Source organism: Thiomicrorhabdus arctica DSM 13458 (genome assembly GCF_000381085.1).
Lineage (GTDB): Bacteria > Pseudomonadota > Gammaproteobacteria > Thiomicrospirales > Thiomicrospiraceae > Thiomicrorhabdus > Thiomicrorhabdus arctica.
On the sequence record NZ_KB905899.1, the window covers coordinates 1,441,783 to 1,499,453 of the forward strand.

The following is a 57,671-nucleotide window of genomic DNA, read 5'->3' on the forward strand; positions in this document are numbered from 1 at the left end:
AATAGAATTCCAATAAAAGCTATGTTTATTCCTATCAAGACTTACCGTTGAAACAAAAAAAACCAGGTATCCAACTGAATACCTGGCTTTTTTGTTCACAGAACGTTCATGCGGCCCGCTAAAACATGATTCACGTGGAACACTCTTTGCTATCATCAAACAGACTTAAACCCTATCTTAACCAAAGCTAAAGAGTGGTTACTAACGAGTTCGGTAACGTGGTTCACTGAATAAAGGCACTGCATACTCAATGTCCTTATCATTTTCCAACGTTTCTAACAGCACATCATATGAAGTTGTCGGCTTCACATCAAATATCGCCATACGTGGGTTTGGAAGTTGCGTCAGCATCTTAAAGCCATAAGTCGATTCCATCGTATACAAGTCTTCTTCTTGGTAAGTTTTAATAATCAAACTGCCTATAACCACCGCACTCGAACCAGATTGTTTATTCAATAACACAGGCATAAAGTCATAAACCTTACCCTCATATTCTCTCTGTAAAGGTGCACACGTTCCCGGCGAAAACCAAGACTTCGTGGTTTGATAAATATGCCAAGCACCGTTACGTTCCAGTAAGGTGAGTTCAAACTCTTTCGGTAACTGAGCAAGTGATAACAAGCTAGCAATACGCTTTGGCTCAGGTTGGTAGGTCTGCGCGCCTGCCTTGGTAGCGACTTCAAAACAGGGCTCACCAAACGACCAGGCCTGGTAACTTATCAATAGACCAAAAAACAGTATAAAGGCACGTAGTAGAGTTTTATTTTGATTAGTAAGCATATTTAATGTCCATAAAATTTGAGTGACCATTTGGCCAGTTTACCAAGTCCAACGCCATCCACAGTATTATCTAAATCCCGGATGATAAGCTTCCAGTCTCCATTCATAGATTCACCATAGAACGCGTGACTGATTAAGCTTAAGCCTGTCATATCATAATGTGGTTGGTAGGCATTAAAAGGTGTTAACAAAATGCTTTCAGTACCTGCTGGTGACTTCAAAATGATTTGATAGTCGCTGATATCGATATTATGGCCCGCTGAACCATTTGTATTATTATCCAGCCCTTCAACAGTCAGAGTTAGAGTTACACTTTCAGCAACATTTGTTTGAACGACACTGGTTGTTTCAGTTAAGCCCACAGCACTGTTATCAGGAATGTTGTTACTAGTAGACAATATAAAGGGCCCTTTGGTAACCGTTTGCAATGCAGGTAAAGTGGTGGAGCCCGTTTTCCACTGCAATGCCATGGTGATGGCAGCATCAATATTTAACGCGCCAAATCCATAAGCATTACTATACTTATAACCTGCCACATTCGTCACCCAACCCGACTCCAATGTCACATTAGTCGTGCCGACCAGTAACGTCTTACTAGAAAGTGTTGTATCAATTTGACGAGCCGTCGTTGCTAAAATATGTTTAATATCACGCCAGTTTAAAGCTGGGTTTGCTTCTAATAATAGCGCAACCGCCCCGCTGACCATTGGCGTGGCAGCTGAGGTGCCGTTGAAACCTGCAAAGTAATCACAATTAACATCGTAGCCAACTGTCGTTTTGTTATAACCACTACTACAGCCACTTTGATCCGTCGTCAATATAGAAGGTGAATCTCCGCCTGGTGCAGATAACCATAAAGCGGATCCTGTATTAGAATAACTGGCTCGAACATCATTCGCATTAAATGCCCCTATCACTATTTCGAAAGGCGAGGCATGTTCCGTTTCCATATTTACATTGTAGCAAGTTAAATTATTATCGATCGCTTGCTGACATTCTGTAGTGGTAAAAACGTTGCCTCCACCAAACTCATTACCCCCAGCTTTAACATAAATAGCCCCTTTCCCAGAACGCAGATTATTAGTTCCCCATTCCATGGCGCCAATTAAAGAGTCGTAGTAGGCTAATGCACTGCCGGTTGGTGTAAGGATAGCGTTACGACCATAGCTTTTATTGAAGATATCAACCTCAGTAGAGGTTAGCCCTGTAAACGTATCCGCGGATGGTTTATAACCAAGAGAGGCCAACTCTTCATTAAATTCTTGCGTGGCCAAAAAATTAAACCCCTTCAATTCAGCACTCGGAGCAACCCCCCAAATACCGATACCATTTCCACCACGAGCGGCTGCTAAACCGGCGACACCCGTGCCATGATCCCCATTTGTATTAGTCGCTGTTGGGTCAAACAACCCTTTAGTGTTATTTGGGTAAGAAAAATTATAAGAGCCATTCAACATTACATTCAAATTTAAATCAGCATGTAGTATCTCAAGCCCCGTATCAACAATGGCAATTTGAATTCCATTACCGGTATACCCTTGGGCATAGTCCAACACATTATTATTAGCAGGCACACTCCCCACTGCAAACACTCCAATATCTGCACCAGCAGTGCCAGATCCTGTAATGGTTGCTTGACCCGTGTTCTTTAAATACCATTGATCACTGATTAATGGATCACTAAAAGCCTCTATTGGACTAATCAATAAGGTCACTATCGCATCATTAATGTCTCCATTGATATCGGTCAAAGAATAAGTAAAAGTTACACTCCCCACAAATCCTTGGGCCGGATAATAGGTAAAACGGCCATTACTGTTGACGACAACACGCCCTTGAGCAGGATCAGTGGCCAATGCCCAGACATTTCCTCCATCAACACTAATTGTGTCGTTAGCACCTAAGTCCCCTTCAAAAGCGGCGTAGGAATCCAATGTAAACCGATCATCGGCAGCGACCGGTGCCGCATTATTCACAGACGAAGAAGAACCACCACCTCCGCAACTGGTGAGCATGAATAAAACCACAAGAACTGATACATTTTTTGTAAACGACATTACGGGACCAATCAATCATCAGAAATAGTCAAAAAGAATGAGAACATTACAACACGATACAGCTGAGTAAAGAGAGCTCATTTAAAGACACTTATACATTCTAAACGAAACAATATTATCAGCACAGCACTAACTCTGATTATTAAGACTTAAGCAAAGAGGATATCGAATAAAATAGATGAATGAAGGCAATAATGGTTGAAACGAAAAAGCCCACATTTACAGACGTAAATGCGGGCTTTTAAAATATGGTGGCTACACCGGGATTTGAACCTGGGACCCCATCATTATGAGTGATGTGCTCTAACCAGCTGAGCTATGTAGCCAAATGTGCGCGTATTATAGAACCTGATAGAAATATGTCAACCAAATAGCATCACTATTTGATTTTTTTTACAATTGACCAAGCCTGGTAACTTTAAATATTAAACTAAGAAATCAATTTACATAAAAAGAGTGTAATTTGATTCTTATTGGGTTCTTGGATTGCTTCAAGACAAGGTAATAAATGTGAGCTTACAAATGTAAGTGATCATTTTTTAAACGCCGTATTGGAGCAAGCCAAGAACTCTAGAAGAACGAAATTTAGACGTTGAAACGAAAATGCATGACATCCCCGTCTTTAACAATATATTCTTTGCCTTCTAAACGCTGCTTACCGGCCGTCTTGGAACCGGCATCGCCTTTAAATTGAATAAAGTCTTCATAGGCCGTAACCTCTGCACGGATAAAACCTTTTTCAAAGTCAGAGTGAATCACGCCAGCGGCCTGAGGTGCTGTAGCGCCCTTCTTAACCGTCCAAGAGCGTACTTCTTTAACACCGGCCGTAAAATAGGTTTGCAACCCGAGTAACTCGTAGGCCGCGCGAATGACACGATTTAAACCCGGTTCATCTTGCCCCATCCCTTCTAAGAAATCCGCTTTGTCTTCATCATCCAATTCAGCAATTTCTTCTTCAAGTGCCGCACAAACCGCAACGACAATCGCGTTTTGTTTAGTGGCTAATTCAGTGACGGCATCTAACAGAGGATTATTTTCAAAGCCATCTTCATTAACGTTAGCAATATACATCATCGGCTTAACGGTCAACAGATGTAAGTCTTGAAGCTCCAACAACTCCTCTTCCGTCAATCCCATGAGACGGATCAATGTGCCGTCTTGAATCTTTTCTGATACCTTTTCCAGTAGAGCGTAACGTGCTGCCGCAGCTTTGTCACCACTGTTAGCAATACGCTTAACTTTAGCAATCGCTTTGTCGATGGATTCCATATCGGCTAATGCAAGTTCCATATTGATGATTTCAATATCGTTTATAGGATCTACTTTACCGGCAACATGCACAATATCATCATTTTCAAAACAACGAACCACTTGAACGATCGCATCCGTTTCACGTATATTCGCTAGGAATTTATTACCTAGGCCCTCACCTTTAGAAGCACCCTCTACCAAACCCGCGATATCCATAAAATCTACCGTTGCAGACATGACTCGTTCTGGTATGACGATTGCTGCCAAAGCCGCTTCACGGTCATCAGGAACTGCCACAACACCGACATTCGGTTCAATAGTACAGAACGGGTAGTTAGCAGATTCAATTCCTGCATTGGTTAATGCATTAAATAGCGTTGATTTTCCAACATTTGGTAATCCAACGATTCCACATTTAATTGCCATTGAGTTCTCTCCTAATGAAAATAAGGCTAAAGGCTTAGATTAAGCTTGTTTATTATTTGGTATGCAGGATGTGCATGGCTTTTTGAAGATCACCCAATACTAATTCTGGAATGACCTTGCTGGCTTGGTAACTGGCATCTTCAATCAATTGAAAATCGGGTTTTGAAGGCGCTTTGAGGACATAATCCACCACCTGATCTCGATGCCCGGGATGACCTACCCCCAATCGTAAGCGGATAAAGGCATTACCCATGGCCGCAATGGTATCACGCAGGCCATTATGCCCGCCGTGCCCACCACCTATTTTTAATTTGGCAACACCAGGCTCTAAATCCAACTCATCATGAGCCACTAAAATGGATTCTACCGAGATTTTATAAAACTGAGCGATCGCCTGAATAGACTGCCCACTGCGATTCATAAAAGTGGCTGGTTTTAATAACCAGAAATCCATTCCATTGGACTGCACCCGAGCGACATGACCTTGAAATTTGGTCTCTGGACGAAATACAACCCCATATTGGCGCGCTACTTCGTCCACAAACCAAAAACCGGCGTTATGTCGTGTCTGTTCATATTTTTCGCCTGGATTTCCCAGACCAACAATAAGTTGAACAGATGACATAAGCCGGCTCTCGATTACTTAAAATAATAAGTTATAAATAACGAATTATTACTTACTACGCTTAGCTTTACCAATGTTTACAATCGATTGATCATAATCAGAGCTACCATGCGAAAGTGCTGTAAGACTAACGCCTTCAGGCAATACGATTTCAGATAGACGCATGCTAGTGCCTTCTTCCATCGTAGAAACATCAACGTTAATCGTTGTAGGTAAGTTTTTAGCAACGCAACTCACTTCTACAGATGACTGTAGGAATGACATCAAGCCACCTGCTTTAACACCAGGAGCGCGTGAATTGCCGACAAAAGTAAGAGGTACTTTCTTAACAAGGATATTGTCTGCCGCACGTTGGAAATCAATGTGAAATGCGGCACCCGTTGCTGGGTGACGTTGCATATCTTTAATAACACAAGTTTCAGTTTCACCACCTTCAACTTCAAGGGTTAATACGGTGTTAAACATTGCTGGATTTTCTAATGCGCGCTTTACAGCGTTCGCTGTCAAAGAGACAGATACTGCATCTTTTCCTGCACCGTAAATTACTGCGGGTACTTTATTCGCATGACGAAGGCGGCGGCTCGCACCTTTCCCTTCATCAGTACGGATTTCTGCTGTCCAAATATGGCTCATGTTTCTTTCTCCAATAACGATAGTTTTCTGTGTTGATGGGCAAAACCATCAAACTCATTTTTAATGAAACTATCTAAATTTTAATTTCTTACCGTTTGCGACCAACCGTAAGGGAAGCGGGGATTATACTGAAATAAATATTTTATGCCACTGTTTTTTATGATATTCATTAAAACAATCAACAACTTCTAGGCAAAGATACGGGACATAAAAAACGCCCAACAAGGGCGTTTTTCAACTCAAAACTTCTTTCAAAGCCTAGTGTTTCATTAAAGAGGTTACTGATTCATCTTGGTTAATACGACGAATCGTTTCACCTAATATTTCAGCAATCGTAACTGTACGAATTTTTTTGCTTGCCATCACAGCAGCGGTATGCGGAATTGAATCCGTCACAACCAACTCTTTTAAGACTGAACTTTCAATGTTATCCAGCGCAGGACCCGATAACACGGCATGCACGACATAAGCCGAAACACTTTTAGCACCGCGCTCCATTAAGGCACTCGCCGCTTTACATAAAGTGCCCGCTGTATCAACCATGTCATCCACGATAATGCAGTCACGGCCTTCTATATCACCAATAATATTCATCACTTCTGAAACATTGGCTTTCGGACGACGTTTATCGATAATCGCCATCTCGGCGTTTACAGCCTTGGCCACCGCACGAGCTCGAACCACCCCACCCATGTCTGGAGAAACAATCATGACATTCTTTAAATCACAGTTCTTTTGCATATCTTCAACCAATAGAGGTGAAGCATATAAATTATCTACTGGAATATCAAAGAAACCTTGAATTTGGTCTGAATGCAAATCAACGGTTACAACTTGGTGTGCGCCAGCGGCACTAATCATGTCCGCTGTTAAACGGGCTGTAATAGGCACACGTGCTGAGTGTGGACGACGATCTTGACGAGCAAAACCATAGTAAGGAATAACGGCCGTAATACGGGCTGCTGATGCACGTTTAAGCGCATCAATCATCACTAACATTTCCATTAGGTTGACAGCGGGCTCTGGCGTACAAGTTGGTTGTAAAACATAGACATCTTGACCACGCACAGACTCTTTAATCTCAACCATGATTTCGCCGTCACTAAAACGACCGACATCGGCATTTCCTAAGGGTATATCTAGATATTGTGAGATTTTTTCTGCGAGATTGACATTTGCGTTTCCCGCAAAAATCATGACATTTTTATTGGCCATTACAGGCGCTCCTGTTCGGGGTAAAAATGATTTGGGGAATTAGGATAGGATATTGGCAGGGCTGGCAGGATTCGAACCTGCGGTACACTGGATCAAAACCAGATGCCTTACCGCTTGGCTACAGCCCTAAAATATCGTTGTCGTTAATGACAGGTGCGTATTATCCATGTATTCATTCTAAGTTCAAGGGAAAAGTTAAAACTTTATCAAAAAAGTTTTAACTTCGTAACCAAACTATTTTTTTACAACTTTTCGAGTTCATGGATTAAACCCTGTAAGCGCTTATTTTGCAAAAATTTATTATGGTGACGCAGCCATAATGCGCGCGCTTTTTCATCATTGCCTTGCTTCCAATAGGTCGAAATCAAATGAATTAAAACTTCATCATCTACCTGAATAGCCAAAGCTTTCTGTAAATATTCTTCCGCTAAAGCATAATTTTTCTTTTGGAAATAGAACCACCCCAAACTGTCTAATACATAATAATTTTTGGGCGCCAAACGATAGGCTTTTTTCAGTAAACTTTCTGCAGCCTCGTAATGACTGTTTTGTTCCACATAAAAATAGCCCAAGGCATTGAGCGCATCGACCTCATTCGGGGCTAACTCTATAACGTGTTTTAGATTACGTTCATACGCACTAAACTGCTCTAGCTTATAGAATAATAATGCTTGAGCCATCAACACTTCGATATGATCCGAATCGATTGCTAACACTTTATTATATTGCTCAATGGCTTTTGTATATTCATTTTCATAGCTATAGAAAACCCCCTTTGCTCGATATACTTTAATTTTATCCTCGGGGCTGTCAACGTCAATCAGATCTAATACTTTAATGGCTTTCGCCATGTCATTCATTGAAAAATAAATCTCAGCGCGGTGTAGCTGGGCATCCAAATAATAATTACCTGACATCACACTGGCAAAATGATGCAACGCTTTTTCATGATTATTTTGTTCCTGATGTAATAAACCCAAATAATAATTCGCTACATTCGTATAGCCTTTTATAAGCATGACTTGATCTAAATTCACTTCGGCTTGGGCATAAGATTTACGTTCAATCTGCAAAAGAGCCAACGACAATCTAGAGGTATAAGCATCGGGTACAGATTTTAGAATTTTTTCGTAACGGGCTTCAGCGGCGTCATAATGTTTGGCTTGCACTTCTAATCGGGCGACACCTTCTTGAACGGCCCAATCTTCTGGATATTTTTTCAAATAAGGCTTAAGTGCATCAATCCCTTTTTGGGGTGAGTCTAACTGTAAATACAGCTTCACTAATTGTCTATTTATCTGCGGTTCAGACGCTGTAGTTTGCAGAGTCTTAGCTTTTTCAAGCGCCGTCAAGGCGACATCAAGTTGACCGTGAACCTGGGCGACATAACCCAATGAAAAATAAGCGGCCCATGAGTCAGGAAAGTCTTTCGTAAGAGACTGCATAAAGACAACACTTTGATCAGATCGAACAGAGGTCGATACCCGCTGTGCCGTTAACAACAGATCCTTATCCAAACCTTCTTCTGAAAGGCTGTGATAGCGATGCCACTGCTTTAATGCTAAATCTACCGAGCCTTGACTCAGCGATATCAAAAATGAAGCACGCCATGCAATGGGCGCTTGTGGAGAGATTTCACGCCATAATATGGTAGCCGCTTCAATTTTTTTCGCATCATAGGTTGTTATTGACAGCTCAAACGCTCTTTCTGCCAACTCCGCATCTCGCGTATGCAGCGCCACTTCATAAATCAGATCGAAAGCTTGTGCAGGCTGACCTTTTTGCACCATCATTTCTGCCGCTAATATCTGAAACATGGTATTAGCATCAACATGAGCAGAGCGTTCAGGTGTCTTCGACAAAACATCGTCAGGCGCTTCTACAGTCACCGATGCAGGTAGCGCGACACCCGACACATTAGAGTCACTTGATGTCAGAAAGCCCGCACTACAACCTGACAGCAACACAAGACTGCTGATTAGCGCAAATTGCATACCCTGAAAAATACGAGTGCGATTACTTGAATATTTTAATGTCAAAATTTGACTCTCTTGATAATGAGTGACTGGCCGGTTTAAACTCTATAAACCACGACTTAAACGGTTGAGATCTTGGCACAAAGCATAGCATAGAGCTTGTTTACAGTAAAAAATTCCCAACTCAACTCACTCATTGTAGGTAATTTATGATAAAGATAAAGTGATTGTGTAATATTATTACTTCTTTAGCGCTTACTCTAGAATATTTGGAGTGTAATGCAACCCCTTCATTTCAAATTGATTTGTGCCTTAATCTCTCGTTCAATAGTCCATACCTAACCTAAGGTCATTGCATAGAAAACTTGCAATTCGTCTCATAATTGAGCAAAATTATCGCTTTTAGTTTAGCAGAATTGATTTCTGTTACTTTCTGAACAATGGTAAAGCCTCTATATATATGAAACTTATTACACTGGGTGTTAATCACGAAACGGCGCCCGTCGACATTCGTGAAACAGTTTCATTTGCGCCGGAGTCCTTACAGCAGGCGTTATCTGAACTTAAAGCTCAAGATCTGATTTCAGAGTGCATTATCTTATCGACCTGCAACCGCACTGAAATCTACGGCATAATGAAAAACACAACAGCCGAGCGCGAGATACAAAACTGGTTACATCAATTTTTTGAACTAGAGGCCGAGGTGTTAACCCCTTATCTTTATATTCATCACGACTTGGAAGCTGTTAAGCATATTATGCGTGTTTCCAGTGGTCTAAACTCCCTCGTGCTAGGCGAACCACAAATATTTGGCCAGATTAAAGATGCCTATAATTCGGCGCATAAAGCCGACAGTATTCATCAAACTTTAGAAAACTTGTTTCAGCATATTTTTAGAACCGTTAAACAAGTTCGAACCGACACCTCCATCGGTTCAAGCCCTGTTTCAGTGGCTTTTTCGGCCGTTTCTTTGTCCAAACAATTTTTCGGTGACTTATCAACAAAGACTGCGTTGTTACTGGGCGCTGGAGAAACCATAGAATTGGTTTCAAGACACTTAAAAGAAGCCAATATTGGCAACATCATTATCGCCAACCGAACATTGGAAAAAGCGCATACATTAGCGGAAAGCCTGGGTGGTTATGCCATTGAGTTAGATGAGATTGATAATCACCTGCATGAAGCCGATATTATAATCGGCTCGACAGGAAGCCCGCATGCCATTCTAAAACAAGCTCAGGTCATATCCGCTCTTAAAAAACGTAAGAATCGCCCGATTTTTATGATTGATATTGCAGTACCGCGAGACATTGAAGCCAGCATTAATGAGCTCGACAATGTATACCTGTACACCGTTGATGATTTAAAAGAGATTATTGAGGTCAATAAACAATCTAGACAAGCGGCTGCGATTGAAGCGGAAGAAATTATTAAGCTGCAGGCGCATAATTTCATGGTCAAGTTGCACGCAATCCAACAGGTTAAACCGATTATTCAAGTCTATCGCCAACAAGCGATGCGCCAGAAAGAAGAGTCGTTAAACCATGCACTTCACCAGTTAGAACAAGGTTGCGAGCCAGAAGAGATCATTAAACGTCTGGCAAACCAGTTAACCAATAAATTAATTCATACTCCAACATCACAATTAAACCATGCCGGTATTGAAGGCAATAAGACACTTATCGAGTGCGCTGAAACCCTTTTAATTTGCGATCAAAAAGCACATCATCCGAACGTTTAGACATTTAAACGTTCTAAACATAAATAATTGAGACCCCCTGTGAAAGCTTCTATACGTAGTAAATTAGAAACCTTGGTTGAACGCCTTGATGAAGTCAATGCTTTAATCTGTTCGCCTGAAACCATGAATGACCAGAATAAATTTATTGCCCTAAGCAAAGAGTACTCAAAATTAGAACCTATTGTAGAAACCTTTAACAGCTTCATGAGTGCACAAGATGACCTAGATGAAGCGATGGATATGATCAACTCTGGCGATGCTGAACTAAAAGAGATGGCTCAAGAAGAACTCCCTGATTTAAAAGTTCAAGTCAGCGAACTTGAGCTGTCTTTACAGACCATGTTATTGCCAACGGACCCCAATGATGATTCGAATATTTTCTTAGAAATTCGAGCAGGAACTGGCGGCGATGAAGCGGCAATTTTTTCCGGCGACCTATTTAAAATGTACAGTCGTTTTGCTGAAAAAGAAGGTTGGCAGGTGGAAATCATCAACACCAATATTGGTGAACACGGTGGTTACAAAGAGATTATCGCCCGCATCATCGGCGATGGCGCTTACTCAAAACTTAAGTTTGAATCTGGCGCACATCGTGTCCAACGAGTGCCTGCAACAGAAACCCAAGGCCGTGTTCATACCTCCGCAGCAACCGTGGTCATCATGGCAGAGGCGGCTGATATTGAGCAAATTGAACTGAATCCTGCAGACCTTAAAGTGGATACCTTCCGCGCCTCGGGTGCGGGTGGACAGCATGTCAACAAAACCGATTCAGCCATTCGTATTACTCACATCCCGACTGGCACCGTTGTCGAATGTCAGGATGAACGTTCGCAACATAAAAACCGTGCTCGTGCGATGTCATTGCTCGCGGCCCGAATCATGGATGCAAGACAGCAAGTTCATGATGATGCCATTTCAGAAGAGCGCAAAAGCCTCGTCGGCACTGGAGATCGTTCTGCCCGAATCCGCACCTACAACTATCCTCAAGGACGTGTGACAGACCACCGTATTAACCTGACACTCTATAAACTAGATGAAGTCATGAACGGTGGATTGGATCAGATCATCAGTCCTCTACTCGCCGAGCACCAAGCAGAGATGCTGGCATCCTTAAGCTCTAGCGACTAATTCATTTTATATTGTGAATGACTCTTCTACGATCGAAAACTGTCTTAGGGCTGCAAATCAACAACTGATTCAAGCAGGCCTGGTCGATTCCTATCGACTGGATGCCGAACTACTACTGGCTCATAGTTTACACGTCTCGAGAACTTACCTATTCACTTGGTCGGACAAATTACTTGATTGTCAGCAACAACTCGCGTTTGACGAAGTGCTGCAGCAAAGACTGCAAGGCAAGCCGATTGCCCACATTCTCGGTGAACGTGAATTCTGGGGACTCAACCTGAGAGTAACGGTCGATACCTTGATTCCCCGCCCTGACAGTGAAACACTTGTGGAAGCGGCCTTAGAGCTCCACCAGCAGACTCAAGACTCTCCAAGCACCCCTGACTCTAAACCTGAAATTAAAACCGACCAGGCCTGGTCAATCTTAGATTTAGGCACAGGCAGTGGTGCGATTGCCCTCGCGTTAAAAAGTGAATGCCCACTTTGTATGGTCACCGCAGTAGATTTTAGCCAGAAAGCGTTACAAGTCGCTTCAGAGAATGCCTTAAACCTGCAACTAGACATTAAATTTTTACAGAGTGATTGGTTTTCAGCCATTCAAGCAACACAATCGTTTGATTGCATCGTCTCCAATCCGCCTTACATTGAAGATGCCGATCCTCACTTATTTCAAGGCGATGTTCGATTTGAACCGATTACTGCGTTAACCTCAGGCCAGGATGGATTAGACGATATCCGAAAAATAACGGACCAGGCCTGGTCGTTTTTAAACCCGAATGGCTGGCTATTGATCGAGCACGGTTATCATCAAGCCAAATCGGTGGCAGCACTATTCAAGTCACATCACTACAGCAATATCAGAGGCGTTAAAGACTTGGGTGGCAACCCTCGTATCACCCTTGGACAAAAACGGTAAACTCTGCATAATATAAAACCCTTTAGAAGATAAAAGCCCATGACTGATACGACTAAAACCGAATTAAATGATGCTGAACTTTCTCGTTATAGCCGGCAGATATTACTGCCGGAAATCGATTACACAGGCCAGCTTAAATTGGCACAATCGCATGCCGTAATTTTTGGCCTAGGTGGACTCGGCTCTCCTGTTTCACTCTATCTGGCCGCGGCAGGAGTTGGGCATTTAACCTTGGTGGACTTTGATGATGTGGATGACTCTAACCTTCAGCGCCAAATCGTTCACCGTGAAGCGAATATTGGTCAAGCTAAAGTTGCTTCTGCACAGTCCAATTTAAAGGCTTTAAACCACCATATCAAGATTGATACGCTGTCTCGTAAATTAAAAGCATCTGATGTTTTAGAATTGATCCAAACTGCGGATGTGGTCTTGGATTGCACGGATAACTTCGATGCTCGGTTTGCACTCAACCAGGCTTGTTTCAAAGCCAAAAAGCCCTTAGTTTCTGGCGCGGCAATTCGCTGGGAAGGTCAATTGAGCACTTATGATTTTAGGCAAGAAAACAGTCCATGTTATCAATGTTTGTATCCCGAAAATAACGGTCAGGAATTAACCTGTAGTCAAAGTGGTATTTTGTCGCCGGTGGTGGGGATGGTCGGAAGCATGCAAGCGATTGAGGCGGTAAAAGCGCTGCTTGATTTACCGACCTTGACGGGAAAACTGATGATTATGGATGCCTACACGATGATGATACGGACCCTGAACTTGAAAAAAGATCCTGCATGCAAACAGTGCGGCAAGCTATAAAAAAGGCTCTTATTTAAGGGCTCTTTGGAGGCTTTTTATTGATGGTGATAATCACACGTCGATTCAGGGAGCGGCCGTAAGCGGTTTTATTGGATGCCACTTCTACATTATCCGCATTGCCTTGAATCCGCACTAAGTTTTTATCCACACCCATATAAATAAAAGTTCGAGCAACAGTAGCCGCTCTCGCCGCTGATAACTCCCAGTTGGAAGGGAATTGAAAGTTATTAATGGGCCTATCATCGGTATAACCCGCAATCACCATATCTTGATCTCGCCCTGCTATCGTCTCACCTAACAGCTCGATCTGTTCACGTGTTTTGTCACTGATGGTCGCACGACCACTTTCAAAAAAGCTATCTGATTTAAGGGTAATACGAGTAAATTCATCTGTCTCTTCTATATTGATGTCTTTCGGATTCACATCCTTCATAGCCTCTTCAATCTCCGCTTTAGATACCGGTGGCTTTAAATCGAGTTCAATCAATTCTTCTTGAGGCGTCACTTTTTCGTCAGGTTGTATTTCCGAGGATTTCGGCTGTATCCCGCCAATGCCATCCACAAATGCCTGACGATCTTCTGGTTCGACAACGGCCATTAACCACATAACAAGGAAAAAAACCATTAACACCGTCATCAAATCGGCTAAGGCTATCTTCCATGAGCCGCCATGCGCTCCGCCCCCTGCATGCCCTCCACGTCGACGTGACATTAAAAGACCTCTGCCAATAAGCCAGCTGAAACTGCGGATGTTTTATAAAGCACTCTTAACACGCTTACCCCTCTTCCCGAGGAATTTCAAATTGAGGAGGAACACGTTGGCGACCAATTTCTACGGCTAAGCTAGGTGAAACACCATTAGAGTAGGCCGATAGAAATGCAGCCGTCATTTCAAGTAATGAACGATCTTGACGAATCATGACTTCTATCGCATGTACAAACGGTGCAAGAACAGCGAAGGCAAAAAACACCCCCGTCAAGGTACCGACCAAAGCGGCACCAATTGCCGTGCCGATTTTAGCCACATCCATATCACCCCCCAGCATCTCCATGGTCAAGATAACCCCTAACACGGCCGCGACAATACCAAAACCTGGCAACCAATCGGCCACCTTGCCGATTGACATAGGGACTTCCATCATTGAGTTACAAATATCTTCAATCTGATCTTCAAGATGATGTTGAAAATTTTGGCTTTGAGGTGGATTCAATAATAGGTAACTAAAATTGTCGACAATGAATTTCTTGAGGTCTTTATGCTTCAAAACTGATGAATAATGCATGAAAATGGGACTATTATCAGGGTCCACGACATGTTTCTCTAACGCCAACACTCCAGAAGAACGCGAGAGACGCGCTAACTCTTCTAGCAATCCTAAACTATCTGCGTAGAGTTTTTTAGTCACACTCTCGCCAGCAAAGTAACGTCCCAAAAACCGCATACTACGTGTCCAAACGTACACGGGCGTTGAAGCGAAGAATGTTCCTAAAGCAATCCCTAAGATAACGACAAGCTCTGAAGGGTGCCATAAAGAGAGGAGGTTCCCCCCCATTAATATGAATCCTCCAAAGAAACTGATGGTGATCAGCAGAATACCTATTGGCTTTCCAAACATAGTTTTTCACTTATTTTAGTTTAAAGAAGCCTGCACGTTTCACCTAAAGCGATCACGATTCAACCCCATAAAAAATCTGTGCGCTCTAATCAATATATTATTGGCAGAACTAATCTAGTTGCAACTAAAGCAACTCTTATACCAGAGTTTAAAAGAAGAGGTGAAACAGACAGGCAAGAATGGGCTGTCTGTTTAATTAGAGTTAATTTGCGAGACGAATCTGGGTTACTTTTTTCAAGGTACGTGGCAATACAAGGCCTTTCTTAGCACGACTGGAAAAGGCTTCTTCTATGGCCGTAGGGCCAAATGTTTTTTCATAAGAGCCGGCAACCAGTGTCACTTTTTGGCCAGGCGTAAAGGCAAATATGGCACAGACGGTTTCACCTTTTGGCATCTGAATCAGTTTATTGCCCTTACCTTTTGCCAACACAGGCAATTCGTCGACAGGAAACACGAGCATAGTCGGTTCACTGGTGACGACCATAATAAATTGACCAAGTTGTACTGTTGCAGGCGTTAACACTTGACTGCCCGTTGGCACACTAATGGTGGTTTTACCGGCTTTATTTTTTGAGTAGAGATTCTCTAATTGCGTCACAAAACCATAACCAGCACTGGACGCCAAAATTAATTTATCGGAAGGTTGCCCCATGAGTACTTGGGTAAAGCTCGCGCCCTTCGGTAGATTCAGACGACCGGTTAAAGGCTCTCCATGCGAACGTGCTGATGGCAGACTATGCGCCGGTAACGCATAGGCGCGTCCAGTATTGTCCATAAAGATTGTCATCTGGCGGCTCTGACCAGAAGCCTGCGCACAGAAAGCATCTCCCGATTTATAACCTAAAGCGACTCCATCAATGTCATGCCCTTTAGCGGCTCTGACCCATCCATTTTCAGAGAGCACTACAGTAACCGCTTCTGAGGGCAATAGGTCCTGTTCACTCATTGCTTGTGCAGGTCTTCCCTCTATTAATGGTGAACGACGATCATCACCATATTCATCAGCGTCTTTTTGTAATTCAGTTTTAACCAACGTCTTCAGACGTGCCGCACTGCCTAGAATTAGCTCAAGTTTCTTGCGTTCATTTTCTAACTCCGCTTGCTCGGTACGGATTCGCATCTCTTCTAAACGCGCGAGGTGTCTTAATTTTAGTTCCAGAACCGATTCGGCTTGAATATCCGTTAAACCAAAACGTTTAATTAGGGCTGGTTTAGGTTTGTCTTCTTCACGGATAATCGCAATCACTTCATCGATATTTAGAAAAGCAATCAACATCCCGTCTAAAATATGCAAACGAGCAAGCACTTTGTCCAAGCGGAACTGTAAACGGCGACGCACCGTTTCAGTACGATAGACCAGCCACTCCGTGAGCATCATATGCAGGTTTTTTACCTGAGGACGACCATTAAGACCGATCACATTAAAGTTTGCTCGGTAACTTTTCTCTAAGTCCGTCGTCGCAAACAGATGTAACATTGCGATCTCTACATCCACGCGTTTAGAGCGTAATTCGACCACAAAACGTACCGGATTCTCATGATCGGATTCATCGCGTAAATCCACGACCATCGGCAACTTTTTGGCGCGCATTTGTGCCGCGACTTGCTCCATTAATTTGCTGCCAGAAACCTGATAAGGCAAGGCATCAATTACCACATTTACACCATCCTCGACCTCGTAATGTGCACGTTGACGAATTGAACCATGCCCGGTTGTGTAGAGCTTTATCAGCTCTTCTTTGGAGGTAATAATTTGCGCTTCATTAGGATAATCTGGTGCTGGAATGAACTCCATTAACTCTTCAATAGAGGTATTGGGGTTCTCTAAAAGCGCCACACAGCCCGCAATCACTTCACGTAGATTGTGTGGAGGCACATCGGTAGCCATCCCTACAGCAATCCCTGAAGTTCCATTTAACAAAATATGCGGTACACGTGCGGGCAAAACGCTAGGTTCATCCAATGTCCCATCAAAGTTAGGCGTCCAGTCAACCGTCCCTAAAGAAGTCTCTTCAAGTAATAACTGACTGAATTTCGACAGGCGAGCTTCGGTATAACGCATCGCAGCAAACGACTTTGGATCGTCCATCGAGCCCCAGTTCCCCTGACCATCGACCAAGGTATAGCGGAAAGAGAAATTTTGTGCCATTAAGACCATGGCTTCATAACAAGCACTGTCGCCATGTGGATGGAATTTACCCAATACATCCCCTACGGTACGCGCTGATTTTTTATGCTTTGAAGACGCTTTCAAACCCAGTTCAGACATTGCATAAATAATACGTCTTTGAACGGGCTTTAAGCCATCACCAATGTGCGGTAAGGCTCGATCTAGGATGACATACATTGCATAATCTAAATAGGCTTTTTCACTGAATTCAGCGACACTTTTTTGCTCAATACCTTCATAGTTAATGGTTTGTTGTGACACCCTTCTCTCCTTTCAAATCGTATTTAAAACCGTATGTACTAGCTGCTTTACTCTGAATCAGTCATTTTGCCGACCGCACACGAAACAAATGATTTCGCTTTAGCGCCTGCCGCTTTAAGTCCTTCTACCGAGCCAACGGTCGGATAACCCATTGCTAACAGTTTATCTTTAACAGTCGTGAGTACTTGCTGTTGATCGACCTCTGTATCGAACTTGATGGCAACAGAACCTGCATCAACGTCAACCATGGTCTCGACTACGCCCGGTAAAGCATTCATCTTTTGTTTAATGCTATTCGCGCAACCACCGCACTTTATATTTTCAACGTTTATAACGATAGACATATTTCTCTCCATTGCTGCAAGCAGCACATTATCATGATCAAAAACAGACTGATTAATCAGCCAACGTGTAGACCCTATTTAACTATCGCTATAATTTACCACACAATGAAGAGAATCTCCCTCTTAGAAATACGCCCTTTAGATTAACGATAATATCCTAGTAAATTACTCAGGTATTTATCAGCCATTACCGTTAAACTAAACAGACAATTCCTCTAAATTTAACTTTCTATTGAATGATATAACCATGACTCTTTTCGAAAACAGCTACTGCGAACTTCCAAAAACCTTTTATCGGGCGGCCATGCCTGAACCTTTAGTCGATGCTCTGTTAATTCACACGAACCAGAAGCTACTGGCTGAGTTATCACTCGATTTTGATGCGGAGACCCTTTTAAAGATGACCAAAGGTGAATCTTTTCCTGAAGGCTTTAAGCCTATTGCACAAAAATATACGGGACATCAATTTGGTTACTATAATCCAGATTTAGGAGATGGCCGTGGCCTGCTATTAGGGCAAGTAAAAGATGCTCAACAACAACCTTGGGATTTGCATTTAAAAGGCTCAGGCGTTACACCCTACTCTCGACGTGGAGATGGTCGAGCCGTACTGCGCTCTTCAATTCGCGAGTATTTAATCGGTGAAGCTTTACATGCCTTAGGCGTGCCAAGCGCGCGTTGCCTCTCAATATGCCATAGTCCAGAGCCGGTCAGGCGAGAGCAGATTGAGGATCGCGCAACCTATATCCGCGTCGCTAAAACCCACGTTCGTTTTGGTCACTTTGAATGGTTGGCACAACTCGGCAATCAAGCAGATTTTAAACAACTTGCTCATTATGTTATTAAAACGGTCTACCCTGAGCATCAAAATTTACCTGAAGAAATTCGTTACGCAGCACTGCTCAATAGCATCAACGAACGTACTGCTTACTTAATGGCTTGCTGGCAAGCCAGTGGCTTCTGCCATGGGGTGATGAACACCGACAATATGTCCGTTGCGGGGGAAACGCTCGATTTTGGCCCCTATGCTTTTTTAGACGATTGCAAGATTCATTACATTTGCAACCATTCTGATACAGAGGGGCGTTATGCTTATAGCCAACAGCCTAATATTGGCTTATGGAACTGTCAGGTATTAGGCCAAGCTTTTTCAATGCTTTTAAGCTCCGAACAGATTGAAGCCGCCATCAATGGTTATATCGAAACCTACAACCAAACCTATCTGACAAAGATGTGTGCAAAATTCGGTTTAAGTCACCCACAACCTGACGATAAACACTTCATTGCCGACAGTTTGATTTTAATGGATCAATCTAGTTTAGATTTTCACTATTTTTTCCAAATGTTGGCTCTGTTTGCAACCCCAGAGCATGCTCAGTTCGAGGAGTTTTTACCCGACTCAAAAGCCTGGAGACTCTGGATGGCTCGATATCAAGAACGTATTGATGTGGAGAAAAATGAGCCACAACGTCAACAGCTCATTCAAAAGAATACCCCTAAACTCATCTTACGTAACTATATTGCGCAAGAAATTATTGAAGCCGCTGAACAGGGTGATTATGAGCCATTGGATAACTGGTTTAACTGGCTGATAACACCTTATGACGTGCCAGAAATATTCAAGACACCTGAGTATGCTCATTACCTTTTGCCCCCCGCAGCGCATCATAAAGAGATGGCCTTAAGCTGTTCTTCATAAATTTTTGAGTACAACTTATAGATTAAAGGGCTTTGCAGACGCACAGGAAACTTAGAAACACTCAAGACCTTAGAATTCAGCAATATTAAATCAAGCCCCTCAAAAGCGGTACATAGTCAAAGGGTTAAACATAGAAATTTAACCGGTTGACTCTTCCCTAGCCTTACATTACATAAAAATTTAATCATTAAAGCTTAGGTCAACTTTCATCGATGCTTTCGGGCATAATGGAGGCATTGAACAGTTGTTCACACGCATTTAACAAAACCCACTGAACTTATCTCTTGAGCACCTTAATGATAAACAAAATGAATAATCAGATGGTTAAAACGGACCGAAAAATTACTTTAATTGGTCAAAATGGTCAGGCCGAAGGTCAATTAGTGGATCTATCCCTTATTGAAGCGGGGGTTTTAACCAAACGAGGCGCCCGAGAAGGTACTCACCTTGAGCTCGTGTTTGAAGTGCCTGCACTTAAGGAGTTCATTACACTACACATCAATGCCACCGTTATCCATCGGCACAATTCTGAGAATGCAATCTACCTTAAATTAAGCTTTTCGCCCCTCAACGAGAGTGATAGCTTAGCGCTTGCGGACTTTGTTGACTATAAAACGCGCCTATTAGAACTCGGACAGCACAAGTACAAAAACTAAAGCACGCTGCCAGAAAATCATCCCGTCATTGTCCCCTTATTTTTAACCCAGAACCTTCTCACACAACACCCCCCCAAAAAAAAGTTAACTTTTAACTTGAGCGTTCCCCTATTTATCGTATAATTCAACCACTTTTAAATTAACCTAATCATCGTAAGGTTATTTAAGGGATTTGGCCAAACTTGTTGTGAAGCAAGGACGGAAAGTCATGGATCTTTTTACTAAAAAAGACTGCCAGCCTGCAAAGTAAGATACTTTAATCAAACTTCTGCTTTATTTTGTCCTTTCTTCTGTAGCAATGGATGTGAATAAGAGACTCACTCTTACTTACCAGCCCACATAGTGACACAAGCCATAAATAACAAGCATGTATCAGACTCTCGACTTATATCGAGGGTAGACAGTAAGTGCTCTGTTTCTAAAAACAACTTGGCTCTTGCGAGACAATTTACAATATAGGATTTTTTTATGCGAAATAACGGCACCGTTACACAAAAAGAGTACATTTTAAAACCAGATATCACGATTGTCTCTCGCACCGATATCCATGGCAAGATTACCTCAGCAAATGAAGCATTCATTGAGGCCAGCGGCTTTGAATGGAAAGACTTAGTGGGTCAACCGCATAATATACTTAGACATCCCGATGTACCTGAAGCCGTATTTAAAGATTTTTGGACAACGCTACAAGCAGGCAAACCTTGGAGCCAAATTGTCAAAAATAGACGTAAAAATGGCGATCATTACTGGGTCATTGCCAAGGCCACACCCATCTTCGAAAAGGGTGTTATTACAGGCTATATGTCGGTTCGAAATGCTGCAAGCAGCGCACAAAAAGTGGCGGCTGAACAGGCCTATAAGGCGATTGCAAATGGTAAAGCCAAACTCGTTAATGGCCATATCGCCAGCCTAAAAGACACGTTAAATCCATTGCTACATTTTAACCTAGCACCGATTATCTCCGTCTTGGCTATTTTAATGTTGATCTCAGCCCTCATTCCGGTCACATTTAGTAATATAACCACGCTCATTCCTAAGGGTATCTTAGAAACCGTAGGTATTCTTCTTGTTCTACTGCTTATGCTTGCCTCGCGAAGCAATGCCAAACAGCTTAAGCGTTTACATACGCATATTACAGAGATAACGACTGGAAACTTTAAGACACTAATTGATTCTAAAGGGTCAAGTTTATTGCCACAAATTCTAGGATGTCTTGACTCATTACAAATAAAACTCGGCACGGATATTGATGATGTTAAATCGGCATTAAACAGTTCACAACGCATCGAAAGTGCTTTAAACGCCACCTCCTCTAATATTATGGTCATTGACCGTTTTCACAGTATCATCTTCGTAAATGCCTCTTTAGGAAAAATGTTTCATTCTGCCGAAAGCGAATTGAAAGCAGGGTTGCCAGATTTTGAAGGTGACAACCTCCTTAGAAAAAACATTGATGTCTTGTTCCAAGAACCTGAACAACAGATTCAACTGTTGGACCATGCAAGCAAAACCTATAAAACGCGAATGAACATTGGTTCAATTGTTTTAGATACGGTAACAGACCCTATTTTCGGAGCGAATGGTGAGCGTTTGGGTACGGTGATTGAATGGATTAATATGACGGAACAATTAGCTATCGAGGCCAATATTGAACGTATTGTTAATGATGCTTCTAAAGGCACACTCAGCGGAAAGATCCCCACCGACAACCTAAATGGTTTTGAACGCAATATTTCGTATTCAATGAATGCGTTATTAGAAAGCTTTTGCCAAACGACCCAAACACTTAACAGAATCCTTTCTGGTATGAGCAAGGGGGATTTAACCTTACGTATTGAAAATGACTACGAAGGAGATCTGCTTGTCATGAAGACCGCTGTAAACAGCGCCTTAAACAACATTGAAGCCACTTTCGGACACATTAAACGCGGAGCAACTGAAATCGGTACCATGTCGAATGATGTCGCCGTTGCCAGTGATAACCTATCGCAACGCACACAACAGCAAGCCGCCTCTTTGGAAGAGACCGCCGCCAGCATGGAAGAGCTGACCTCAACCGTGCAACAATCAACCCAACATACCGCTCAAGCCAATACACTCGCGCATACCGCCGCCCAAGAAGCAGACGAAGGCATTATTGTCATGCGTCGCACGATTGAAGCGATGAATAACATCACCGAGTTAAGTCATAAAATTGGGGACATTACGAGTGTTATTGACAGCATTGCTTTCCAAACGAATCTACTGGCACTCAACGCTGCTGTTGAAGCTGCACGAGCCGGTGAACATGGACGAGGCTTTGCCGTCGTAGCCAGCGAAGTGCGTAGTCTGGCGCAAAAGTCTGCGGCGGCGGCTAAAGACATCTCAACATTAATCACCTCTGCCACTCAACAAATTGAAGCGGGGACATCCCTCGTTGAGCAGACAAATACCGTCTTCGAACAGATGGTAAACAAAATAAGAAGTGTTGAAGATCTCGTATCAGAAGTCGCATCAACGGCTCTGGAACAGTCAAAAGGGCTGGATCAAATCAACACAGCCGTCTCTAATTTAGACCAAACGACACAGCAAAACTCGGCGCTTGTGGAAGAGCTCTCGGCAACCGCTGGCAGTATGAGTGAACAAGCGGAAGAACAGGTTGAATTTGTAGGGCACTTTAAGATTACCCCTGATGTAGATAAAGTTACTCAAACAGAGCTTTTAGCAATCGACGCACCCATTAAGAGCACTGAAATATTAAATGAACAGAGAGCTTCTCAAGTCTAAAACACTTCTGGAAAATGCGGCCACGGATAGTTTTTATCGCAAACCGCAATAAAGAAGGGATTGAGAAGCGATTTAGTTTGTACATACTGCAAAGGGTGTCCTGCTGCATTCAGCAGTGCACCCCCTGCGGATTCAAGAATGCAGTGAGATGCCGCGGTATCCCACAACGAGGTCGGGCCAAACCGTGGGTAGATATCAACCTTACCTTCAGCGACCAAACAGGTTTTTAAGGCAGAACCCATTTTAATTAAAGAGACTTCTCCCAATTGCGCTGTGAAGCGTTGTAATACGCCGCCATGCCGCCGACTTATTGCGACTTTAATTTTTTCACCAACGTGACCATCCAACCCCTTCGAAACCCGATCTTGTTGTTTTACAGAGTGTTTGTCTTGCAAAGAATTGACTTGGATCGACGGTGCTTTTTCTAATATAGACAGCCATTGATGATGAGATAAACCTGCTGTCAGACCGCTTAATTTAAACGCCTTCTGGCCTTTAATCGAGAAGTATAAGCTCCCTATTTCAGGACCATATACCACACCTAACACTGGCTGATGATCTACGATCAGTGCAATATTCACACTGTACTCTCCGGTGCGACCAATGAACTCTTTAGTGCCATCCAAGGGGTCGACTAACCAATAAGTCGACCAGGCCTGACGACTTTCAAACGGCACGTCCGCAACACTCTCTTCGGTAATCAATGGAATCGTCGACACCAGAGCCTGTAAAGCCATAGTGATCATTTTATCGGCTTGTTTGTCGGCCTCGGTCACGGGCGAACCATCCGTTTTATCCTCGACATCTAACCTCTTAGACTGGTGATATAAAGTTGATATATGTTGACCGGCAAGATATGCGATATGGCAAACTTCGGGCAACCACTTAACCAACTCTTCAGATGTAACTGCACGCGAGTTCATATTTTCCCCATCTCTTTTAAGACCAACATCAGCGCGGCGTAAGCACGACCTTCGCTAAAGTCGGGGTCCGCCAACAATCCCTGCCAATCATCCAAATGCCACGGCACTACCTCGAGGGGCTCTGGTTCATCACCTTCGGCATTTTGTGGCGTCAACCCTGTCGCCAACACAATGTGAGTATGATGCGTCATATAACCTGCTGCCAAACTCACCGAATCCAGTAATTTGACCTCTTGAGGTAAAAATCCAATCTCTTCCTGACTCTCACGAATAGAGGCCTCTCGCCAAGTCTCCCCCGGGTCAATCTTGCCTTTCGGAAAGCCCAGTTCATAACGCCCGACCCCGGCGCCATACTCTCTAATTAACAGTAAAGTACCATCTTCAAGCATTGGAATTATCAATACCGCACCGTCGACACTGCCCAGCAAACGTTCATACGTCACGGTGGTACCATTCGAAAAAGTGATATCTTGAGACTGCACCGTAAAAATCCGTGACTGCGAAGCGATTTTTTCCGATAAAATAGTAGGTGCTTTTTTAGACATGCTGAATAACCGTTAAACTAAAAATATTCTTTTCATAATAACGCTAAGGGTTCCTGATTACCAATGAATGCAAATCTTAACTGGTCACAAATAGACACTGTCCTACTCGACATGGACGGTACCTTGTTGGATTTACATTTCGACTGGCATTTTTGGATGGAAGTGATTCCCCAGGCCTATGCATCCAAAAACAAAGTGTCGCTTGAATCCACAAAAGCCCTGATTCATGAAAAGATTCATTCGCAAACCGGGACTTTAAATTGGTATTGTTTGGATTACTGGACCGAAGCATTGGATTTACCCGTCGCCCAGTTGAAGCGTGAGTTAAAGCATCAAATTCAAGTACATCCAGAGGTAATGGAGTTTTTAGCCGCACTTAAGGCCAACAATAAAACGGTGGTGATGGTCACTAACGCACACCGCGATAGCTTGGTGATTAAGCTAGAGATGACCGAAATAGGTGACTATTTTGATGAACTGATTTCAGCACATGATTTTGGCATGCCGAAAGAGGACATCACCATCTGGTCAAAAATTCAGGACGTCATCGCTTACGACCCACAGCGCACGTTATTGATTGATGATAACCTACGCGCGTTACAGACCGCCAAAGAGTATGGCATTGCTTACCCATTATGCGCCACGTATGTCAGCCCAAAGTTGGATAAAATTGACCCTAAAGACTTTGCAAGCTTTGAATTTTATTCAGAGATTATGCCGAACGAATCTTGATGTACAAAACGACCAGGCCTGGTCATTCTCGATTTCGTTCTGTTTTAAATCCTTTAAAGTGTCCCCCTAAAGGCTACATACTTGTCACAAAGACAATTTAGTTCCTCAAATACCTTTGTGAAGAAAACTCAGACCGTATCAGTACCGTAATCTAGGTCTGTTAAAAGGGATGCCTAAAACTTTGATTTATATTCCGATGCTGTACACCCATAAAGATTTTTAAAACGGTGACAAAAGTGGCTAGGCGTATTAAACCCTAGGTCATAACTTACCACAGTGATTAACTCTCCATTTTTAATTCTTTCTGCGGCTAATGTCAGACGCGTTTGCTGCTGCCACTCCACTGGTGAACAGCCGAGTTGTTTTCTAAATAATTCATAAAGACTACTTCTACTCATACAAGCGTGTTTTGACAATGCATCAATATCAAGCGGCTTTATTAAGTTTTTATTTATCCAATAAAGTGCTGCCACTAGGCTGTTAGCTTCGGGATCTCTATTGCAATAACGTAATAAAAACGCTCTAGTTGTATGCCGTAACATTCGAACAATTAGCTCAGAAATATGTAAATCGATTAACAATTTTCTGTCAGGATGATTTTCAGTAAATAAATGAGTTAATTGATTTAAAAGTTCTTGGGTTTCATGTGAGTGATGTGTATGCAAAACCGGGAATGAAGTTCCTGGCTGCCAGATAGAATCTCCGCTAAGAGCAGGAAAGTTTTCATACATGCGTTCATGAATCTTCAGCACTTTTTCTTTTGCTATCTCAACCGTCAGACAAATTGTAGGGTGGCTCATTGTTGCATCAGGAAAGTCTATTTCAACACTTTCACCAGGGGCCATAATAAAACTTTCATGCGGCAGAAAAACTTGTTCATCGATTCTACTTTTTACACCTTCAGAGTGCATGATTTTTTTCCCAGACACCATCCCGCAAAGCAGTAACTCATCTGCTTTTAAGTGTACTCTACTGGCCTTTTCATAAGTATCATAAATACTAACTTCTGACTCATCAGCGGCAAAACTAATTTTGTTTTCCACTAGAGTTTTAGGCTTACGGATATCTTTAAGAGAATTCATTCGGTAATAAATTTTTCCTAGATGTTGTAAGTTTGGACTGAGCTTGAATTTTCCTGGACGTTCAGACAATCGCTCAAGACCACTAAAGATTATATTACAAGCAAGCTGATTATTAAGAAAAAAAGATATGAATGAGCTTCTTTGCTTTTTGTCGAACGTTATGACAATCGAAAGCCTATATAAACAATCATTAGATGGAGACGACGATGTCAGGTCAAACACATGGTTTTAAAGAACAGTATGAGAATTTCATTGGTGGAAAATGGGTCCCACCAGTCGATGGAAAATACTTTGAAAACACTTCTCCTGTTTCAGGTGAATTTATCAACAGAATTCCTAGATCATCTAATAAAGACATTGATCTTGCGGTTGCGGCTGCCACAAAAGCGTCTACAGCTTGGGGGAAAACTTCCGCCACTGACAGAAGCAATATACTGCTTAAAATAGCCGATGCGATGGAACAGAATCTCGAAGCGATAGCACATGCAGAAACGTGGGATAACGGTAAGGCCATTCGTGAAACGATGGCTGCGGATATTCCTTTGTCCATTGATCACTTCAGATATTTTGCAGGCGTCATTAGAGCGGACTCAGGAGAAATTTCTGATCTTGATGCAAATACGGTCTCCATGGAAGTGCACGAACCATTAGGGGTTGTTGCACAAATAATTCCTTGGAATTTTCCAATCTTAATGGCCTGTTGGAAAATTGCGCCTGCTCTAGCCGCGGGTAACTGCGTAGTGCTAAAACCTGCAGAGCAAACCCCATCTTCAATCCTAGTGATGATGGAAATTATTCAAGATCTACTCCCTCAAGGCGTTTTAAATATTGTGAACGGTTTTGGGCTTGAAGCGGGTAAACCCTTAGCAACACACCCTGATATTCGTAAAGTAGCCTTTACAGGTGAAACGACTACTGGACGTTTAATCATGCAGTATGCCTCTGAAAATATTGTGCCTGTCACGTTAGAGTTAGGCGGCAAGTCTCCCAATGTTTTCTTTGAAAGCATTATGGAAGAAGATGATGCCTTTTTTGACAAAGCGATTGAAGGTTTGGTTTTATTTGCCTTTAACCAAGGGGAAGTCTGTACTTGTCCCTCTCGAGCATTAATTCAAGAAAGTATTTATGAAAAATTCATGGCACGTTGTCTTGAAAGAATTAGCGCTATCAAGATGGGTGATACGCTAGATTCTAGCACTATGATGGGGGCTCAAGCCTCAAGTGACCAATATGAAAAAATCTTAAATTATATTGAAATCGGTAAAGCCGAAGGTGCTGAGATATTATGTGGCGGTGGCGCTTTCAAAAATAAAACCTTTCCAAATGGTTATTACATCCAGCCGACACTATTAAAAGGTAACAACAACATGAGAGTCTTCCAAGAGGAGATTTTTGGACCCGTTCTTTGTGTAACAACTTTTAAAGATGAAGATGAAGCACTCAAAATTGCAAATGACACCATGTATGGATTAGGTGCCGGGGTTTGGACAAGAGATGTTCATCAGATGCATAAAATGACCCGGGGAATAGATGCTGGTCGTGTTTGGGCTAACTGCTATCATACCTATCCTGCTCACGCCTCTTTCGGTGGGCATAAAAAGTCTGGTATCGGGCGTGAAACGCACAAAATGATGTTGAATCATTATCGTAAAACTAAAAACATTCTGATCTCTTATGATAAAAACGCATTAGGTTTTTTCTAAACTAACGATTGATTTTTAAAGCTGTTTTTAAAAAATAAGTTGCCGTAGCTAAAGCTTCGGCAATTAATATTTATGTTTAAGAGAAAGAAATATGAACACTGAAAAATTGAGTGATCGTGTTGATGTGACCGATAAAGCTAGAGACGTCATTGATAGACTAAGAGCAAACAACGGAGAGTTAATGTTTCATCAAAGTGGTGGCTGTTGCGATGGTTCAGCACCCATGTGTTTTGTCGTCGGTGACTTTATGACGGGATCACGAGATGTTATGCTTGGAAAGATACATGGTTGTGAATTTTATATGGCAGCAGACCAATTTGAATTTTGGAAAAACACCCATCTTACAATCGATGTTTCAGAAGGTAGAGGCTCTAGTTTTTCTTTGGAAATCCCCTTAGGTTTGCGATTTATGACCATTTCTAGGCTATTTACCGATGATGAACTTAAACGGTTAAGACCCATCATATGATTTTTGCTCAACACGTTTATCGCAAAACATTTTAAGCTCAAAACCCCATTCGATCCATTCATTGCAAATAACTCCAGCATTTATTGGCGTTGAAATACTCAACTTCATTTCCCGTTGGATGCTTACAATCTCTTCATCCTCTAGCTCGATCTAAATAATGTCCCTATAAAGGCATCAAGACTATTTAAGGTCTCGTCAAGGCAAGCAGTTGTTGAAACTTGCTTGCATATTGACTCCAAACGATCATTATGACTCGCGCCATCACAGTTATGATCTGCACTAAACTGGTTGTACTGAATCCGTATGGATAAACCGTTATAATATATCGCTTATTATACAAACAACCCAACAAAACAGAATCTAAAATATGTCCTTAAAACACTCCGACACGCCTGAAAAACAACCTGACGCAGCCCCACCGTTTTGGAAAAAGAATTGGGTTAAAAATACCTTGACTGGTTTGCTTTTTGTAGGCGTATTTTTATTGCTACGCCCTTATATGCAAGGCGATGTGGTACAAGGGCAAGCGCCGATTATGCACGTACAGAGCATCACCGGAAAAACCATTGACCTGCAAGCATTAAACCAACAAGGTAAACCCGTGTTAATCCACATCTGGGCAACTTGGTGTCCTATATGTGACATCAGTAAAGGGGGTATTGAATCGGTGGCAAAAGAGTATGCGGTGATTAATATCGCCTCCCAGTCGGCAGATGATGACCAACTACTGACCTTTGCCAAAAACAATGAGATGAACCCCGATATTATCGTCAACGATTTAGAAGGCAAGTGGCTAAAAGTGCTTGGCGCTAAAGCCGTGCCCGCTGATTTTGTCATCGCACCAAACGGCGAAATTGCGTTTGTTGAAGTCGGTTTAACCACTAGTATGGGCTTAAGACTTCGTCTATGGTGGACCGCATTGATGGCGGATTAATGACGAATAAAGCGAACGACTCAGAGTTAAATATCGATCTAAAAACCAAGCAGAAATATGGCGGTTCATTGATACATTGTCAACGTGATGAGTTTGGTTTGATTGAAGTGGTTGATACCCCCCAAATGCGCAGTCTATTTTTTGGCTCGCCAGTGGAACAGAGTCGGCTCTTTTTTCATGCGCCGATGACCTTGTCGTTTGAATACCAGCAAGTCATCGAAGCACAAATTTTAGACTTTCATGAAAAACATCCGCTCAAACGGGTCTTGATGCTGGGTATGGGTGGCGGATCCATTGCCAGCCATCTCAATGCTCTACAGCCAGAGATGCAAATTCATATTGTTGAACTGCGCCAAGCGGTGATCGATATCGCTTATGACTATTTTCATTTGCCAAAAGTACCTGAGATTGAAGCCATGCAAGAAGATGCTTGGGACTTTATTGCAGAGGGCCTAACGAAGTATGATGTGATTATTGTCGATGTCTTTGATGAAGAAGGATTACCGAATGACTTTACTGAGCTGGAATTTCAAAAGAATCTATTGAACAACTTAAAGTCACCAGGCCTGGTGTTATTTAATTTGTGGAACCATAAAGACAAACATATTAAACAGCAAACAGATTTAATCGTTAAATATTGGCAACAACAAGCTTTATCAAGCTTATCGGGCAAGCAGCACCACAAAATCCGGGTCGATAGCTACCCAATTCACTCCAGTGAGAATATAATCCTCAGCATTCAGGTATAGTAACCAGATATTTAAACCTCTACCAAAGAGATACGGTTTCTATACCTCCAACTTAAAACTCCTCATTCAAAATGGATGATGAATTTACAATAAAAAGACTCTCTATTATGGCGCTACTATTTTTACGTGAAATGTCCCTCAGCTTCGGCTCGGCTCCCTTATTCAACAAAGCTTCTTTACAGATCGAAGCCAATGAACGTGTCTGTCTAGTCGGCCGTAACGGCGAAGGTAAGTCGACCCTGTTGAAAGTCATTGAAGGTGAGATTCAGGCTGATGGCGGAACCCGCATTGTGCAAGATGGCGTGACCATCGCCAAACTGCAACAAGAAGTACCGCATGATATGCACGGCTCTGTGTTTCACGTTATTTCGGAAGGGTTAGGCAATGCCGGTCAGTTGATTGAGGAGTTTCATGAAATCAGTGTTCAGATGGAGCAGAATTACACCGATGAACTGATGGAACGGTTTTCCAAGGTCCAAGAAGGCATCGAAAAGCAAAACGGTTGGGAGCTACAGCAAAAAGTCGACACCATTATCTCTAAATTAGAGTTACAGGCCGATGCAGAGTTTTCGAGATTATCAGGGGGGATGAAACGCCGAGTGCTTCTTGCCCAGGCGTTGGTTCAAGCGCCTGATATTCTGTTACTCGATGAGCCGACGAACCACTTGGATATTCCCTCCATTCAATGGCTAGAAGGCTTTCTCAAAGGCGTGAACTGTTCACTCGTTTTTATCACGCATGATAGAGCATTCTTGCAAGCCCTAGCAACCCGTATTATCGAACTCGATCGCGGTAAGCTCGCCAATTGGCAGTGTGATTATCACACCTACCTAGAACGTAAAGAGGCTGTCTTAGAAAATGAAGCCAGACAAAATGCACTGTTTGATAAAAAATTAGCCCAAGAAGAGGTCTGGATTCGTCAAGGCATCAAAGCACGCCGTACCCGTAACGAAGGTCGTGTTCGCGAGTTGGAAAAACTGCGTTCAGAGCATCAGTCACGTCGTAATCAGCAAGGTAAAGCGAACTTACAACTTAACCGTGCAGACCTATCTGGCAAACAGGTTGTTGAGTTAAAGAATGTGACCTTTGGCTGGCCTGGCAGAACCATTATTGAAGACTTCAGTGGCGTCATTATGCGTGGCGACAAGGTGGGGATTATCGGAGAGAACGGTTGTGGTAAATCGACTCTAATCGGATTACTGCTTGGTAAACAAGCGCCGTCTTCCGGAACCATCACTATGGGAACCAACCTCGATATCGCCTACTTCGATCAACACCGTGCGCAATTGGATGAAAATAAGCCAGTGGTCGAAAGTGTGATTGAAGAGAGTGATTACGTTGAAATCAATGGTCAACGTAAACATATTATGGGCTATTTGGCGGACTTCCTCTTCTCACCAGAACGTGCTCGTCAAAAAGTGAAGTCTTTGTCGGGGGGAGAGCGTAATCGTCTGCTACTAGCACGCGTATTCGCTAAACCGTCTAACCTACTGATCCTCGATGAGCCGACCAACGATTTAGATGTTGAAACACTAGAGCTGTTGGAAGAGTTATTGATGAACTATAAAGGTACGGTCTTAATCGTCAGCCACGATCGTGCTTTCTTAAACAATGTCTGTACTAGCTCAATCGTGTTTGATGCACCGGGCGATGTGAATGAATATATCGGTGGTTATGACGACTGGTTACGTCAGCGTCCGGCTAAATATGCCAATACGCGTTCGGCGGCACGTTTAGAGTCGGCTCATCCAAAGATGACGACCTCTGAAATCAAAGCAGAAAAAGCCCCTAAAACTGAAAAACCCAAAGAAATTGTGGCCACGCCAGTCGCTAAAAAAGCCATCAAGCTAAGCTTTAAAGATCAGCGTGAATATGATGCCTTACCGGCTTTAATTGAGGGCTTGGAAACTGAATTAGAAGCCTTGGCTGAAAAAGTCGGCAGCAGCGAGTTTTATCAAAATGATAATGAAACCGTACAGGCCACGCTGAAACAATTAGAAGACAAAGAAGGCGAACTTGAAGGCGCTTTTGAACGTTGGGAAATTTTAGAGCGTATCGTGATGGGCGACGCCTAAGTTTCAGCTTTCATGATTAAGTTAAGCTTAGTTTCTCGCTTAAGTTAACCACGAAGGCATGAATTTTAAAACGTGAATTAACCAGGTCTGGCCAAATGCAAAGGAACAATTAATATTAAAAAGGCCTCTCAAGCATTGATGACCATTCAAATAAATCGAGTCTGACCCCAGTTATTTTTTACCCGCCAACATCACCTTACGTTCTTGAGTAAATTCCCACCATTTTTTAGGTGGACCGCCCTGCATGTAGTTTACAGCTGAAATAAAGACATCTAACACACAGGGATCCTGCTTCTGCTGTGTCACATAACAAAGCTCTTGATACATTTGATATGGATCTTTGTTGGCTAACTCCATGGGTTCTTTCAAGCCTATCAGAATAAAATCCTTTTCCATGGCTTTGCCAATATTTGGAATGTCTTGAAAGTTTTTTATCTCACTCCGAATCATCTCTTTTACCTTTCTATCCTAATGGTTGAGTGGCTTGTTATAAGGAATTTACACGGTACTTAACTTGGATAAAATTATTTGGAAATGCTGAGGCCCTAGCCTTTTCAAGCTTTACACTTTTATTGATTTTGCCAAAGAGGGGAATCCCGGCACCTAAAAGCACTGGAGCTGTCGTAATGGTCATTTCATTAATAAGGTTAAGATTCATAAAAGAGGTAATGGTTGCGCCACCATCAACGTAGGCATGTGTAAAGCCACTTCTCTCTAACGTTATCATTAGCTCTTGAATATCGCCAGAGTACATTTCAACCTTTTCTCTTAGATTCTCGGGCGGCTCTTTCACGGTCTTACTTAACACAACAATATGCACATCACCGTAAGGCCATTGATCAGGGGTTAAGTTCATGCTCGAAATCATGTCCATGCACTTACGCCCCATAATCATGCAATCTACCGAATCCATAAAAAACTGAAAACCCATGTCTTCAGAATCCATATCGGTTTCCAAATTACCTGCGGTATGAAGCCAGTCGACCCCACCATCAGGTGTTGCAATATACCCATCGGCACTTGTTGCAATAAAAACTGAGCATTTCATATTTTTATTCCTAAGCACTCCGTTAAAAATGACTTATAACGATTATCACACAGCCAAACACCTGTCCAAAAATAAAGCCGACCAGGCCTGGTCGGCTTTAAAATGCACTTGCACATGAATGGATTGTAGGGTTATTTAATTTTACTCTGCCCCCCAATGATTGACTCTATGTTCTATGAAAATCTATTCTTGATAACCACTTCATCTAGCGCCAATTGACCGCCTCGTGGCCAGGCCTCTTTTGTGCTCTTCCCTATGGCAACAAACATAGCAATCACATGATCGTCCGGAAGGTTAATAAGCTCAGCGACCTTTTCAAAATCGAAACCGTCCATTGGGCAGGAATCATATCCCATTGATTTTGCCGTAAGCATTAAGGTTTGCGCGGTTATGCCACAAGATCTCATAGCCTCATCTCTTTGTACCTGGTCTTTGCCTCGATAGTAATCATCGATCGCTGGGAGCATAAAATCCTGAACGTCTTTAGAGGCATTTTTCCAGTAACGATCAGGCTGTTTTTCCCATGATTTAAGGTCTGCACATAAAATAAAGAATAACGAGGCATCGGTCACCTGTGCTTGACCCCAAGCCACCTCTCTAATTTGGGTTCTTAGTGCCGGGTCAGTCACCATGACATAGCGCCAATTTTGAATATTGAACGCCGTTGGAGAAAGCACCGCCAAGGAGAGAAACTCATTGATTTCATCTTCCGTCATACGATGGTTTGCATCAAAATGTTTGACGGCACGACGGGAACGTATTGCATCTACTGTCTTCATAATATTTCTCCTATTTATTTAAATATTAAACATCCAAATATCTGTGCAAATTAAGTCAAAACCTGTCTATTCCAGTCGTTTTAACAGGATATTAAGGATGAATATCGTCATTGTGAATTTTTGAATGGCTTAATCTAAGCACATCGTTGATCGCTCTTCCCAACCCAAGCCATAAAAAAGCTGTAGTGAGTATAGAGACAAACTAGTAAAGTTACCAATCTATTTTTTCGTAAAAAATGAAGATGACCAGGCCTGGTCGGTTTTTAAAATGAGCTTAAGGATGAGTTGATAGCAGGGTCATTTAATTTCAGTCTGACCCCTCATGGTTAGGCGAGAATACGGATGTTATTTTGCATTCAACGTTTGCCCTAACGGGGCTATTACGTATGGGTATTTCCAGAGTTCGGCCACTTAGAAAACGCAAGAAAATACAGAAGAATTAAGTTTAACAGGGGGATCACCATCAGAAGACTCAGCCACTTAGAGTAACCAGCTTTCGAAAAAATAAACCAGAACGGCACAATAATAACCGCAGCCATGACTAAGACCATAAGTGGGCCAGAAGGCCAAACTCCAGCATCAAGCATTGTTTCAGACATTATACTTCTCCATTTCTGTAAATAGTTGCACTGTGGCGGGCAACCTACACCTAATACTCAGTTCAGCGTACCACGTTTTATCCGCTGTAACGGCTTGTTATATTTTAAACACTGACAGAGCAAATTTACTTGGTAAAATGATTCATTTCTTTAACCGTTGTGATTCTATAAATAGCTTTACCTTTAGCACGAAACTGAATCTCTTCAAACAACTCAGCAGTCCAAAACTTAGGTGATAACCGTAAGTATTTCCAGCCTGTTAAAGTACCTTTCAAAACCGAACTGCCTTCAGGCCATCCTAATGGTTTTACAAAATAGCTTTTTAATAACCTCTTAGTCACCCACCAGTAGTGAACATAATAGGGTAAATCAACGTAAATAAGCGTGTCTGCGGCATCTATACGTAACCAAAAAGAGTCTAATGTACCAAGCCCTTCAATGATCCAATTGTCAGTCTTAATCAAATCAGCATGCTTTTCTGAATACTCTTCAGGTAAAACACGCTCACCATTTTTCTGGTACTCAATTAAATCTAATGCATACAGTTTCATTCCAGTTTTATCGGAAAGCTTTTTACTCAGCGTGGATTTCCCACCTCCGGGTTTTCCAAAGACAACCACTTTATTCATTTATCGACGTCATCACATGTTGCTTCTTTGTGCTCGAGCCTTAACTGAATATAATGATGATTAAACATCTTACTTACTACCTTTATAAAGCCAGTAGAAAAAACGTGCCTCCTCTGGAAGAGTCGATACAGCAATCAATCCACGCATAAAAATGGCTTAATGTTTATTTTCAAGATCAATGATCAACGCTTTCATTTCGGCAATTTCCTTGCGCTGAGCCTTAATGATACTGTCTGCTAGCTCACGAACTCGAGGATCTGAAATATTGGCACGCTCACTCGTTAGAATAGCAATAGAGTGATGTGGGATCATCGCTTTCATCCAAGAAACATCTTCAACAGTCGCTTGACTACGCACCAGCCAGAGCGCAGCCACAAAGACAACAATACTACCCAGAACAATCGTGGTATTCGTCCGTGTGTCCGTGTACATATCAAGCATAAACAGTAGCATAATAACAGCCATAACAGAACCCATCACGAGTGCCATATAAGCGCGTGTTTCACTAAAAAAAATGTGATCTATACTGAATGAATTTAAATACATCAGTGCAAACATCGTGATGGTTGCAGTCAGAATCATGGCGGCAAAATTCACATACTTTGTCATGGGGGCTTTCTCCAATTTAGTTATCTATTTTATAGTCGAGTACAGATCTATAACGGACGATTCCATCATCTACCGGCTCATCAATGCACCTAACCGACTTGATTTAATCAATCACGACCGTTACGACGATTAATTATATACGAACTATTACTAACCAGTAAACAACATTTCTCTCTTTAGCGCAGCTTAAATAGACTTGAAATAACTCGTATCTGTCTTTGAAAACCTTATGGCTTGCTGGTCATCAGTTTGTGCATGTACATTGCAGAACAGCTAATAAGAAGAAAGCCATTTAAAGCTTCAACCCCCGCCAGGAATCGCAAGTGACCTGTGGGATAGATGTCGCCCAAACCCAAGGTATTGTAATTGACCAATGAAAAATACTGATAATCCATCATACTCATATAGTCAGTCTGCTTAAAAGAGCCTAGCCCCTCAGAGGCCCCAAAATAAAACCCAACACCATACAACGCAGCCTCCATCACATGGATAAAGACGATAAACTGTACCCCTACAGGCAAAGTGATGGCTTTATGCAACCTGGAGTTTTGCAAGTTTTCTACGATTGGGCTAAGAATAAAACCATGAATCAGGGTCGTTATGAATACGAGTAGTATCGAAATAAATATAATTGACAGCATTTTAAGGTGTCCTTTTATAAAGATCACTTAGCATAAGCATGGCTAGAAAATACCCAAAAAACTGCATACTAAAACGTAGAAAATATTGGTTAAAGACTTATTTATCGTTATTAGGATTATTGAAGTGAATCTCGTGATTCCGACCATAACCTGGTGCGATTAAAAACAATGGATGTCAAACGTAAAACGACCAAGCATAAAATATGAAATTATGTCCACTCTCTTATTTAGTGCTTGGTTAACACACGTTATGAATTCTATCTATTTACTCAAGTGCTGACTTAATAGACCAGCACTGTATTAAAGAACTGAAATCAAAGGGTTCTTATTCAGTGCGGGTCTTTAATGCCAATCAGACCATACTTAATGATCATATTGCTCAAAGTTAATCACTTGTAAATCATTAGCCTCTAAAATTTTGCCTGTAAAACCTTGTGCTCGGATAAGCGTCTCCACTTGAGGGATTTTGCCTTCCGTCAGCGGCGTAATATGTGAAAGCAAGAGTGTTTTCACATTGGCTTTATGTGCCACTTCGCCAATGCGAGAAGGTGTGGTATGCAAATTATAAAAAACCTTTAATGATGGATTTGGCAGAGTATCCGTTGCCAACGAGGTATCATAAATCAACAGATCGGCACCTTCTGAAATGCCCATCATATTGCCGCCATTTAGAAGGGGATTCCCTTTCATATTCGTTTTCTTTGAACTCGTATCGCCAGAATATACAATCGTTAGGCCTTTGTACTCTATACGAAAGGCTAACGCAGGTACTGGGCCATGATTGACACCCACCGCTTTAATCACTAGACCGTCCACGCCCGACGGGGTGATGTTTGTCGGATTATAGACCTGCCAGTTTGGCGATATATTATGCGCTTCGTAGTTAAAGGTACCGCCATTAATGGCACGTGAAAATACATTTAAGTAACGCTCTACACCCGTATTTAGATCAAAATGCTTATATACATATGCTGAGGTAGCTGGATATTGTGCCACGCCCTCATTAGCCCCAATATCGAGAGGGAACGGCACTCTATTAGCCCCAGGACCAAACACTCTAAACGGAGCTGTGCGTCCTGGAGGAAAAGCAGAAGGCTTTTGCTTAAGGTTATAAGTGCTATTATTAAAATACATGGATTTAATGATGGAAGGTAAATCCCCAGTGTGATCGAGATGCAGATGAGATAACAAAACGATATCCAGGTCTTTTATATCCACTCCGGCCATTGCGAGACTTTTGTAAGCACCCCCACCCGCATCCATTAAAATTCTTGGCACACCATCAACAAAAACAAGATAACTTGCACTCGCACGACCGGCTGGTGTGGCGACAGGTCCACCCGACCCTAACACCATAACGGAAAGATCGCCTTTGACGTTATCAAACGCCGTGCTCTTTTTATCCTGACCAGCCATAGCGGTTAACGGAAAAGAAAATAGTAATGCAAGCGGTACTATCTTTAATAAAATTCGTTTTCTCATCATCGTAATGTTCCCTTACATTTGTTCGTATTCATTAAGCAGTAATACTAACATACAGTTTTCGATTAATAAACACAGATTAGTAGAGCTTATTCACATGACGATTCTTATTATCTGTAGATCTGCTTTACTCACTCATTTATTTTAATTCCTCTCTTAAATCCCATAACGGGCCTACACTCAGGCACCCGGAGTTTTGAGGTATTCTTAGCGTGAAAGGTATTTTTGACTGTTTTTGAAAGGGAGAGTTCAGGGGTGTGGATTTATTTATACAGAGAAACGTTAGATTAAGATCATTCGACCAGGCCTGATCCGTTTTAAAAGCCCATTATTTTCAGGGGGATAAAACAGGCTAATAACGTAGAAAGTTTATCTTTTGTAAGTCACTATCTTTTCACCTAACGTAGGACACGTTTAGGGAATATCAGAGGACAAGCTTAGAAAAACCGATTTAATGAAGAGAAGCATCTCTATTTACCAGGCTCTCCGCCAAAAAATGATTCCATTTGCGTAATGAGTTTCTCTTGATACTGCCTCAACCAATAATCGAGATGGAATTTATATTTGTTTTCGACCATAAGCATATGGGTATAGGACTGAACGAGCTCACGCCTTACTGTCTCTATATGCTCTGGTTTTTTATCGAATAGTTCCTCATACCAGTGAGCCACAAATTCATCATCAAATTGATATTGGCTTCGAATGGTTTTTGTTAAAAAATAGGCACACATCTGCTCTTCAGTGAATTTTTTTCTTAATTCAGCTTCTATTTTTTCTTCAGTTTCAGTCAGTTCATCGACCATTTTTGGCATGACTTTCTCCGTTTATTTGCTTTATACTGCTAACGGTTTTGGCCTCTCTAACGCCTGTGAAAAAACACGTAAAAACCTATCTAAAACAGAGGTTTTTAACTGGACACTTAGGCTCTATAGCATAGGGTTGAGGTTGCCCAAATGCTCCTTTTAGACTCCCAGTATCCCTCATTTGAAACGACTCCAGATGCGCACTAGCAATGATACTAATATACTCCTGCCGAAAACAAAAAAATCGGCCATCCCACAATGAGATGACCGATTTTAATTCTAATAAAATCCTACGTTATTGTTCATGTTGCTCAAAGTTAATCACCTGTAAATCATTTGCAGTGAGGATGTTGCCTGTAAAACCTTGTGCTCGGATAAGCGTCTCCACTTGGGGGATTTTACCTTCTGTCAGTGGTGTAATATGTGAAAGCAAGAGTGTTTTCACATGAGCTTTATGCGCCACTTCGCCAATGCGAGAAGGTGTGGTATGCAAATTATAAAAAACCTTTAATGATGGGTTGGGCAGAGTATCCGTCGCCAACGAGGTATCATAAATCAACAAGTCGGCACCTTCTGCAATGCCCATCATATTGCCGCCACTTTTAAGGGGGTTCCCCTTCATGTCCGTTTTCTTTGAACTGGTATCGCCAGAATACACAATCGTTAAACCCTTATACTCTATACGAAAGGCTAACGCAGGTACAGGGCCATGATTGACACCCACCGCTTTAATCACTAGACCGTCCACGCCCGACGGGGTGATGTTTGTCGGGTTATAGACCTGCCAGTTTGGCGAGATATCATGTGCTTCGTAGTTAAATATACCGCCACTAATGGCACGCGAAAATACATTTAAGTAACGTTCTACACCCGTATTTAGATCGAAATGCTCATGCACATATCCTGAGGTAGCCGGATATTGTGCCACGCCCTCTTCAGCCTTAAATGCAGGGGGAAACGGCACACCGTTGGCCCCTGGACCAAACACTCTAAACGGGGCTGTACGTCCTGGAGGAAAGGCAGAAGGATTTTGCTTAAAATTGTAACTACTGTTATTAAAATACATAGATTTAATGATGGAAGGTAGATCCCCAGTGTGATCGAGATGTAGATGAGATAACAAAACGATATCCAGGTCTTTTATATTCACCCCAGCCATTGCAAGACTTTTATAAGCACCCCCACCTGCATCCATCAAAATTCTTGGTACACCATCAACAAAGACAAGATAACTTGCACTCGCACGGCCGGCTAGTGTGGCGACAGGTCCACCCGACCCTAACACCATAACGGAAAGGTCACCTTTGACTTTATCAAACGCCGTGTTCTTTTTATCTTGACCAGCCATGGCGGTTAACGGAATAGAAAATAGTAATACAAGCGGTATAATTTTTATCAGAATTTGTTTTCTCATCGTCATATCCATCCATTTTTTGTTTCTAAGTTAAGTAGTCATACTAACATACAATTTTATTCATAAGCGCACATTGGAACCACTGAAAATTTAGCTTGTGTGCCCCATATGGCGGTTGACAGTCATGTGTCTGCCTGAACTAAAAATAAAAGGGTAGCACTTGATTCTTGAATTCAAGCGCCTTAGAAATCAACTTGAAAGTGTTGCACTTGCAAGTTGATTCTAAGGCGTCCCCTTTTCCATTAGACCATTCGCGCTAAGACCTTTATCTTATTGCCCGTCGTGTTGAGTATTACCCGGGGGTTCAAAATAAAAAGGTAGCGTTCTCTTTCCCTATTAAAGACGTTTTAACAGAGTATTTGCAGCAAATAACGGTAAACCAGAGTGATTAATTAAAAAGTCTATAAATATTAAAAAGGCATCTCAATTATTGATGATTAAATTGAAGAATTATTTATAGTAAGATACGTTGCAAACACTGATGTTTACTATAACTTCACAAATCCTAAGATCCCCCTATGAGGACAACATTTATGACCATGTCTAAAAATTATTCAACAAAGCTTTTGCTGGCTTTGTTTTTCCCCTTTGCCCTGATGGGAACTGCATATGCTGAGTCCTACCAGGCGCCTGTATACCTGGGCAGTGCTGCTACGTTTGCAGTTCTAAGTAAATCGGGCATTACTAATGTTTATCGCTCATCGATTGTTGGAGATGTTGGCACGAGCCCCATCACAGGTGCAGCTCTGCTTCTCACCTGCGGTGAAGTGACAGGTACTATATTCACTGTTGATGCGGCAGGTCCGTTACCCTGCTCAGTCAATTCACCCAGCTTACTGTCCTCCGCTGTGGGTGATATGGGATTTGCCTATAGTGACGCCGCAAGTCGAACGTCACCGGATTCCACTGAAATGGGTGCTGGAGAAATTGGCGGCTTGACGATTGCTCCTGGCCTCCATAAGTGGTCTACGGATGTGAATATTTCGACCGACGTCACTCTTTCTGGTGGTCCGAATGATGTGTGGATTTTCCAGGTTGCAGGTCAACTGACCGAAGCAAATGCCACGCGAGTGACTTTAGAGGGTGGCGCCTTAGCCAAAAATATTGTCTGGCAGGTTGGGGGTTCAGTGACGCTTGGAACTAACTCACATTTTGAAGGCGTAGTTCTGGGCAAAACCTTGATCGCTGTGAACACAGGTACAACCGTCAATGGCAGATTGTTTGCTCAGACAGCGGTTACTCTGCAAATGAATGCAATCACAGAGCCAGCCCTGTAAATAAGTGGATAAACCGCTTATGTAGATTAACATTACTCAGCGCAGGCACTTAAAAATGGTTACAGATTTGGGTCTGTAGCCTTTTTTTTTGGATAAAAACGGGTCAGGTAAACTGAATATTCAAAGCGACCAGGCCTGGTCAATTGAGAATGTCTAAAGAAAAGAAGTCTGAAACAAGCCCAAAAGCTTAAGCAGGCATTGCTCTACTTTACTTCTCCAAGGTCGCTGCAGGCGTAATATCACCACGCATGGCTTTCCAGCGGTTTAAACGGCGCAATAACCGCAGGACAAAGGTGGCGGTCATGGGTTCTGGTGAGGTGTATTTAAAATAGCCTAAATCAATCAAACTCTGCACCGATCTCTTTTCAGAATTCGAGCCCATTAAAATCAATGGTGTTTGCAGAATCTTTGGATTCATATGCGTTATCTCCATCCACAGCGGTTCCATGGCTTTAGCTAACTCGGCAGAGATAAAAACCGCAATGTAGGTTCGATGCGTTGAATAGCGGCGAGACTCTAAATCGGCCAACATCGTCTCTTGGCTGTTTAAGGCAATGACCTCTAATCCATAATGTTTTAGAAAGTTACTCAACACAGCAAAACGTGCACTGTCGGCTTCACAGATTGCGATCTTTTTACCTTGTAACCACATTAACTGATCTTTATAAGTCACGTCTCTCCCACACCTTGATTGATGGTCTATGGCTCATTATCCAAAAAGATGACCGCAATAGACAATTATTTCGCTATTTATCTAACGTATTATCTCTTTTAAGATCTAGAGTTATCCGCATTTAAAGGTGAATATTCTCCTTCAATCAATCCCTTATACAGTAAAGGTGTTCATAGAGTCTTATCTAGTCTAAAATAGTGCGACTAAACATCCCTTTTTCCAGGAAAAATCGATTTATGAGCTGCAAAGATCAACACACCTATTCTACTTTTTGTCGTTCACCTAACGACGCGATGAAAGAGCCTATGTTTTTTGGCCAGAACGTCAATGTTGCGCGTTATGACCAACAAAAATATCCTATTTTTGAAAAATTGATTGAGAAACAACTGAGTTTCTTCTGGCGTCCTGAAGAGGTGGACTTATCAAGCGATCGCAGCGAATATGCCAACCTGCCAGAGAATGAACAGCATATTTTCATCAGTAACCTAAAATATCAAACCTTGCTAGATTCGGTGCAAGGTCGTTCGCCTAATGTCGCTTTACTGCCATTGGTCTCTATTCCTGAGTTGGAAACCTGGATTGAAACCTGGTCGTTTTCAGAGACGATTCACAGCCGTTCATACACGCATATTATTCGTAATATCGTCGCCGATCCTTCGCTGATTTTTGATGATATCGTCAACAATGAAGAGATCACCAAACGTGCTGAGAGCGTGACGCTCTATTATGATAAGTTAATCGCCTTAACCAATCATATGTACGCCAATGAGATTGACCTGAGTAAAGACGATGCTTTCCGTAAGAAGATCAAAACGGCACTGTACTTAACGATGGTCTCGGTCAATGTGTTGGAAGCGGTTCGTTTCTATGTCTCATTTGCTTGTAGCTTTTCATTTGCCGAACGCTCTTTGATGGAAGGCAATGCCAAGGTGATCAAACTGATCGCTCGTGATGAAGCACTGCATTTATCGGGTACGCAGAACATTATTAATATTCTGGTTGAAGGCAAAGATGACCCTGAAATGGCCGTCATTGCTCGAGAGGAAGAAGAGAATGTTTACACTATTTTCCGGGAAGCGGCACAGCAGGAAAAAGAGTGGGCAGAGTATCTGTTTAAAAATGGTTCAATGATTGGTTTGAATGCCAACATCTTAAAGGACTATGTTGAATACATTACGAATGTCCGCTTAAAAGCGGTTCGTCTGGAGCCGATATTTGAATTACGCAGCAACCCTTTACCATGGATGAACAATTGGCTTGTCAGCGATAACGTTCAGGTCGCACCGCAAGAGTCAGAAATCAGCTCTTACCTGGTCGGTCAGATTGACTCTAAAGTAGAGCAATCTGATTTTGATGACTTCTCCTTATAAAGGCGTGACGCGCTGACTTTTTGTCAGTCACCGCTTCAACAAAAAAGCCGCAAAGAGAGTATTTTATACTAAATGTCTTTGCGGCTTTTTTATGGTCTTTCATAAAGTTTACCAGCCTTTCTACCAGGCCTGGTCAATTTTAATCGCCTTTACTGGCAGATAGATTCATTCGGCGTTAATAAGGCGTTTAAGCCCTGTAACGAAAATCGGTACTGTTTTTCACCCACTCTTCTGTGCTGCAAAGTGATGTCAATTGAACGTCCTGCTTTTAGCTGATCCAACAGTGATTGATAGACAGCATGCATCCTGCCCATAGTTTTTACCTGACCACTGGCCAACTCAAGACGTACTTTATTAGAGTGTTCAGCGGCGTTGTTCATTGGGTTTAAAACGCCTTGCAAAGTAGCCGGTGAGGCATCGGTCTGACCATTAATCCGATAGGAGACATCCATCAAACCCGGAGTCTCCATCAACACTTCTTGGTTAAACAATAACACTTCAATCAGGGGAAATGGTGACATAGTTGAACAGGTCAAACCTAAGTAAACCTCCTTGTCTGGGATTTTAGTGAATAACTCAAGACTCTCTAACTGATCCTGTTGATCTTGATAAAGGCTTAAATGAAAATCACCTTCTGTTTGAGTTGTTTTCGCGGCCAGCACGCACGTGCTAAGCAGTGCTAGAGAGACGGTGAAAAGGCTTAAACTCAATGAGACCCATTGTTGACATTTATGCATCGTGTAAAACCCTTAGCGTATTCGCTCATTTTAAAAATTCAGTAATAAAAAACCCCTAAAAAGGGGCTTTTATGGATTCGAATAGCGTGCTGAACCAACCTTAAACTTCGGCCAAATCGCCTTTATCTTCCAACCAACTCTTGCGATCACCTGATCGTTTTTTGGCCAATAACTTGTCCATCATTTCATTGACAACACCATGGTCATTTAACTGCAATTGCAACAAACGTCGGCTCGCGGGCAACATGGTGGTTTCGCGTAACTGCGGAGGGTTCATCTCACCCAAACCTTTAAATCGAGTGACTGATATTTTACCAGGCATTTTTTCCGCTTCGATACGATCTAAAATGCCTTGGCGTTCTGATTCATCTAAAGCGTAAAAGACTTTTTTACCGACATCAACACGGTACAGCGGTGGCATGGCGACAAACACATGACCTTGTTCAACGAGACGGGTGAAGTGGCGGACAAAGAGCGCACAAATCAGAGTGGCGATATGCAGTCCATCGGAATCCGCATCAGCCAGAATACAAATTTTACCGTAACGTAATCCGGAGATATCATCCGACCCCGGATCGACGCCGATGGCGACACTGATATCGTGGATTTCCTGCGATGCCAAGACTTGACCCGATTCGACTTCCCACGTATTTAAGATTTTGCCGCGCAACGGCATAATCGCTTGAAAGTTCTTATCGCGTGCTTGCTTGGCTGACCCACCCGCAGAATCTCCCTCAACCAAAAACAGTTCAGTTCGAGTCAAATCTGTGTCAGTACAGTCAGCCAACTTACCCGGTAAAGCCGGTCCAGAAGTAATCTTTTTACGGACAACTTTCTTGGCTTTCTTACTGCGAGTAGAGGCATTTTGAATCACTAAATCAGCGATTTTTTCAGCGACTTCAGTATGCTGGTTGAGCCATAAACTTAAAGCGTCTTTAACCACACCGGAAATAAATGGCACACACTCTCGTGAAGAGAGGCGTTCTTTAATTTGCCCGGCAAATTGTGGCTCACGTACTTTTGCTGACAGTACAAAAGCCACATTCTGCCAAGCGTCTTCAGGGGTGATTTTGATGCCACGCGGAATCAGATTACGGAATTCACAAAACTCACGGATCGCATCGGTCGCACCGGCACGTAAACCATTTACATGCGTACCACCTTGTGGCGTTGGAATCAGGTTAACGTAACTTTCCATTAAGGTTTCACTTGGCTCTAGTAACCAAGTTATCGCCCAAGCGACCCCCTCATTTTCGGCATAACTTTCGCCAATAAACCCTTCAACCGGCACGCGTTCTAGACCATCTAAGGCATCGTTTAAATAGTCTTTTAAACCATCTTCATAAAACCACTCCGTGGTTTCATTAGAGACTTCATCGATAAAGGTCATTCTCAAGCCGGGACTCAAAACGGCCTTAGCCCTTAACAGATGCTTAAGGCGTGTTAAGGCATATTTTGGAGAGTCGAAAAATTTGGCATCCGGCCAGAAGCGCAAAAAAGTTCCGGTATTTTTCTTACCGACTTTACCCGTCACTTCCAAAGGCGATAAGACTTCACCTTTAGCAAAACTGATGGCGTGGATTTGACCATCTCGTCGAATGACAATCTCAACCTTGTTAGATAAGGCATTCACGACGGAGATACCGACCCCGTGAAGACCACCGGAAAACTGATAGGCCTTATTAGAAAACTTTCCACCCGCATGTAGGCGAGTCATAATGACCTCTACCCCTGAAACACCCTCTTCTGGATGAATATCAATCGGCATGCCTCGACCATTATCCAACACACTCATCGAGCCATCCGCATAATGCGTGACGGTAATATCGTCAGCAAACCCAGCAATGGCTTCATCGACACTGTTATCGATGACTTCTTGAGCAAGATGGTTAGGGCGAGTCGTATCGGTATACATCCCAGGGCGTTTGCGCACTGGATCTAACCCGGTTAAGACTTCAATTTCTGAGGCATTGTAGTTTTCACTCACAGTGAAGACTCCTAGTGATAAAATGAGACTATTAAACGAATTTTATTAACTGAGACCTTTGGACGAATCAGGGGCGAGAGAAAAATTAGATAAAATTTCAGTGATTAAGGCAGAAAACGTAGTTAATAGCGAGCTATTGACAAGTTTTTAAACGCAAAGCAGTGATATTTTAGCCATTTTAATACCCTCAAGGGGTACCTCGTCCGTTTATGATCTCGTGCAAAAGTTTCTAAACTAAGGCAAACCTTTTAACGGGACCAAGGCTGTAGGATCTGAATCTTACCCAAGTTTAAGACTCAAACGGTTGCTCCGTCCAAAGATTTCCTGGAATCATATCATATTATTATGCCAAATCGAGATTACCATCAAGAGCGCCGTGAGTATCAGTATTCAGGCCTAAGCAGAGAGCAATTACAAGCGTCTCCTTTTAGCCAATTCACCCAATGGATGGATGAAGCCATGCAAGCGACGGTTAAAGATCCAACGGCTATGTCAGTGGCCACAGTAGACGCCAACGGGCAACCTCACAGCCGTATTGTTCTACTCAAAGAGTTCAATCACAATGGCTTCGTTTTCTACACGCATTATGAAAGCGATAAAGGTCAACAAATTATCGACAATCCTAAAGCCGCGTTGTTGTTCTTTTGGCCTGAACTGGATCGACAAATTCGTATCGAAGGTGTCTTAAGCAAAACGTCTTTAACGGAGTCTGAAACTTACTTCCACACTCGACCTAAGGATAGCCAATTAGCCGCCTATACTTCATCACAGAGTCATGAAGTGACCAGTCGTCTTGCACTGGAAATGGCTTTTGCCGAGAATGCTGAACGCTTTGCCAATAGTAAAGTGCCGCATCCCACCCATTGGGGAGGTTATCGTTTAACGGCGCATAAATTTGAATTTTGGCAAGGCCGACCGAATCGGCTACATGACCGTTTTAGCTATAGCCTAGAGACAGAAGACTCCTGGCATACGGCTCGTTTATCTCCTTAAAGCGTGGGTACTCTATGAATTTACCCAATGAATGGCAGTCGGTTTTAGAAAACGAACTGCAACAGCCCTATATGCAAAGCTTGCAACAATTTCTAACCGTGCAACAGCAACAAGGCAAAATAATTTTACCGCCAGAAAATTGTTGGTTTAATGCTTTACAGAGCACCGCCCTCAAAGATATTAAAGTGGTGATTTTAGGCCAAGACCCTTATCCAACTATGGGGCATGCGCACGGCTTATGTTTTTCAGTACTGCCAGAGGTCAACCCTCTGCCCAAATCTTTACTGAATATCAATAAAGAGTTACTCACCGATATTCAGGTCGACAATCGCCATACCGGGTTTTTACAACCTTGGGCGCAACAAGGTGTCTTACTCCTCAATGCGGTATTAACCGTTGAAGCGGGTCAAGCCAACGCTCATCAAAACAAGGGGTGGGAAAGGTTTACCGATGCCATCATTCAAGCGGTTAATACTCAGCGCAAGCATTGTGTGTTTATTTTGTGGGGCGCGTATGCCCAGAAAAAAGGCAAAATCATAGACCGTAATCGGCATTTAGTCATTGAAAGCCCGCACCCCTCACCGCTTTCCGCATATCGTGGTTTTTTTGGCAGTCGGCCTTTTTCGCAAACCAATGCCTATCTTATGACACACTCAAAAGCACCCATTGATTGGCAACTTCCTCGCTAATTTAGCGGTGCGTCTCATATTCACTTCCCTAGTTTTGGTTCTACGCACAAGTTACTGTTATCAAGACATATCAAATTCGTTTATGGACACATGGAAAACTTGAGCGACTAAAAGCATAAGAATGATAGCGACACCCCCTTTATTATCGTATGATGCGGCTAATAAATTAATGTTATCGCGAGGTAAACAGGAAATGGTTTCACTGAAAACGGTTTGGAGCAAAACCAAAATTACGACCTTAAGCTACTTGCTATTAATCATGATGGTTTTTGCGGGGGTATTCTTCGTTTCCGCCTTTATGCTGGTTGAATCAAACACACAAACACTGCTCGATGAATGGCAAACCATGCAAGCGTTGGTAGAGACGAGCCAAGCACAGCAATTTCACTCTCTAATCGTAGCAACCAACCAACTTATTGAGATATTTATTGTCGCCGTGGTGATTGCCGTTCTACTGTTTATAACCCTGATGTATTTTACCCTCATTGGTAAAATCGCCCGACCACTACAATCCATGCAAAATGGAATTGAAGAGATCACCCATAGTAATGATTTTTCCAAAACCTTAAATGCCTTACACTCTGATGAAGTGGGCAGTGTAATCAATAGTTTTAACAAGCTGACAGGTAATTTAAAAAGCGTCTTTGATGAAACGAATGCCAAGCTAAGCTTAGTCGCCAATGGCGAGTTTAACCAAAAAATAGAGATTGATGTCCACGGTGATTTAGCGGATTTTAGAGATAATGTGAACTCTTCAATTGAGAGTGTTTCCATTACCATGGCCTCTCTGGACGCCACTATGCAAGCACTGGCTGCTGGAGATTTCTCAGCGCGAATGGACCAACGTGTGCGAGGAGATCTTAAATCGACCGTCGACAATGCCATGCAGAGTATGGATGACATTATTGATGACATTAACGTGGTCATGGAAGATGTTACTAACTGCAGTTTCGACCGCAGGGTCACTGTCTCGGCCTCTGGTCGCTTTAATGATCTAAAGCGCTATATCAATGGTGCGCTTGAATCCTTAGAGACAGGCTTAGGCGCGATTAACATCGCCATTGAACATCTCTCTAACCAAAATTTACAGCATCAAATCAGCGGTGATTTTCTAGGGGAAATGAACCTACTGAAAAACCAACTAAACGGCACTTCTAGCCAACTCAATCAAACCATGCAAACCGTGATTAATACTGCAATGCAGGTGACGAATGGAATAGAAGAAATCTCTGCTGGGAATGCCTCATTGTCACAACGCACGCAACAACAAGCCGCGTCCATTGAACAGACGGCTTCAGCGATGGAAGAGATGACGGCTGCAATTCAAGAAACGGCACAAAATGCGAAGGATGCAAATCAGTTAAGCGAAGAAACTCAAGCCATTGCGCAAGAAGGCGCTCAGGTCATGGAAAAAACCGTCAGCTCCATGCAGGATATTCAAAACTCCAGTTTGCGAATCAGTGAAATCGTCAGCATGATTGACAGCATCGCTTTCCAAACCAACTTGCTGGCTTTAAACGCTGCGGTAGAAGCGGCTCGAGCCGGTGAACAGGGACGTGGTTTTGCCGTGGTGGCTGCTGAAGTACGCAACCTTGCCCAAAAATCAGCCGACTCGGCCAAGCAGATTAGAGATTTGATTGATGTCGTGGTGACTCAAGTCAACCACGGTTCCGATCAATTGAACCGTACCAATGAAACGTTTGAAAAAATTCACTTGAGTGTTCAAACCGTCAATGAGATTGTTGGCAGTATCTCGCACAGTACTATAGAACAATCCCAAGGTATTCAGCAGATGAACCAAAACATTTCTGAACTTGATCAAGGCATTCAACAGAACACCCTACTGGTCGAGCAGACCAGTGTTCAATCCGTTAAGTTGTTGGAACTGTCGCAAACGTTACAATGTGAAGTGGGGCTTTTCAAAGTCACTGACCGTAAACAACTGTCAAGCTGATCCACTCTAACACCATCAACAAACATGCAATTTACTCACCCAAGTGCTCTTGAAAACGGGCGCTAATCAAAACCTCAACCCGTCTATTTAGATCTTTGCCTGCTGAACCTTCATTGGAAGCCATTGGCTGAAACTCACCATAACCCGAAACTGAAAATAGACTGGCAGGCAATGCACTGGCACTAAAGAGCTCCTGCATCACCGCTTGCGCTCGCAAAGTACTTAAAAACCAATTGTTGCGCAGTGAAGATCTTGGATCAATTGAATCATTATCCGTATGACCTTCAACCGTGACTTCTGCTAACCACTCATACCCTTCAGCTTTTGCTTGTTGAATAACCTCTATACTCTCTGCATCCTGCTCAATCTCCAGTATCGGAATCTTCGGTAATAATTGACCAATCACTCGAAGCTCTGAGGAAAGTTGCTCAGAGGGCACAAAACCACCACTCTGAAAGGCATTCGCATGATTAATGGTAAGCAATATACCGTTGGCATTACGGGTCGCCTTCACGACCGTCAAATGTTTATGTTTAATTTCATTCTGCAAGAAGACATACGACTCTGTCACCTGATTATCGACCCAAACCTGAATTTTTGAAACCTCACTTTTATTAATAACTATCATCATAATAAAAAAGGTAATCAGTAAGGTCATAACGTCCCCAAAAGCCAATAGCCAGGCACTTTTTGCTCTCTCAGCGGCGACATTCATAACAGGCTTTCGCCTGACATAGTTTCTGAATGATGTTTGGCGGTGGTAATGGATGCCGTTTTCTTAGAAGGTTTTGCCTTAACTTGCGGCAGTAGATAGATTTCGACCCGTCGATTCTCAGCGGCTGTAGTATCTTCACTCAGATGATGAAAACTCCCATAACCGGACATCGCAAATTGTGATTCGGCAATACCGGTATATAACCTCAACAGTTTCATCATGGCATAGGCTCTATAGGTGCTGAGCTCAACATTATTTTTAAAGAGGGCTGTTGGTGCCAAAGGCTGAGAGTCAGTATGACCTTCAACCCGAATCAATAACGACACATTCATCCCTACACCTTCAATGCCTTTCACTAGCTTCTGATGTCTTTGGGTAAAGGTGTCTAGTGATAGGCTTTGCAGTAATCCAGATAACTTCCTAATATAGGGTAGATAAAGCGGATTGACCTGCGCTCGGGCGGATGTAAACAGAGACTGATTCGGGATCGTTTGTGGATTTATGGTCAGACGCACACCATTGCTCAATGTATTTTCCACCGTTAACCAACCCAAACCCTGTTGTTGAGTTTGGTAGATTGTCTCTTGATAAAGCTGGTTAACTAATTTTTGATAATTGCGTTTGGGTGTCGAACTTTCCAGCTCAACTTGGGTGATGATTAGGATAAAAAATGCCAACAGTGAGGTAAATAGGCCTATATAGGTTAACAACCAAATACGGGAGGCTTTAATGTGTTTGATTTGAAGTGCTTCAGAATTGACCAGGCCTGGTGACTTTGAAAAGTCCCCTTTTCCAGTTGACTTATTTAACACAGAGAGCAGTAGGAACGACATATTAAGAGCTCCTTAAATTATCGAAGAGACTCTAGTTTGAGTTTGGTTTTCTTATTCACATAGGCCATTAATTGCTCTTTCATCAATAGGGTGGATTCTGATTTTTTAAGAGCAAGCACTCCATGAATAATAATTTCATTACGTAGTACTTCAGCCTCAGACAACACTTTCAACTTACCGGCAATCGGCATAAATAAAAAGGTGGAAAACAGCACACCATAAAAAGTCGTCACCAAAGCCAGACCCATACCGTTTAAAAGACTGCCTAACATATCTTGAGAAGCACCATTATCGTAAGGCGAACTCGCCCCAGCCACCTGTGTTGTCATCATGATAATCAAGCCCATCACCGTCCCCATCATGCCAAATGCAGGTGCGTAAGAAGCCATATTACTATAGACCTCTTGGCAACTTAGGTGACGTAAGCGCATGTTAATAACGCGATTCTCTAAACTTTGCTTGAGGACATCTCTATCCTGATAAGAGAGCATCTCAGTGAGTGAAAATCTAAAAAAATTATCTTCAATTGAATCAATTTCGTTTTCAATCCCAAGTAAACCTTTTTGTTTAGAAAGATGACTAAGACGAACCAAGGTTTCAATGATATCACTATGGGTGGCGGGTTCCGAAGTGAATACTTTTGAGAAACCTCTGAAAATACAGCCGACCTGGTTAAGTGGGTAATTGATAAAAATAGCGGCAAACGTCCCCCCCAACACTAATGCCAATCCTTGCCAGTTCAAAAATGCACTGATAAATTGACCCTGCTGATAGTCGATCATGCTCAATATTAGAATGACGGAACCTATAATCAATCCCAGGATGGTGGCAAGTTTACTCATTTGTTTCCTAGTTAATTAGTCTCCTCACCCGTTTTTATGCTCTAAGTGAGTAACTAACCAATTTTCTATCTTCTGATTGACTTCTGATGCCGACATTTCTGCCACGTCTAAAGGCGGATTAATATAAACCTGTACGACACCAGGACGTTTTATAAAACTGTTTTTCGGCCAAAACTCTCCGGCATTATGCGTCACGACATAAACAGGCGCTTTGGCTTTGATGGCTAACATAGCACCACCAATGTTAATTTTGCCTAACTTTCCAGGTGGCATACGCGTGCCTTCTGGAAAAAGCACCACCCAATCACCTCGGACCAATCGTTCTGTCCCTTCCGTCACCAGTTGGTTCAAGGCTTTTCGGCCCGCTCCACGATCAATTGCAATTGGGTTTAATAACGCCATACCCCAACCAAAAAAAGGAATCTTGAGTAATTCTCTTTTTAGCACATAGGCTTGTATAGGGAATATCTCCTGAAAAGCCAGGGTCTCCCAAGCTGATTCATGTCTAGCAAGGATTAAGCCAGCTCGTTCAGGGTTAATGTATTCCTTTCCATGTACCACATAAGACACGCCACATGTCCAGCGTAACCAAAGCAGACAAAAACGGGCCCAATAATGCATGAATTGATAGCGAGCTTTAAAGGAAAAGGGTCTGGTTAACTGACCCAAGACCGAAAATAAAATTAATGTGATACCCTGCCCCAAAGCGAAAAGAACCGAACGTAAGAACCAAATAAATTTCATTTTAAAAGCGCCTCCACAACGGCTTGTAAGTTTTCATAGACTGCGACATTATCCAAAATAGCATCCTGGCTTGCCAAAGTACGTTGACCTTTGCCACTCTTGACTAAAATAGGCCGCATCTGTTTCGCGAGTGCTACCTTTACGTCTGCCAGTGTATCACCGACCAAAATACACCCCATAAGCGACAGATCAAACCGTTGCTCAATTGCGGTCAACATACCCGTACCGGGTTTACGTGAGGGCGAGTTATCCTTTGTAAGATAAGGAGAGTAGCTGATCCAGTCTACACCCGAACCGCCGACTAGATTTTGTAACTTTTGATGCATTTCACTGAGGATTTGCCGTGAATAATAGCCACGCTGAATGCCTGACTGGTTGGTGGCAATCGCCACTAGCCAACCGGCGGCCTTCAAACGTTGAATCGCTTCAATACTGCCGGCTACCGGCAACCACTCATCGGCCGATTTAATGTAAGCATCGGAGTCTTCATTAATCACTCCATCACGATCCAATACAATAATATTTTGCATGCTTTCTATCTCACATATACACAAATTCCCGCAACGGCGGGAATTTGTCGTCTAAAACTATCCACTCTTCAACAGACAGTTATAACCTAGACACATCTGCAACCTGTAAAAACAACTGATAAATTTGGTTCAATAAGGCCAAACGATTCTGACGAACGTCAAGATTATCAGACATAACCATCACATCATCAAAGAAGCTATCTACTGCTTCTCGAATCGTGGCTAGCTCAGCAATCGCAGCCGTGTAATCACGTCCAGCGATCTGCACACTGACGGTCTCACGCAAAGCATCTAATGCAGTCCATAACACTTTTTCAGCGTCGACTTCAAACAAATCAACATTTACCGCATCCGGCAAGCTGCCCTCAACCTTTTTCAAAATATTACTGATACGTTTATTGGCTGCACTTAAGCTTGCAGCTGAATCCATTTGACTGAACTGCTTAACCGCTTCAATCCGTTTCGAGAAATCAATGGGATGTGCAGGACGACAAACTCGAACCGCTTCAAACTGCTCCGCACTGATGCCTTTGTCCGCATAATAGGCGCGTAAACGACCCATAATAAAATCATAAATTTCATCGACTAAAGACTCGGTAATGGTAACCGATTCATGCAAACCTAGGCTTAGCTTAATCAGTAGACGTAAATCTAAGTCGAGCTGCTTTTCAATCATAATACGTAACAAGCCTAAAGCCGCACGACGCAAAGCAAACGGATCTTTATCACCCGTCGGGACTTGACCAATACCGAAGATTCCAGTGATGGTATCCAGTTTATCTGCAATCGCTAATGCTTGCGCCACGGCAGATCTTGGTAAATCATCTCCTGCAAAACGCGGTTGATATTGTGCATCAATCGCCTCTGCGACAGCAGCGTCCTCGCCTTGCTCTGTGGCATAATAACGTCCCATCACTCCCTGAAGGTCAGGAAACTCATCGACCATATTACTCATTAAATCGCACTTTGATAAACGCGCAGCACGCTCGCAAATTTCAGGTTTAACCCCTAAAGGCTTTCCGATTTTGACCGTTAAGGCTTCCAAACGCTCTACCTTGTCAAACAAAGTGCCTAGCTGCTTTTGGAACACAACTGTTTTCAATCTTGGTAAGAAATCATCTAATGGATTTTTACGATCTTGATCCCAGAAAAACTTCGCATCGGCAAGACGTGGACGGATAACACGCTCGTTACCAGATTTAACGGATGCCGGGTTGATGCTTTCAATATTGCTGACGGTAATAAACTTCGCCATTAACTGATTGTCACTGTCCAACATATGAAAATACTTTTGGTGGCCAGCCATCGCTGAAATCAACGCTTCAGAAGGTACAGTTAAAAAAGTTTCATCAAAATCACCGGCAATGGCATTTGGCCATTCATTTAACGCACTAACTTCTTCAAGCAATTCGGGATCAATCACCGCTCGGCCACCCGCTTGCTCTGCCACAGCGATAACTTGTTGACGTACCCTTTCAGTCCGCTCTGCGAAATCAGCCATAACATACCCTTTTGACATTAAGGTTTGAGCATACTCGGACGGATGTTCAATCACTAATTCAACCGGAGCATGGAATCGATGTCCTTTGGTCGTGTTTGAGGATTGATGGCCTAAAATGGTTGCTGGCACCACATTTCGGCCCAATAACATCAAGACCCAATGCACAGGTCGGACAAATTCTATCTCCGAACTTCCCCAACGCATCCGTTTTGGAATCGGTAACTTCGCTAAGGATTGGTTGACGATTTCAGGCAATAAAGCTTCAGCAGTCTGACCTTTTAGTGCAAGGTTATAGGCCATCCAAGTACCTTTATCGGTTTCGATCTCAATTAACTCTTCTACCGTTGCACCACAGCCACGCGCAAAGCCTTGCAATGCTTTAGTCGCATGACCATCGGCATCAAACCCAGCTTTTTTGGCAGGTCCTTTACGTTCTACAATTTTATCCTGTTGTACCGTTTGCAAATCTTCAATAAAGACCGCTAAACGACGTGGTGCGGCATACACTTTGACTTCACCATAGGTTAATTCAGCGTCAACCAGGCCTGCTTCAATACCGGATGCAAATGCTTCACTTAATTTTTTGAGGGCTTTCGGCGGTAACTCTTCGGTTCCAATTTCAACCAAAAATGCTTCTGTATTCGTTGTCATTATTTCGCCCCCTTTTTAGAGTGTTCATTAACCAGTTTTTTGACCAAAGGGAAACCAAGCGCTTCACGGCCCTCATAATAGGCTGTGGCAATTTTCTTCGCCATGGTTCTAACACGACCAATGTAACGCGCTCGTTCTGTCACGCTGATGGCGTGGCGCGCATCCAACATATTGAAAGCATGCGAGGCTTTCAAGACTTGTTCATAAGCAGGCAATGGCAATTTATCTTCGACTAACTTGCCAAAAATTTGCTCACACTCATCAAAGGTTCTGAATAAAATGGCCGTGTCGGCTTTTTCAAAATTATAAGTCGACATTTCAACTTCGTTTTGATGAAAAACATCGCCATAGGTCACTTTACCTTCCGGGCCATTGACCCAGGTTAAGTCATACACACTTTCAACCCCTTGGAGGTACATGGCGATACGTTCCAGACCATAGGTAATTTCGCCGGTAACCGGTCGACACTCTAACCCGCCGACTTGTTGAAAATAGGTGAACTGCGTCACTTCCATGCCGTTCATCCATACTTCCCAACCTAGCCCCCAAGCGCCTAGGGTTGGAGACTCCCAGTTATCTTCAACAAAACGAATATCATGCTCAAGCGGATTGACACCCATCGCTTTCAAAGACTCGAGGTATAACTCTTGGATATTGTCTGGCGACGGCTTAAGCATCACTTGAAACTGGTAGTAGTGCTGTAAACGGTTAGGGTTTTCTCCATAACGACCATCAGTTGGGCGACGACAAGGCTGCACATAGGCTGCTCTCCAAGGCTCTGGACCAATGGATTTTAGGAAAGTTGAAGGATGAAATGTACCTGCACCCATTTCATTATCATAGGGTTGCATCACCACACAACCTTGCTCTGCCCAAAATGCTTGTAGGGTTTGAATCAACCCCTGAAATGTACGAATATCTGTTGCTGCTTTTGCCGACACGGTCCGAACCTCTTAGCCTTATCATTAGCCCAATTAAACCAAAGCCTGCTACGTTTAGAATAAAAACACTTCTAAATTTGAGACCCGAGAGTAATGGATGTAAAATCTGTTACAAAATACCGACAATTATACCGTATTTTATTGTGATTTTAAGAGAGTTACTTAGCTCAAATAGAAGAAAGAAGACCGCATAATGAATCAAAATGACTCACAACTTATCGCTCATCACATCGTCGATGCTAGAGGCCTAAAATGCCCTATGCCTGTGATTAAACTGCAACAACAGGTTCGCCAAAGTCTGCCAGGTGAATTAATATCAATTGAGTGTACGGATCCCGGGGCTGAAAAAGATATCTCAAGCTGGACACGCGTCAACAAGCACACATTAGTTCATGTCATTACTACTGACGACGGCTGCCGAATATTCATTAAAATTAAACCCAAAGCATAGAGACTTAGCAGACTTTCTAACCGATTATTATCTATTCTCAATGACAAAACTACCCCTATACTTATGTATACTTATGGCTTTCATTCAAAGTGTATCATTCGCCTTTTTGAATCTATTTTTGAGTATAATGAAAATAATTATGGACCACCAAAACGTTCTAACCCCCGTAAAACTAAACAAAAAACTGACATAGACTCATGAGACACTGGCCAAACCAAAAACTTCTTCAGCTTACTGTTACAGCGACACTTCTACTGGCAATATTCAACTGCAAGGCTGATGTCCTTTCTGAGCGGACTATCTTGCCTCTTCCAAAGCTTCCGGCACACTCTTTCTCTGGCTCCGTTTCTGAGATTGAAAAAACGCCACAATGGCAAGAGCATAAAATAATGATCCGTAAAAACGAGTCATTAAGTACGGCCCTGGGCAGTTTGAATATTTCACCGGCGACAACCTATGAAATTGGTCGTTTACAAAACAGTAATCTACTGACCAATCTT

The 57,671-nt window shown here is 42.6% G+C and carries 54 protein-coding genes, 2 tRNA genes and 1 riboswitch (1 of these 57 running past the window's edge); of the genes, 20 read left to right on the forward strand and 36 right to left on the reverse strand.

Features of this window, described 5'->3' with window-relative positions; genetic code table 11:
* Nucleotides 1-201: 201 nt before the first annotated feature.
* The 9 genes from F612_RS0106705 to F612_RS0106745 form a co-directional block, all read right to left on the reverse strand.
* Nucleotides 202-780 carry a hypothetical protein gene (locus tag F612_RS0106705; protein ID WP_033394407.1) on the reverse strand — a complete coding sequence of 193 codons (579 nt, stop codon included), beginning with the start codon at nt 778-780 and terminating at the stop codon, nt 202-204.
* Nucleotides 781-782: 2 nt separating this feature from the next.
* Entirely contained in the window at nt 783-2,837 is a 2,055-nt protein-coding gene (locus tag F612_RS0106710; RefSeq protein WP_019556993.1) for a S8 family serine peptidase, read from the reverse strand.
* 249 nt (nt 2,838-3,086) lie between these two features.
* Nucleotides 3,087-3,163 (reverse strand) — tRNA-Met (locus F612_RS0106715).
* 259 nt (nt 3,164-3,422) lie between these two features.
* Nucleotides 3,423-4,514: a redox-regulated ATPase YchF gene (gene ychF / locus F612_RS0106720; protein WP_019556994.1), complete on the reverse strand. Its 1,092-nt coding sequence runs from the start codon at nt 4,512-4,514 to the stop codon at nt 3,423-3,425.
* A gap of 52 nt (nt 4,515-4,566) precedes the next feature.
* Entirely contained in the window at nt 4,567-5,139 is a 573-nt protein-coding gene (gene pth / locus F612_RS0106725) for an aminoacyl-tRNA hydrolase (protein ID WP_019556995.1), read from the reverse strand.
* Nucleotides 5,140-5,187: 48 nt separating this feature from the next.
* Nucleotides 5,188-5,772, reverse strand: coding sequence for a 50S ribosomal protein L25/general stress protein Ctc (locus F612_RS0106730; RefSeq protein WP_019556996.1), 585 nt, complete (start codon nt 5,770-5,772; stop codon nt 5,188-5,190).
* Between the two features lie 258 nt (nt 5,773-6,030).
* On the reverse strand, nt 6,031-6,987 hold the full coding sequence (locus tag F612_RS0106735; RefSeq protein WP_019556997.1) for a ribose-phosphate pyrophosphokinase: 957 nt from the start codon (nt 6,985-6,987) through the stop codon (nt 6,031-6,033).
* Nucleotides 6,988-7,040: 53 nt separating this feature from the next.
* A tRNA-Gln gene (locus F612_RS0106740) sits at nt 7,041-7,115 on the reverse strand.
* A 114-nt stretch (nt 7,116-7,229) separates the two neighbouring features.
* Entirely contained in the window at nt 7,230-9,026 is a 1,797-nt protein-coding gene (locus F612_RS0106745) for a tetratricopeptide repeat protein (RefSeq protein WP_019556998.1), read from the reverse strand.
* A 397-nt stretch (nt 9,027-9,423) separates the two neighbouring features.
* Between F612_RS0106745 and hemA the strand changes: the two genes are divergently transcribed.
* Genes hemA through F612_RS0106765 form a run of 4 tightly spaced genes read left to right on the forward strand, consistent with a single transcriptional unit; the run spans nt 9,424 to nt 13,555 of the window.
* Nucleotides 9,424-10,704: a glutamyl-tRNA reductase gene (gene hemA / locus F612_RS0106750; RefSeq protein WP_019556999.1), complete on the forward strand. Its 1,281-nt coding sequence runs from the start codon at nt 9,424-9,426 to the stop codon at nt 10,702-10,704.
* Nucleotides 10,705-10,743: 39 nt separating this feature from the next.
* Nucleotides 10,744-11,832: a peptide chain release factor 1 gene (gene prfA, locus F612_RS0106755; protein ID WP_019557000.1), complete on the forward strand. Its 1,089-nt coding sequence runs from the start codon at nt 10,744-10,746 to the stop codon at nt 11,830-11,832.
* Nucleotides 11,833-11,845: 13 nt separating this feature from the next.
* Complete coding sequence (gene prmC, locus F612_RS0106760; protein WP_019557001.1) at nt 11,846-12,748, forward strand: peptide chain release factor N(5)-glutamine methyltransferase; 903 nt, start codon at nt 11,846-11,848, stop codon at nt 12,746-12,748.
* Between the two features lie 39 nt (nt 12,749-12,787).
* A complete protein-coding gene (locus F612_RS0106765) occupies nt 12,788-13,555 on the forward strand; it encodes a HesA/MoeB/ThiF family protein (protein ID WP_019557002.1) in 768 nt (255 codons plus the stop codon).
* 13 nt (nt 13,556-13,568) lie between these two features.
* Here F612_RS0106765 and F612_RS0106770 read toward each other — a convergent pair whose 3' ends face one another.
* The 4 genes from F612_RS0106770 to F612_RS0106785 all read right to left on the reverse strand — a co-directional run bounded on the left by F612_RS0106770 (nt 13,569) and on the right by F612_RS0106785 (nt 17,946).
* The gene (locus F612_RS0106770; protein ID WP_019557003.1) at nt 13,569-14,267 is read right to left on the reverse strand and encodes an OmpA/MotB family protein; all 699 of its coding nucleotides are present in this window, start codon (nt 14,265-14,267) and stop codon (nt 13,569-13,571) included.
* A gap of 64 nt (nt 14,268-14,331) precedes the next feature.
* Nucleotides 14,332-15,171 carry a motility-associated protein gene (locus F612_RS0106775; protein ID WP_019557004.1) on the reverse strand — a complete coding sequence of 280 codons (840 nt, stop codon included), beginning with the start codon at nt 15,169-15,171 and terminating at the stop codon, nt 14,332-14,334.
* A 202-nt stretch (nt 15,172-15,373) separates the two neighbouring features.
* The gene (gene parC, locus F612_RS0106780) at nt 15,374-17,602 is read right to left on the reverse strand and encodes a DNA topoisomerase IV subunit A (RefSeq protein WP_019557005.1); all 2,229 of its coding nucleotides are present in this window, start codon (nt 17,600-17,602) and stop codon (nt 15,374-15,376) included.
* Nucleotides 17,603-17,649: 47 nt separating this feature from the next.
* Nucleotides 17,650-17,946: a heavy-metal-associated domain-containing protein gene (locus F612_RS0106785; protein ID WP_019557006.1), complete on the reverse strand. Its 297-nt coding sequence runs from the start codon at nt 17,944-17,946 to the stop codon at nt 17,650-17,652.
* Between the two features lie 247 nt (nt 17,947-18,193).
* Between F612_RS0106785 and F612_RS0106790 the strand changes: the two genes are divergently transcribed.
* The 3 genes from F612_RS0106790 to F612_RS0106800 all read left to right on the forward strand — a co-directional run bounded on the left by F612_RS0106790 (nt 18,194) and on the right by F612_RS0106800 (nt 23,067).
* The gene (locus F612_RS0106790; protein ID WP_019557007.1) at nt 18,194-19,645 is read left to right on the forward strand and encodes a protein adenylyltransferase SelO; all 1,452 of its coding nucleotides are present in this window, start codon (nt 18,194-18,196) and stop codon (nt 19,643-19,645) included.
* A gap of 308 nt (nt 19,646-19,953) precedes the next feature.
* On the forward strand, nt 19,954-20,301 hold the full coding sequence (locus F612_RS0106795; RefSeq protein WP_019557008.1) for a PilZ domain-containing protein: 348 nt from the start codon (nt 19,954-19,956) through the stop codon (nt 20,299-20,301).
* A gap of 165 nt (nt 20,302-20,466) precedes the next feature.
* Nucleotides 20,467-20,548: riboswitch (cyclic di-GMP riboswitch) on the forward strand.
* A 221-nt stretch (nt 20,549-20,769) separates the two neighbouring features.
* Nucleotides 20,770-23,067, forward strand: a complete 2,298-nt coding sequence (locus F612_RS0106800; RefSeq protein WP_019557009.1) for a methyl-accepting chemotaxis protein — start codon at nt 20,770-20,772, stop codon at nt 23,065-23,067.
* On the opposite strand, the gene F612_RS0106805 is transcribed toward F612_RS0106800, so the two are convergent.
* Nucleotides 23,064-23,990, reverse strand: coding sequence for a 3'(2'),5'-bisphosphate nucleotidase CysQ family protein (locus F612_RS0106805; protein WP_019557010.1), 927 nt, complete (start codon nt 23,988-23,990; stop codon nt 23,064-23,066). The genes F612_RS0106800 and F612_RS0106805 overlap by 4 nt on opposite strands.
* Nucleotides 23,987-24,535: an ADP compounds hydrolase NudE gene (nudE, locus tag F612_RS0106810; protein ID WP_019557011.1), complete on the reverse strand. Its 549-nt coding sequence runs from the start codon at nt 24,533-24,535 to the stop codon at nt 23,987-23,989. The genes F612_RS0106805 and nudE overlap by 4 nt, the downstream gene beginning before the upstream one ends.
* 63 nt (nt 24,536-24,598) lie before the next feature.
* Here nudE and yrfG point away from each other — a divergent pair, with 63 nt between their 5' ends.
* The gene (yrfG, locus tag F612_RS0106815) at nt 24,599-25,267 is read left to right on the forward strand and encodes a GMP/IMP nucleotidase (protein WP_019557012.1); all 669 of its coding nucleotides are present in this window, start codon (nt 24,599-24,601) and stop codon (nt 25,265-25,267) included.
* A 173-nt stretch (nt 25,268-25,440) separates the two neighbouring features.
* On the opposite strand, the gene F612_RS0106820 is transcribed toward yrfG, so the two are convergent.
* On the reverse strand, nt 25,441-26,418 hold the full coding sequence (locus F612_RS0106820) for a helix-turn-helix domain-containing protein (protein ID WP_211209474.1): 978 nt from the start codon (nt 26,416-26,418) through the stop codon (nt 25,441-25,443).
* 137 nt (nt 26,419-26,555) lie between these two features.
* Between F612_RS0106820 and F612_RS0106825 the strand changes: the two genes are divergently transcribed.
* The 5 genes from F612_RS0106825 (at nt 26,556) to F612_RS0106845 (ending at nt 32,279) form a co-directional block, all read left to right on the forward strand.
* Nucleotides 26,556-28,052: an aldehyde dehydrogenase family protein gene (locus F612_RS0106825; protein WP_019557014.1), complete on the forward strand. Its 1,497-nt coding sequence runs from the start codon at nt 26,556-26,558 to the stop codon at nt 28,050-28,052.
* 91 nt (nt 28,053-28,143) lie between these two features.
* Nucleotides 28,144-28,521: a DUF779 domain-containing protein gene (locus tag F612_RS0106830; protein WP_019557015.1), complete on the forward strand. Its 378-nt coding sequence runs from the start codon at nt 28,144-28,146 to the stop codon at nt 28,519-28,521.
* A gap of 367 nt (nt 28,522-28,888) precedes the next feature.
* A complete protein-coding gene (locus tag F612_RS0106835) occupies nt 28,889-29,455 on the forward strand; it encodes a redoxin domain-containing protein (RefSeq protein ID WP_019557016.1) in 567 nt (188 codons plus the stop codon).
* The gene (locus tag F612_RS0106840; protein WP_083917308.1) at nt 29,428-30,204 is read left to right on the forward strand and encodes a spermidine synthase; all 777 of its coding nucleotides are present in this window, start codon (nt 29,428-29,430) and stop codon (nt 30,202-30,204) included. Before F612_RS0106835 ends, F612_RS0106840 begins: the two co-directional genes overlap by 28 nt.
* A 107-nt stretch (nt 30,205-30,311) precedes the next feature.
* Nucleotides 30,312-32,279 carry an ATP-binding cassette domain-containing protein gene (locus tag F612_RS0106845; protein ID WP_019557018.1) on the forward strand — a complete coding sequence of 656 codons (1,968 nt, stop codon included), beginning with the start codon at nt 30,312-30,314 and terminating at the stop codon, nt 32,277-32,279.
* A gap of 171 nt (nt 32,280-32,450) precedes the next feature.
* Here the strand turns inward: F612_RS0106845 and F612_RS0106850 are convergent, their stop codons facing one another.
* The 10 genes from F612_RS0106850 to F612_RS0106895 form a co-directional block, all read right to left on the reverse strand.
* Nucleotides 32,451-32,729, reverse strand: a complete 279-nt coding sequence (locus F612_RS0106850) for a helix-hairpin-helix domain-containing protein (protein ID WP_019557019.1) — start codon at nt 32,727-32,729, stop codon at nt 32,451-32,453.
* A gap of 37 nt (nt 32,730-32,766) precedes the next feature.
* Complete coding sequence (locus F612_RS0106855; protein ID WP_019557020.1) at nt 32,767-33,327, reverse strand: dihydrofolate reductase family protein; 561 nt, start codon at nt 33,325-33,327, stop codon at nt 32,767-32,769.
* 173 nt (nt 33,328-33,500) lie between these two features.
* Nucleotides 33,501-34,106 (reverse strand): nitroreductase family protein, encoded by a 606-nt coding sequence (locus F612_RS0106860; RefSeq protein WP_019557021.1) that lies wholly within the window; start codon nt 34,104-34,106, stop codon nt 33,501-33,503.
* 380 nt (nt 34,107-34,486) lie between these two features.
* Nucleotides 34,487-34,705, reverse strand: coding sequence for a hypothetical protein (locus F612_RS0106865; protein WP_019557022.1), 219 nt, complete (start codon nt 34,703-34,705; stop codon nt 34,487-34,489).
* A gap of 125 nt (nt 34,706-34,830) precedes the next feature.
* On the reverse strand, nt 34,831-35,334 hold the full coding sequence (locus F612_RS0106870; protein WP_019557023.1) for a P-loop NTPase family protein: 504 nt from the start codon (nt 35,332-35,334) through the stop codon (nt 34,831-34,833).
* A 156-nt stretch (nt 35,335-35,490) separates the two neighbouring features.
* Complete coding sequence (locus F612_RS0106875; protein WP_019557024.1) at nt 35,491-35,943, reverse strand: DUF305 domain-containing protein; 453 nt, start codon at nt 35,941-35,943, stop codon at nt 35,491-35,493.
* A gap of 227 nt (nt 35,944-36,170) precedes the next feature.
* Nucleotides 36,171-36,584: an ion channel gene (locus F612_RS13125; protein ID WP_019557025.1), complete on the reverse strand. Its 414-nt coding sequence runs from the start codon at nt 36,582-36,584 to the stop codon at nt 36,171-36,173.
* Between the two features lie 363 nt (nt 36,585-36,947).
* Nucleotides 36,948-38,069 carry an MBL fold metallo-hydrolase gene (locus F612_RS0106885; protein WP_019557026.1) on the reverse strand — a complete coding sequence of 374 codons (1,122 nt, stop codon included), beginning with the start codon at nt 38,067-38,069 and terminating at the stop codon, nt 36,948-36,950.
* A 467-nt stretch (nt 38,070-38,536) separates the two neighbouring features.
* Nucleotides 38,537-38,878 carry a hypothetical protein gene (locus F612_RS0106890; protein ID WP_019557027.1) on the reverse strand — a complete coding sequence of 114 codons (342 nt, stop codon included), beginning with the start codon at nt 38,876-38,878 and terminating at the stop codon, nt 38,537-38,539.
* A 286-nt stretch (nt 38,879-39,164) separates the two neighbouring features.
* Nucleotides 39,165-40,283, reverse strand: coding sequence for an MBL fold metallo-hydrolase (locus F612_RS0106895; protein WP_019557028.1), 1,119 nt, complete (start codon nt 40,281-40,283; stop codon nt 39,165-39,167).
* Nucleotides 40,284-40,801: 518 nt separating this feature from the next.
* Between F612_RS0106895 and F612_RS0106900 the strand changes: the two genes are divergently transcribed.
* Entirely contained in the window at nt 40,802-41,560 is a 759-nt protein-coding gene (locus tag F612_RS0106900) for an ice-binding family protein (protein WP_211209475.1), read from the forward strand.
* Nucleotides 41,561-41,768: 208 nt separating this feature from the next.
* Here the strand turns inward: F612_RS0106900 and F612_RS0106905 are convergent, their stop codons facing one another.
* A complete protein-coding gene (locus tag F612_RS0106905) occupies nt 41,769-42,233 on the reverse strand; it encodes a hypothetical protein (protein ID WP_157760468.1) in 465 nt (154 codons plus the stop codon).
* A 236-nt stretch (nt 42,234-42,469) separates the two neighbouring features.
* On the opposite strand from F612_RS0106905, the gene nrdB reads away from it, so the two are divergent.
* Complete coding sequence (gene nrdB / locus F612_RS0106910) at nt 42,470-43,603, forward strand: class Ia ribonucleoside-diphosphate reductase subunit beta (RefSeq protein WP_019557031.1); 1,134 nt, start codon at nt 42,470-42,472, stop codon at nt 43,601-43,603.
* A 149-nt stretch (nt 43,604-43,752) separates the two neighbouring features.
* On the opposite strand, the gene F612_RS0106915 is transcribed toward nrdB, so the two are convergent.
* Nucleotides 43,753-44,340, reverse strand: a complete 588-nt coding sequence (locus F612_RS0106915; protein ID WP_019557032.1) for a hypothetical protein — start codon at nt 44,338-44,340, stop codon at nt 43,753-43,755.
* A 100-nt stretch (nt 44,341-44,440) separates the two neighbouring features.
* Nucleotides 44,441-46,327 (reverse strand): DNA topoisomerase IV subunit B, encoded by a 1,887-nt coding sequence (gene parE / locus F612_RS0106920; RefSeq protein ID WP_019557033.1) that lies wholly within the window; start codon nt 46,325-46,327, stop codon nt 44,441-44,443.
* Nucleotides 46,328-46,672: 345 nt separating this feature from the next.
* Between parE and pdxH the strand changes: the two genes are divergently transcribed.
* The 3 genes from pdxH (at nt 46,673) to F612_RS0106935 (ending at nt 49,963) form a co-directional block, all read left to right on the forward strand.
* Entirely contained in the window at nt 46,673-47,320 is a 648-nt protein-coding gene (pdxH, locus tag F612_RS0106925; protein ID WP_019557034.1) for a pyridoxamine 5'-phosphate oxidase, read from the forward strand.
* Nucleotides 47,321-47,334: 14 nt separating this feature from the next.
* Nucleotides 47,335-48,009 carry a uracil-DNA glycosylase gene (gene ung, locus F612_RS0106930; RefSeq protein ID WP_019557035.1) on the forward strand — a complete coding sequence of 225 codons (675 nt, stop codon included), beginning with the start codon at nt 47,335-47,337 and terminating at the stop codon, nt 48,007-48,009.
* A 121-nt stretch (nt 48,010-48,130) separates the two neighbouring features.
* A complete protein-coding gene (locus F612_RS0106935; RefSeq protein ID WP_019557036.1) occupies nt 48,131-49,963 on the forward strand; it encodes a methyl-accepting chemotaxis protein in 1,833 nt (610 codons plus the stop codon).
* 31 nt (nt 49,964-49,994) lie between these two features.
* Here F612_RS0106935 and F612_RS0106940 read toward each other — a convergent pair whose 3' ends face one another.
* The 7 genes from F612_RS0106940 to glyQ form a co-directional block, all read right to left on the reverse strand.
* Nucleotides 49,995-50,678: an OmpA/MotB family protein gene (locus F612_RS0106940; RefSeq protein WP_019557037.1), complete on the reverse strand. Its 684-nt coding sequence runs from the start codon at nt 50,676-50,678 to the stop codon at nt 49,995-49,997.
* Nucleotides 50,675-51,511: an OmpA/MotB family protein gene (locus tag F612_RS0106945; RefSeq protein ID WP_019557038.1), complete on the reverse strand. Its 837-nt coding sequence runs from the start codon at nt 51,509-51,511 to the stop codon at nt 50,675-50,677. Before F612_RS0106945 ends, F612_RS0106940 begins: the two co-directional genes overlap by 4 nt.
* 17 nt (nt 51,512-51,528) lie before the next feature.
* A complete protein-coding gene (locus F612_RS0106950; protein ID WP_019557039.1) occupies nt 51,529-52,353 on the reverse strand; it encodes a motility protein A in 825 nt (274 codons plus the stop codon).
* A 24-nt stretch (nt 52,354-52,377) separates the two neighbouring features.
* On the reverse strand, nt 52,378-53,097 hold the full coding sequence (locus tag F612_RS0106955; protein WP_019557040.1) for a lysophospholipid acyltransferase family protein: 720 nt from the start codon (nt 53,095-53,097) through the stop codon (nt 52,378-52,380).
* Nucleotides 53,094-53,627 carry a D-glycero-alpha-D-manno-heptose-1,7-bisphosphate 7-phosphatase gene (locus F612_RS0106960; protein ID WP_019557041.1) on the reverse strand — a complete coding sequence of 178 codons (534 nt, stop codon included), beginning with the start codon at nt 53,625-53,627 and terminating at the stop codon, nt 53,094-53,096. Before F612_RS0106960 ends, F612_RS0106955 begins: the two co-directional genes overlap by 4 nt.
* 79 nt (nt 53,628-53,706) lie before the next feature.
* Nucleotides 53,707-55,779, reverse strand: a complete 2,073-nt coding sequence (gene glyS / locus F612_RS0106965; protein ID WP_019557042.1) for a glycine--tRNA ligase subunit beta — start codon at nt 55,777-55,779, stop codon at nt 53,707-53,709.
* Nucleotides 55,779-56,720, reverse strand: coding sequence for a glycine--tRNA ligase subunit alpha (gene glyQ, locus F612_RS0106970; protein ID WP_019557043.1), 942 nt, complete (start codon nt 56,718-56,720; stop codon nt 55,779-55,781). The genes glyS and glyQ overlap by 1 nt, the downstream gene beginning before the upstream one ends.
* Before the next feature lie 193 nt (nt 56,721-56,913).
* Here glyQ and F612_RS0106975 point away from each other — a divergent pair, with 193 nt between their 5' ends.
* Together F612_RS0106975 and F612_RS0106980 are read left to right on the forward strand one after the other, a co-directional pair.
* Nucleotides 56,914-57,171, forward strand: coding sequence for a sulfurtransferase TusA family protein (locus F612_RS0106975; protein WP_019557044.1), 258 nt, complete (start codon nt 56,914-56,916; stop codon nt 57,169-57,171).
* A 197-nt stretch (nt 57,172-57,368) separates the two neighbouring features.
* Nucleotides 57,369-57,671: the 5' end (the start) of a M23 family metallopeptidase gene (locus F612_RS0106980; protein ID WP_157760469.1), read on the forward strand. Its footprint extends 978 nt past the window's final position; 303 of the gene's 1,281 nt are visible here — the first part of the coding sequence; it begins with the start codon at nt 57,369-57,371; its stop codon lies beyond the right edge, outside the window.

What these genes read in the sequence shown, in the direction of transcription:
- hemA (WP_019556999.1), top strand. Translation starts at nt 9,424, where the DNA reads ATGAAACTTATTACACTGGGTGTTAATCACGAAACGGCGCCCGTCGAC.
- F612_RS0106915 (WP_019557032.1), bottom strand. Translation starts at nt 44,340, where the DNA reads ATGCATAAATGTCAACAATGGGTCTCATTGAGTTTAAGCCTTTTCACC.
- yrfG (WP_019557012.1), top strand. Translation starts at nt 24,599, where the DNA reads ATGAATGCAAATCTTAACTGGTCACAAATAGACACTGTCCTACTCGAC.
- F612_RS0106935 (WP_019557036.1), top strand. Translation starts at nt 48,131, where the DNA reads ATGATAGCGACACCCCCTTTATTATCGTATGATGCGGCTAATAAATTA.
- ychF (WP_019556994.1), bottom strand. Translation starts at nt 4,514, where the DNA reads ATGGCAATTAAATGTGGAATCGTTGGATTACCAAATGTTGGAAAATCA.
- F612_RS0106785 (WP_019557006.1), bottom strand. Translation starts at nt 17,946, where the DNA reads ATGTCTATCGTTATAAACGTTGAAAATATAAAGTGCGGTGGTTGCGCG.
- F612_RS0106950 (WP_019557039.1), bottom strand. Translation starts at nt 52,353, where the DNA reads ATGAGTAAACTTGCCACCATCCTGGGATTGATTATAGGTTCCGTCATT.
- F612_RS0106870 (WP_019557023.1), bottom strand. Translation starts at nt 35,334, where the DNA reads ATGAATAAAGTGGTTGTCTTTGGAAAACCCGGAGGTGGGAAATCCACG.
- F612_RS0106790 (WP_019557007.1), top strand. Translation starts at nt 18,194, where the DNA reads ATGACTCTTTTCGAAAACAGCTACTGCGAACTTCCAAAAACCTTTTAT.
- nudE (WP_019557011.1), bottom strand. Translation starts at nt 24,535, where the DNA reads ATGTCTAAAAAAGCACCTACTATTTTATCGGAAAAAATCGCTTCGCAG.
- F612_RS0106975 (WP_019557044.1), top strand. Translation starts at nt 56,914, where the DNA reads ATGAATCAAAATGACTCACAACTTATCGCTCATCACATCGTCGATGCT.
- pth (WP_019556995.1), bottom strand. Translation starts at nt 5,139, where the DNA reads ATGTCATCTGTTCAACTTATTGTTGGTCTGGGAAATCCAGGCGAAAAA.
- F612_RS0106940 (WP_019557037.1), bottom strand. Translation starts at nt 50,678, where the DNA reads ATGAATGTCGCCGCTGAGAGAGCAAAAAGTGCCTGGCTATTGGCTTTT.
- F612_RS0106770 (WP_019557003.1), bottom strand. Translation starts at nt 14,267, where the DNA reads ATGTCACGTCGACGTGGAGGGCATGCAGGGGGCGGAGCGCATGGCGGC.
- glyS (WP_019557042.1), bottom strand. Translation starts at nt 55,779, where the DNA reads ATGACAACGAATACAGAAGCATTTTTGGTTGAAATTGGAACCGAAGAG.
- nrdB (WP_019557031.1), top strand. Translation starts at nt 42,470, where the DNA reads ATGAGCTGCAAAGATCAACACACCTATTCTACTTTTTGTCGTTCACCT.
- F612_RS0106860 (WP_019557021.1), bottom strand. Translation starts at nt 34,106, where the DNA reads ATGAAGACAGTAGATGCAATACGTTCCCGTCGTGCCGTCAAACATTTT.
- F612_RS0106705 (WP_033394407.1), bottom strand. Translation starts at nt 780, where the DNA reads ATGCTTACTAATCAAAATAAAACTCTACTACGTGCCTTTATACTGTTT.
- F612_RS0106800 (WP_019557009.1), top strand. Translation starts at nt 20,770, where the DNA reads ATGCGAAATAACGGCACCGTTACACAAAAAGAGTACATTTTAAAACCA.
- F612_RS0106960 (WP_019557041.1), bottom strand. Translation starts at nt 53,627, where the DNA reads ATGCAAAATATTATTGTATTGGATCGTGATGGAGTGATTAATGAAGAC.
- F612_RS0106830 (WP_019557015.1), top strand. Translation starts at nt 28,144, where the DNA reads ATGAACACTGAAAAATTGAGTGATCGTGTTGATGTGACCGATAAAGCT.
- F612_RS0106890 (WP_019557027.1), bottom strand. Translation starts at nt 38,878, where the DNA reads ATGCCAAAAATGGTCGATGAACTGACTGAAACTGAAGAAAAAATAGAA.
- F612_RS0106945 (WP_019557038.1), bottom strand. Translation starts at nt 51,511, where the DNA reads ATGTCGTTCCTACTGCTCTCTGTGTTAAATAAGTCAACTGGAAAAGGG.
- F612_RS0106840 (WP_083917308.1), top strand. Translation starts at nt 29,428, where the DNA reads ATGGTGGACCGCATTGATGGCGGATTAATGACGAATAAAGCGAACGAC.
- F612_RS0106795 (WP_019557008.1), top strand. Translation starts at nt 19,954, where the DNA reads ATGAATAATCAGATGGTTAAAACGGACCGAAAAATTACTTTAATTGGT.
- F612_RS0106805 (WP_019557010.1), bottom strand. Translation starts at nt 23,990, where the DNA reads ATGAACTCGCGTGCAGTTACATCTGAAGAGTTGGTTAAGTGGTTGCCC.
- F612_RS13125 (WP_019557025.1), bottom strand. Translation starts at nt 36,584, where the DNA reads ATGCTGTCAATTATATTTATTTCGATACTACTCGTATTCATAACGACC.
- F612_RS0106885 (WP_019557026.1), bottom strand. Translation starts at nt 38,069, where the DNA reads ATGATGAGAAAACGAATTTTATTAAAGATAGTACCGCTTGCATTACTA.
- F612_RS0106845 (WP_019557018.1), top strand. Translation starts at nt 30,312, where the DNA reads ATGGCGCTACTATTTTTACGTGAAATGTCCCTCAGCTTCGGCTCGGCT.
- pdxH (WP_019557034.1), top strand. Translation starts at nt 46,673, where the DNA reads ATGCCAAATCGAGATTACCATCAAGAGCGCCGTGAGTATCAGTATTCA.
- F612_RS0106875 (WP_019557024.1), bottom strand. Translation starts at nt 35,943, where the DNA reads ATGACAAAGTATGTGAATTTTGCCGCCATGATTCTGACTGCAACCATC.
- F612_RS0106765 (WP_019557002.1), top strand. Translation starts at nt 12,788, where the DNA reads ATGACTGATACGACTAAAACCGAATTAAATGATGCTGAACTTTCTCGT.
- F612_RS0106775 (WP_019557004.1), bottom strand. Translation starts at nt 15,171, where the DNA reads ATGTTTGGAAAGCCAATAGGTATTCTGCTGATCACCATCAGTTTCTTT.
- F612_RS0106895 (WP_019557028.1), bottom strand. Translation starts at nt 40,283, where the DNA reads ATGAGAAAACAAATTCTGATAAAAATTATACCGCTTGTATTACTATTT.
- F612_RS0106955 (WP_019557040.1), bottom strand. Translation starts at nt 53,097, where the DNA reads ATGAAATTTATTTGGTTCTTACGTTCGGTTCTTTTCGCTTTGGGGCAG.
- ung (WP_019557035.1), top strand. Translation starts at nt 47,335, where the DNA reads ATGAATTTACCCAATGAATGGCAGTCGGTTTTAGAAAACGAACTGCAA.
- F612_RS0106855 (WP_019557020.1), bottom strand. Translation starts at nt 33,327, where the DNA reads ATGAAATGCTCAGTTTTTATTGCAACAAGTGCCGATGGGTATATTGCA.
- F612_RS0106730 (WP_019556996.1), bottom strand. Translation starts at nt 5,772, where the DNA reads ATGAGCCATATTTGGACAGCAGAAATCCGTACTGATGAAGGGAAAGGT.
- F612_RS0106825 (WP_019557014.1), top strand. Translation starts at nt 26,556, where the DNA reads ATGTCAGGTCAAACACATGGTTTTAAAGAACAGTATGAGAATTTCATT.
- F612_RS0106735 (WP_019556997.1), bottom strand. Translation starts at nt 6,987, where the DNA reads ATGGCCAATAAAAATGTCATGATTTTTGCGGGAAACGCAAATGTCAAT.
- F612_RS0106850 (WP_019557019.1), bottom strand. Translation starts at nt 32,729, where the DNA reads ATGATTCGGAGTGAGATAAAAAACTTTCAAGACATTCCAAATATTGGC.
- F612_RS0106835 (WP_019557016.1), top strand. Translation starts at nt 28,889, where the DNA reads ATGTCCTTAAAACACTCCGACACGCCTGAAAAACAACCTGACGCAGCC.
- F612_RS0106865 (WP_019557022.1), bottom strand. Translation starts at nt 34,705, where the DNA reads ATGTCTGAAACAATGCTTGATGCTGGAGTTTGGCCTTCTGGCCCACTT.
- F612_RS0106900 (WP_211209475.1), top strand. Translation starts at nt 40,802, where the DNA reads ATGAGGACAACATTTATGACCATGTCTAAAAATTATTCAACAAAGCTT.
- F612_RS0106710 (WP_019556993.1), bottom strand. Translation starts at nt 2,837, where the DNA reads ATGTCGTTTACAAAAAATGTATCAGTTCTTGTGGTTTTATTCATGCTC.